The sequence below is a fragment of the Rhodoferax sp. LS1P39 genome (assembly GCF_056521425.1).
The window spans coordinates 228,644-284,735 of sequence record NZ_JBWMAV010000004.1 but is presented as its reverse complement, the minus strand read 5'-3'; the positions used below and the strand labels follow the sequence as shown (position 1 = coordinate 284,735).

Below are 56,092 nucleotides of genomic sequence, written 5' to 3'. Positions count from 1 at the left end.
GGCTGGAAGAGCATCACCAAACGCAAACCCGCGCTGGCCGATGCCGACGACTGGAAAGATGTGATGCCCAAGATCCAGTTGCTGGAGCGTTAATTGAACGAGACCGGGGCCGTCGTCATCGGCGCGGGCCCGGTTGGCCTGTTTCAAGTGTTCCAGCTCGGTCTGCTGGAAGTTCCCGTGCAGGTGATCGACGCGCTGCCCCATGCGGGCGGCCAGTGCATGGAGCTGTACCCCGACAAACCCATTTACGACATCCCCGGCACGCCCTCCACCTCCGGGCGGGCGCTGGCAGATGCCTTGCTCCAGCAAATCCAACCCTTCCAAACGCCTTTTCACCTCGGCCAGCAGGTCAACCAGATAGAGAAGCAGGCCGATGGCCGATTTCTGGTGGCCACCGACCAAGGCACGCAGTTTCTAGCGCCGGTGGTCATCATTGCCGCCGGTGTGGGCGCGTTCCAGCCCCGGCGCTTGAAGCTGGACGGCATCGAAGCCTTTGAAGGTGGGCAACTGCGTTACCACGCGGCACCTGCCGATGTGGCCGGGCTGGATGTGGTGGTGAATGGTGGCGACGAGGCCGCCTTGCATTGCGCCCTGCAATTGGCCGACCTGGATGCCAGGAGTGTCACCCTGCTGCACCGCCGGGACGTACTGCAAGCGCCCATGGCCGATATCGCCGAAATGCAAATGCTGGTAGCGGCCGGGCGTATGCGCTTCATGGTGGGGCAGATCACAGGCTTTGGCGCGGTGCAAGGCCGCCTGGCCCATCTGGAAGTCAGCGATGTAGATGCAACGCTGCACCGGCTGCCGGTCGATGCCCTGAGTGTCTTCCTGGGCCTGTCGCCCAAGCTGGGGCCGGTGGCAGACTGGGGTTTGGCGATGGAGCGCAAGCAGTTGCAGGTGGATACAGCCCGGTTTGAAACCAGCGTGCCCGGCATTTTTGCCGTAGGCGACATCAACACCTACCCGGGCAAGCAAAAACTCATTGTGTGCGGCTTCCACGAAGCCACGCTGGCGGCGTACGCGGCGGCACCGCTGGTGTTTCCGGGCAAGAAAATACCGTTCCAGTACACCACCACCTCCCCCCGGCTACACCAGCTGCTGGGGGTGGGGACACCGGCCTGAGTTACTTGCTTTCGGCCTTGGTGTCGGTGAAGCGGCCGTAGCTCTGCAGACGGTCGTAGCGGCGGTCCAGCAGTTCCTTGGTCTTCAGGTCGCTGACCTGGCGGTAGGCATCGTTCAGGGCGCGCTTCAGGAAGGCGGCCATCTGCTTGTGGTCGCGGTGTGCGCCGCCCACGGGCTCGTTCACGATCTTGTCGATCACGCCCAGGGCCTTGAGGCGGTGGGCGGTGATGCCCAGGGCTTCGGCGGCTTCGGAAGACTTGTCGGAGGTTTTCCACAGAATCGAGGCACAGCCTTCGGGGCTGATCACCGAGTAGATCGAGTACTGCAGCATCACCACCTGGTCGGCCACCGAAATGGCCAGCGCGCCGCCGGAGCCGCCTTCGCCGATGATAGTGGTGATGATGGGCACTTCCAGTTGCGCCATCTCGAAGATGTTGCGGCCAATGGCCTCGGACTGGCCGCGCTCTTCCGCGTCGATACCGGGGTAGGCACCGGGCGTATCCACAAAGGTGAACACCGGCAGGCCGAATTTCTCGGCGGTTTTCATCAGGCGCAAGGCCTTGCGGTAGCCCTCGGGCTTGGTCATGCCGAAGTTGCGCAGGCCGCGTTCCTTGGTGTCGCGGCCCTTTTGGTGGCCCAGCACCATGCAGGCCGTGCCGTTGAAGCGGGCCAAGCCGCCAACAATGCTCAGGTCGTCGGCAAAATGCCGGTCGCCGTGCAGTTCGACGAAATCGGTGAAGATTTCATTTACATAGTCCAGCGTGTAGGGGCGCTCGGCATGGCGGGCAATCTTGGTGATCTGCCAGGGCGTGAGCACGCTGTAGATGTCTTTGGTGAGCTGCTGGCTTTTCTTGCTGAGCTGGTCGATTTCTTCGGAGATATCGACGGCCGATTCGGTCTGCACATAGCGCAGCTCTTCGATTTTGGTTTCCAGGTCCGAGATGGGTTGCTCGAAGTCGAGAAATGTTCTTTTAGCCAAAGCTTTACTCCTTATTGTTTCGCATCCGGCGCGGGCACCGGTGCCAAAGACCGCCAAATATACCAAGTTGCCACGCTGCAAAACGGGGCCCAGGCGGCGGCCACTTCGCGGGCCTCGCTGCGGCTCACCGGGTCGCCGGAAAAGTAGTTCTGGCTGATGCCGTTGATCAGGCCCACGTCGTCCAGCGGCAGCACGTTGGGCCGCATCATGTGGAAGATCAAAAACATCTCGGCCGTCCAGCGGCCAATGCCGCGGATCGCCACCAGCTCGGCAATGATGGCCTCGTCGTCCATCTCTTCCCAGGCCTGCACATGCAGTTTGCCCGCATCGAAATGCAGGGCCAAGTCCACCAGGTATTCGACCTTGCGGGCACTCAGGCCCGCGGCGCGCATGTCGTCCACCTTGAGCTTGAGCACGTTTTGCGGTGCCATCTGCTCGGGCAACTTCACGAACTTGCCCCACACGGTTTGCGCCGCTTTTACCGAAATTTGCTGGCCCACCACGCTGCGCGCCAGGGTAGTGAAGGCATCGCCCCGGGTTTCCAGGCACACGTCGCCAAACTGCGGGATCAGGCGCTTCATCACCCGGTCTTTTTTGATGAGGTGCTTGCGCGCTTCGGTCCAGTAGGCGGGGGTGAATACTGCCGGGTTGGCAGCCGATTCACTTACTATCTTTTTAAGAGCTATCACTGCACGCCCCGCCAGCACAGGAGCCCTAAAACATCTACATTCTCCATCATGCCGCTTCCCAGGTGGTACCGCTGGCCGCGTCTTTCAACACGATGCCTTGGGCCAGCAGCAGCTGGCGGATGCGGTCGGCCTCGGCGAAGTTTTTGGCCGCTTTTGCCTCGGCGCGCTGGGCGATCAGGGCCAGGATGGCGCCGTCGTCGAGCCCGGCACCGGCTTGCAGAAATGCTTTAGGGTCACCTTGCAGCAGCCCCAGCGTGCCGCCCAGGGCCTGCAACAGTCCGGCGAGTTCGGCCGACTGCGTGCGGTTGACTTCAGAAGCTAAGTCAAACAGCACGGCCAGCGCTTCGGGCGTGCCAAAGTCTTCGTCCATGGCGGCTTTGAAACGGGCAGCGAAGGGCTGGGTCCAGTCAATGGCTACCGGTGCAGCAACCACCGAATCCAAAGCGGTGTACAGGCGTTTCAAGGCAGTGCGGGCATCAATCAGATGCGCATCGCTGTAGTTCAGCGGGCTGCGGTAGTGGGTGCGCACCAAGAAGAAGCGCAGGGTTTCCGCGTCAAATTTCTGCAGCACGTCGCGGATGGTGAAGAAGTTGCCCAGGCTCTTGGACATTTTTTCGTTGTCCACCCGCACAAAGCCGTTGTGCACCCAGAAGTTGGCCAGCCGCTTGCCGGACGCGCCTTCGCTCTGGGCGATTTCGTTCTCGTGGTGCGGAAACTGCAAATCGGCACCACCACCGTGGATGTCAAAGCTCTCGCCCAGGGTCTGGCAGGACATGGCCGAACACTCGATGTGCCAGCCGGGGCGGCCGGGGCCGAAATCGCTGGGCCAGATGGCATCGGCGGGCTCGGTGGGCTTGGCGGCCTTCCACAGCACAAAGTCCAGCGGGTCGTCCTTGCCGTCCAGCACCGCCACGCGCTCACCGGCGTGCAGCTCGTCCAGCGACTTGCCGGATAGCTGGCCGTAGCCGGGGAATTTGCGCACCGCAAAGTTCACATCGCCCTGGGGTGTGCGGTAGGCCAGGCCTTTGTGCTCCAGCGTGCCGATCAGGTTCAGCATCTGCGCCACGTACTCGGTGGCACGGGGCTCGACCGTGGGCGGCTGGATGCCCAGCAGGCCGATATCCTGGTGCATGGCCAGGGTCATCTCGTCGGTCAGGGCGCGGATGGTGATGCCGCGCTGCACGGCGCGGGCGATGATCTTGTCGTCGATGTCGGTGATGTTGCGCACATAGGTGACGCGCAGGCCGCTGACCTTGAGCCAGCGCTGCACCACGTCAAACGCCATCATCATGCGGGCGTGGCCGATGTGGCACAGGTCGTAGATGGTCATGCCGCACACATACATGCGCACATGGCCGGGCTCGATGGGTGAAAACTCTTCGGTGGCACGCGACAGCGTGTTGTAAATGCGCAAACTCATGGAATCTAATAATGCCGCAGAACGCAAAAGGGCTCAACGGGGGGTGTCAGTGGGTGGGGAGCGGTAGCCGGATGCGAAACCGGGGTGCGATAAGCGGCATCAGACCCCTCGGCTACAATCCTGGGCAGTATATCGCCCTGCGTTTGGGCATGGGATCCACCCTGTTTGCACATTGTTGTCGAGGCTTTATGTCACATTCCCTGTCGCGTTTGTCGGTTGTTTTGCGCTTGCTGGCCGCGTCAGTTCTTGTCGCCTCGGCGACAGTCCGCGCAGACGACTATGGCGATGTCAGCCAGTTGCTGAAGACCGGCAAGCTCGCAGAAGCCCAGGCCAAAGCCGACCTGTACCTGACGCTCAAGCCCAAAGATCCGCAGATGCGCTTTCTGAAGTCTGCCGTGCAGTCTGCGGCAGGCCAATCGGGCGATGCCATTGCCACGCTCACCGCGCTGACGCAGGAATTCCCCGAGCTGCCCGAACCCTACAACAACCTGGCCGTGCTCTACGCCAGCCAGAACCAGTTCGACAAGGCCCGCACCGCGCTGGAAATGGCCGTGCGCATCAACCCCGCCTACGCCACCGCCTATGAGAACCTGGGCGATGTGTATGCCAAGTTGGCCAGCCAGTCGTACAGCAAATCGCTACAGCTCAACGCCACCAACCCCCAGGCCTCGCAAAAAGTGGCTTTGTTGAAGACGGTGCTGGCACCCGCCACCCCTGCTGCACCGGCCAAGACCAAGTAAAGCCCCGCCGGTCGTTCACAGGGCAGCATCACGGCTGCCCTTTTTGCCTTTCAATACCCTCTTCCATGACCATTTCCACCACCAAACGCGCCCTGCTGCTCGCCTGCGCCCTGTGGGCATCGCACAGCGCTTTTGCCGCCGATGCGCCGCAGCTCAAGTTCACCACCTCGCTGGGCGACTTCGTGGTCGAGCTGTATCCCGCCAAAGCGCCCAAGACGGTCGAGAACTTTGTGCAGTACGCCAAAGACAAGCACTACGAGGGCACCATATTCCACCGCGTGATCGACGGCTTCATGGTGCAAGGCGGCGGCTTCAGCGCCGACATGAAAGAAAAAGCCACCCGCCCGCCCGTGCCTTTGGAAGCCAACAACGGCCTGAAAAACGACCGTGGCACCATCGCCATGGCGCGCACCAGCAACCCGAATTCGGCCACCGCGCAGTTCTTCATCAACGTGATGGACAACCCCAACCTGAACGCGCCCTCCCCGGATGGCTACGGCTACACCGTGTTCGGCAAGCTCGTCAGCGGCATGGACGTGGTGGACAAAATCCGCGTCGTGCCCACCGGGCGGGGCGATGTCCCCACCACCACGATCACCATCAAATCCGTCACCCTCGTTAAATAAAAAAGGAAACCAGCCATGAGCAACCCCAAAGTCGAACTCCACATTGCCAACCGCGGCGTGATCACCCTGGAACTGGACGCTGAAAAGGCCCCCAAGTCGGTCGCCAACTTCCTGGCCTATGTGGCCAAGGGCCACTATGACAACACCGTGTTCCACCGCGTGATCCCCGGCTTCATGGTCCAGGGCGGCGGTTTCGAGCCCGGCATGAAGCAAAAGGGCACCGACAAGCCCATCGACAACGAAGCCAACAACGGCCTGAAAAACGACAACTACACCGTCGCCATGGCCCGCACCAACGACCCGCACTCGGCCACGGCCCAGTTCTTCATCAACGTGGCCAACAACGGCTTCCTGAACCACACCGCCATCTCGTCCTCCGGCTGGGGCTATGCCGTGTTCGGCAAAGTCGTGTCGGGCACCGAAGTGGTCGATGGCATCAAGGCCGTCAAGACCGGTAATAAGGGCGGCCACGGCGACGTGCCACTGGAAGACGTGATCATCGAAAAAGCCGTCGCTGTCTAAGCCGGACTTTTCCCTTGACCCCGACCGTGCCCCCGGTGGCGGAGCTGATCGCTCCCTCCCACTGGCGCACGGTCGCTTGCATTTCGGACCTGCATTTGCAGGCCGGCGAGCGCGCCACCTTCGATGCGTGGCAGCGCAGCATGGCGAACAGCACGGCAGATGCCATCTTTATCCTGGGCGACCTGTTTGAAGTCTGGGTGGGCGACGATGCGCTGGATGCCGACCCTGGCGGCTTCGATGCCGCCTGCGTGCAGGTGCTGCGTGACACGGCCCGCCAGCGCCCGGTGTTCTTCATGCACGGCAACCGCGACTTCCTGGTGGGCCGCGCTTGCCTGGATGCCTGCGGTGTCGCCCTGCTCGGCGACCCCACCGTGCTGCAATTTGGCGGGCAACGCTGGCTGCTGAGCCACGGCGACGCGCTGTGCCTGGACGATGTCGATTACCTGCAATTCCGCGCCGTGGTGCGCAGCCCGCAGTGGCAGCAAGAGTTTCTGGCCAAGCCTCTGGCCGAGCGCCAGCAGATCGCCCGTGGCATCCGCAGCCAGAGCGAGAGCCGCAAACGCAGCGGCGTGGTCTATGCCGATGTGGATGCAGAAGCTGCCGTGGCCTGGCTGCACGCCGCCCGGGCCCGCACCCTGGTCCACGGCCACACGCACCGCCCGGCCCGGCACGACCTAGGCCACGGCCTGCAGCGCTGGGTGATGACCGACTGGGATGCCAGCGCACAGCCCGCGCGCGGCGAGTGGCTCATCCTGTCGGCTAGCGGTGTGCAGCGCATACCTTTAGCATAAGGCAATTTATATATAAAAAAGGCCTCTAGCGCTTATTCCTTGAGCGTGACAAGCTACATATTCAATAGCAACCATGCAACCCACTCTTGTCGTATTGGCCGCTGGCTTGGGTAGCCGGTTCGGCAGTTTGAAACAGATGCAGCCCCTGGGGCCGCATGGCGAGGTGGTGCTGGACTACGCCGTGTGGGATGCCCTGCAGGCAGGATTCGGCCGGGTGGTGTTTGTACTGCGGGAAGACTTTGTCGCGCAGTTCAAGGACCGCATCAGCCACGCCTTTGCCCGGCACATTGCCGTGGACTACGCCTTCCAGGATATGGCCCGCCTGCCGCCGGGCCGCAGCAAACCCTGGGGCACGGCCCATGCGCTGCTAGCCGCGCGCAGTGTGCTGGACGGCCCGTTTGCCGTCATCAATGCCGACGACTTTTATGGGCGCAACGCCTTTGTACAGATGGCGCAATTTTTGGGTGGCCTGGCTGCAGACGGCCCGCCGCACTGCGCCATGGTGGGTTATGCAGTTGCGCAGACCCTGTCGCCGCACGGCGGGGTCAACCGGGGTATTTGCCTGGCGCAGGGCGATAGGCTGGAAGCGGTGGAAGAGCATACCCATATCTCTCTCGACACCCATGGCGTGCTGCAGGGGCGCAATCTGGAAGGCAACGTGGTGACGCTGGCACCCCAGGCTTTGGCATCCATGAACTTCTGGGGCTTCACGCCCGCCGTGCTGCCACTGCTGGAGGCCCGGTTTGCCGACTTCCTGCGCCAGCATGGGAGCCACCCCACCGCCGAGTGCTACATCCCGACCGTGGTCAACCAGCTGGTACAGCAGAACCTGGCCGATTGCCGCATCTTGCCCGGCGATGGCGACTGGTTTGGCATGACCTACCCGCAAGACCTGCCCCGGTGCGTGGAACGGGTGCATACGCTGGTGGCCCAAGGCGTGTATCCGGCGCAGCTTTGGTGAATATACCGGGTTTCTCCTTGGATGATTTTGCATGCAATGCCAGTCGAAGCGGGCATTTTGCTGGGTAAGATGGGTTGCTGGGGGGCTGCCAGGGTTGGCGCACCCCGACCATTACCTTTGGAGAACCCTGCATGCACACCCGCCGCCGACTTTTCACCCTCGTCTCGACCGTTGCCGCGGCATCGGCGCTGAGCACCGCAGCCTGGGCGCAGCAAGCCAAGGTCACCATCTACACCGCCGCCCCACAGGACCTGATCGACCACGTGGTCCCGGCGTTTGAGAAGGCCAGCAAGATCAAGGTAGACGTGATCAAAGGCGGCTCGGGCGATCTGATCAACCGCCTGAAGGCCGAAAAAGGCCGCCAGACGGCCGACGTGATCTGGGCCGTAGGCACCGATGTGATCGAAGCCAACCCCGGCATGTTCACCAAGTTCGCACCCGAGAACGCCAAGTTCTTCTCGCCGGTGTTCAAGATCAACGACGCGGGCGTGCCGTTCTCGGCGGTAGCCACCTCGATTGGGGTCAACACCAAGCTGCTGACCCCGGCGCAGTACCCCAAGAGCTGGGAAGACCTGGCCAAGCCCGAATTCAAGGGCAAGATTTCGGCCCCGCGCCCCGACAAGTCCAGCTCAGCCTACATCCAGTTGGCCACCATCCTGCAAATCTATGGCGAAGACAAGGGCTGGGCGCTGTACACCAAGATCCTGGACAACCTGGTCCTGTCCAACAGCTCGGGCGCGGTGCCCAAGTTTGTCAACGACGGTGAAGCCGCCATCGGCATCAGCAACGAAGACACGCTGCTCAAGTTCAAGGCCGGTGGCGGCCCGGTGGAAATCGTCTACCCCACCGAGGGCACAGCTGCGGCGGGCGACATGATGGCTTTGGTGGCCACGGCTCCCAACGCCGACAACGGCAAGCTTTTCATGAACTACATGCTCTCCACCGAGGCGCAGGCGCTGGTGGATGCGTCCGGGCGGCGCTCGGTGCGCGGTGATGTGCCGAGCAAAAACGCCCTCATGCCCATCGCCAAGTTCAAGGTCATCAAGTACGACGACGACTGGGCCGGTGCCAACCGCGCGCGGATTCTGACCAAGTGGAACGATCTGCTGTTGAACAAGAAATAAGGTCGCCGCGCATGTCCCAGGTTCGTTTAGTCCATATCAAGAAATCGTACGGCAGCCATGTGGCGCTGCAAGACATCCACCTGAACATCGCGATGGGTGCGTTTTTTACCCTGCTGGGCCCCAGCGGCTGCGGCAAAACCACGCTCTTACGGGCGATTGCCGGGTTCCACCAGCAAGACTCGGGCGAGATCTGGGTGGGCGACGAATCCATCGGCCAGCTGCCCGCCAACAAGCGCCAGGTGGGCATGGTGTTCCAGGATTACGCGGTGTTTCCGCACCTCAGCGTGTTCGACAACGTGGCGTTTGGCCTGGTGCAGCAAAAGTGCCCGGCCGCCGACATCCAGCAGCGCGTCGCGCATATTTTGAACACCGTGCAGCTCGGCGCCCATGCCCAGCGCATGCCCCACCAGCTCAGCGGCGGGCAACAGCAGCGGGTGGGCCTGGCGCGGGCGCTGGTGATACGGCCCAAGCTGCTGCTGATGGACGAACCGCTGTCCAACCTGGATGCCAAGCTGCGCGTGGACCTGCGCCGCGACATCCGCCTGCTGCAGCAGGAGTTTGGCCTGACCACGGTGTACGTGACCCACGACCAGGAAGAAGCTTTGTCTATCTCCGACCAGGTGTGCGTGATGTATGACGGTGTGGTGCAGCAATTGGGCACGCCATGGCAGGTCTACAACCATTCGGCCAACCGGTTTGTGGCCACCTTTGTGGGATCCAACAATTTCTTTACCGCCACGCTGGACGGCGACCGGCTGCGTATTGCCGACCAGCACATCGCCGCCCCCCAGGGCGTGCGCGGCCTGCCGCGCTGTGTGGCGGCCATCCGCCCTGAAAAAATCCGTGTCAACCAGGCCTTGACCGGGCCCGGGCTGGCGCTGGCGGGCGTGCTGCGCCAGGCCATGTTTACCGGGCGGGAGCTGCAGTTGTCGGTGGATGTGGCGGGCCTGGGGATGGTGGAAGCCTTGACTGCGCCCAACGAAGCCATGGTGGCGCTGAAACCCGGCGACACCGTGCAACTGGGCGTGCACAGCAGCGACTTCTTGTTTTATGCCGAGGGCGATACCGGAGTGCTGCTGCCATGAACCCAAGCAAAGTGCGGCTGGACTTCTGGACCATCGTGCTGGGCCTGGCCATCGTGCTGATCGGCTGGATGCTGGTGTGGCCCATCGGCCAGGTGCTGGTGCTGGGTTTCATCAACCCCGAAACCCAGACCTTCACCACCGCCAACTACAGCAAGGTGCTGACCCACCCCTACTACCTCACCGCCCTGAAAAACACGGTGCTGGTGGGCGTGGGCGGCATGCTGGGGGCCTGCCTGCTGGGCGTGCCGCTGGCGTACTTTACGGCCCGCTACACCATCTGGGGGCGCAGCCTGATCACCACGCTGGCAGTGCTGGCGTTGGTGTCGCCACCGTTTATCGGCGCCTATTCGTGGGTGGTGCTGATGGGCAACAACGGCAGCCTGACGCAGTTGCTCAAAGGCATAGGCCTGCCGGTGCCGAGCATTTACGGCATGCCCGGCATTATTTTGGTGTTCAGCCTGAAGTTCTTCCCGTTTGTGTACCTGATGACGGCCAGCGCGCTGCGCAACATCAACCGTTCGTTCGAGGAAGCTGCCGAAAACATGGGTTGCACGCCGCTGCAGCGCTTCTTCAAGGTGACCTTGCCGCTGGTGTTTCCGGCCATCAGTTCGGGGGCCATTTTGTGCTTTGTGCTGTCGATTGCCGACTTCGGCACGCCCTCCATCATCGGGCGCGACCTGCAAACCCTGTCCACCATCGCCTACAACCAGTACACCTCGGAGATGGGCGGCCCGCCCACCATGGCGGTGAGTATTTCGATGCTGATGATCGTGATCTCGATGCTGGCCGTGGCCTTGCAGCGCTACCTGATCGGCAAGCGCCGCTACGCCGGGGCCTTGACCAACCTCACCGTGCCCCAAGCCTGTACCGGCGGCTTCGGTATCGCGGTGCACGCGCTGTGCTACGTGATTGTGGGGCTGGCCACCCTGCCTATCGTGGTGGTTGTGTTCACCTCGTTTCTGCAGACCAACGGGCCGGTGTTTACCGGTGGCTTTGGCCTGAACAGCTATACCCGCGTGATCCACGAAGTGCCCGACGTGATCTTGAACACCTTCAAGTTCTCGCTCATCGCCTCAGCCCTGATCACCGTGGCCGGTGGTTTGGTGTCGTACCTGATCGTGCGGCGGGAAACCATGCTCTCGGGCCTGCTGGACGCGGTGCTGATGGTGCCCTACGCGGTGCCGGGGGTGGTGATGGCCATCGGATTTTTGCTCACCTTCAACCACGGCGCGCTGGACCTGGTGGGTACCGGGACCATCATTGTGCTGATTCTGTTCATCCGCCGCCTGCCCTACGGGGTGCGCGCCACCAGCTCGGTGCTGCGCCAGATCAAGCCGTCCATCGAAGAGGCCGCCATCAGCCTGGGGGCCTCGCCCGCCAAGGCCTTCTGGAAGGTGACCGTGCCGCTGATGATGCCGGGTGTGCTGGCCGGGGCCATGATGAGTTTCATCACCGCCATCAACGAGTTGTCGAGCACCTTGCTGCTGTACACCGCGCCCACGGCCACCATGCCGGTGCGCATCTACAGCGCGGTGCTGGACGGTGAATTCGGCATTGCCGCCGCGCTGTCCACCATTTTGCTGGTCAGCTCGGGGCTGTGCGTGTTTATCGTGCTGCGGTTCTCTGAGTCCAAAGAAGGCGCTTTTGTGTAATGCCCAGGACTTACGCAAGTTCCCCCTGTAAGCCCGAAGGGCGATACAGGGGCGCTGCGTAAGTCCTAACTCTTAAAGTCCGTGGTCCCAATCGGGCTGCGGACCCCATTGCGCGGCCAAAAAGTCCAGCAGCGTGCGCAAGGTGGCAGGCTGGTGGCGGCGCGATACGTACACACCGTAGATGCCCAGCGCGGCCGGTTGCCAGTCTGGCAGCACGGCCACCAGCGCGCCGCTGCGCAGCATGGGGGCCACCATGAAGGTCGGCAGCATCGACACCCCGCCACCGGCCAGCACCGCCTGCAGCAGGGTCGAGGCCTCGTTGGCACTGAGGTTGCCGCTGACCTGCACGGCGGTTTCCACGCCGTCGCGGCCCAGGTTCCACTGGCTTTTGGTAAAGCGCGAGTAGGTCATGCAGTTGTGCCCCACCAGGTCGTCCAGCGTGTGCGGCGTGCCTGCGCGGGCCAGGTAATCGGGGGCCGCACACACTACCGCTCGGCACACCGACAGCTTGCGGGCAATCAGAGCGGGGTCGATCTCATTGGTGATGCGAATGGCCAGGTCGATCCGGTCTTCCACCATGTTCAGGGTTTGCTCGCCCAGCTGCACATCCACCCGGGTGCGCGGGTAGCGTGCCAGGTAGGCCACCAGGGCCGGTGCCAGATGGGTCTGGCCCAAGGCCACGCTGGCTGTCACGCGGATGGGGCCGTGCGGTTCGGTGTCGCGCTGACCGACCACCTGCTCTACGTCGTTTACCAGCTCTAACAATTGGCGGCTGCGGGCCACGCAGGCCTCACCCGCCTCGGTGAGTGAAAGGCGGCGGGTCGAGCGCTGCAGCAGCCGCGTGCCCAGCCAGCGCTCCAGTTCGGCAATGTGGCGCGTCACCATCGCCCGGGACATGCCCAGCGTCTCCGCAGCCGCGGTAAAACTGCCACGCGTGACTACCTCGCTAAATACGCGCATGGCGGAAATTCGATCCATACCTTGTCCTCTTGCTCATTTTTTATGCAACCAATCGGCTGTTCTGGGCACGATTGAAGCATGAAACAAGATAAAAATATGAGATAAATTGTATGCAATAACTCGCGCGGATACATTCATGTACCAGCGGGTAGTCATTTCAAGTTGTGACTACCGGTGTGCATGTGCGTTCTCATCAATAGGCGAAATGTAACTACAGGCTCATGCGTTCCGTTGCAGAGGCTCACGCCGCGTATTCTGGACGGCCACAGATCCCGACAGAGCCCAGGGCAGCCGATAACCGACCCGCCCCCTACCCTGCTACTCGCTGACCTTGCCGCGCAGCGCCTTGGTGCTGGCGCGCTGGCTTTTGCCTTCCAGGCGGCGCTGCCTGGAGCCGTAGGTGGGCTTGGTGGCGCGGCGCACCAGCGGGGCCTGGGCGACGCTATTGACCAGCGCCTCCAGCCGCTGGAGTGCGTCGGCGCGGTTCTGCTCCTGGCTGCGGTGCTGCTGGGCCTTGAGCACCACCACGCCAAGCTGGGTGATGCGGCTGTCGCGCAGGGCCAGTAGCCGCTCTTTCACGTCAGGCGGCAGGCTGGACGCGCCGATGTCATAGCGCAGGTGCACCGCGCTGGACACCTTGTTGACGTTCTGCCCACCCGCACCCTGCGCCCGGATGGCGGTCATCTCGACCTCCTCCGGGTCGATGCGCAGCGGGCGAAAGTGGATCACTGGAGTTGCACTGCGCCAGACACCGTGACCTGCACCGTGCTTTTGCCGGCCTCTACCGGCACCGCCATGTCGCTGGATGCCATCTTGGCCTCCATGGCCATCATGCGTGGGCGCGGCATGCCGCCGGAATCGGACGCGTTGACCGACACTTCGCGCAGGCTGTAGCTGGCAAAGCCAAAGCCCTTGGCGATCTCGCCCGCCTTGGCCTTGAACTGCTCGATCGCCATGGTCTGCGCCTGGCCTTCGACCTGGGTGCGCTGGCTGCGGCTCAGGCCGAAGCCGACATGGCCCATGGTCAGCGTGCTGATCTTGCCCGCCGTGGCCGCGATGCGGGCAAAGTCACGGCCCTCCAGCACCAGCTCGGTATTGCCCTGCCAGCCCACAATCTTGCTGTCCTTGCCGTAGCGCGGGAACAGGCTGAAGTTGCCGGTACGCACATCCAGTTGGCCGGGCTGCGCGGCCTTTTTGGCCTCGGTCAGCGCTGCGTCGAGTGCGACTTTGAGCTGGGTTTGCACCACCCCGGCATCGGTGCCGTCGCGGCTGGTGCTGAGCACCATGGTCAGCAGATCCTGCTGTACTTCGACGACGCTGCTGGCCGACAGTTGCACCACGTTGCGCGGCACCTGGGTGCCGTTTTCTTGAGAAAAAACACTGCCGGCGCTTATGAATAAAGCGCAAGCAGCTACTGATTTAATAGCAAACTTCGAAACCAGGGACATACGTAACTTTCATAAAGTAAAGGGTCAACAGACGTAACGGGCGCGGCAGGGATTGCGCAGACCCGCTCCTCTGACAAAAACAGTATTTACCGCAAAAAAACCTATCGCAAAGCACACTGGACCGTATGCAATATTTGTAACATACTGTCAACACGAGGTCTTATCGTCGGTTTTTGGCAGTTACGCACTGCAAAATCCCCCTGTTACATATTACCGGTACACAGACTATGAACCAGACTGCCAACCGCCCCGACAAGATTTTGGTGGTCGATGACGACTCCCGCATTCGCGATCTGCTGCGCCGTTATCTGATGCAAGAAGGCTTTGAAGTGATGCTGGCCGAAGACGGCAAGGCCCTCAGCCGCATCATGCTGCGCGACACCGCCGATCTGATCGTGCTGGACCTGATGATGCCCGGCGAAGACGGCCTCTCCATCTGCCGCCGCCTGCGCGCCGCCAACGACCGCACGCCCATCATCATGCTCACCGCCAAGGGCGAGGACATCGACCGCATCGTCGGCCTGGAAGTAGGTGCCGACGACTACCTGGGCAAGCCCTTCAACCCGCGCGAGCTGCTGGCCCGCATCCACGCCGTGCTGCGCCGCCGCCCGGTCAAAGAGGCCCCCGGCGCGCCGTCCATCGACAACGAAATCATCACCTTCGGGCCGTTTTCGTTCGACCTGGGTTCGCGCACCCTGAACCGCAATGGCGAAGAGCTGCCGTTGACCACCGGCGAATTTGCCATGCTCAAGGCGCTGGTGCGGCATCCGCGCCAGCCGCTGTCGCGCGAAAAGCTGGCGCTGCTGGCCCGGGGCCGCGAGTTCGAGCCCTTTGACCGCAGCCTGGACGTGCAGGTCTCGCGCCTGCGCAAGCTGGTCGAGGTGGATGCCGCTGCACCGCGCTTCATCCAGACCGTGTGGGGCGTGGGCTATGTGTTCGTACCGGACGGTGCAGGTTGATCTCGTTTGAGTAAATCCCCCTCCCGCCGCCAGTCGGATTTTCGGCTGCAAGACGCGCCCGAACTCTCCGATGGGACCAGTCCCGCGCCGCTGGAGATGCTGCCCGGCAAATCGCACCTGTCCCGCCAGATGGTGGTGGTCAGCCTGTTCTGGCGCACCTTTTTTCTGCTGGCGGCTCTGCTCATGGGCAGCATGCTGGCCTGGCTGGCCACCCTGCGGGCGCTGGACTTCACGCCCCGCGCAGTCCAGACGGCCCAGCAGATCGCCTCCCAGGTCAATCTCAGCCGTGCCGCCCTGACGCATGTGGATGCCATTGCCCGCGTCTCGCTGATCAAGACCATGGCCGACACCGAGGGCGTACGCATCGTGCCGCGCGAGCCGAAAGACCAGTTCTTGCCTTTCGACAGTGATGCCCTGAGCCAGCGGGTCGCGCTGGAGCTGCAAAGCATCCTCGGCCCGGCCACCGTGGTGGCGCGCAGCGTCAACGGCATCAACGGCCTGTGGGTGGGTTTTGACATCAACGGCGATGCCAACTGGCTGCAGCTCGACCGCGAGCGCTTCAACCCCGGCAGCAACAAGACCTGGCTGATCTGGCTGCTGACCATCGGCGGCCTGTCGCTCACCGGCGCGGCGCTGATCGCCCGACTCATCAACCGCCCGCTCAAGCAATTGTCGTTTGCCACCAGCCGGGTGCGCGAGGGCGACTTTGATGCCAGCCACCTGGACGAGCGCGGCGTGACCGGCGAGGTGCGCGAGGTCAACATCGGCTTCAACCGCATGGCCCAAAAGCTGGCCAAGATCGAACAGGACCGGGTCGTCATGCTGGCCGGTATCTCGCACGACCTGCGTACCCCGCTGGCCCGGCTGCGGCTGGAAACCGAGATGAGCGTGGCCGACGACGATGCCCGCGACCACATGGTGGCCGACATCGAACAGCTCGACGCCATCATCGACAAGTTTCTCGACTACGCCCGCCCCGGCCACGCCAAGCTCAACCCCGTCTCGCTCAACGAGGTGCTGGAGTCCAGCCTGTACGCCGTGCTGGAGTACGAAGACATGCAAATCCAGCGCAACGTAGACGAGTCGCTGATGGTGCTGGCCGACGAGGTGGAGCTGGGCCGGGTGATCGCCAACCTGCTGGAAAACGCCCGCCGTTACGGCAAGTCGATGGACACCGGCATCGCCAATGTGGACATCGTCGCCAAGGCGCACGACGACTGGGTGCTGCTGAAGGTGCGCGACCACGGCCAGGGGGTCAACCCCGAGCAGCTCAGCAGCCTGTCCAAACCCTTCTTCCGCGGCGATACGGCCCGCACCGAGGCCACCGGCGCGGGCCTGGGCCTGTCGATTGTGGACAAGGCCATCCAGCGCATGGGCGGCGAGTTCGAGCTGACCAACACCACCTCGGGCGGGCTGGCGGCGCACATCAAGCTGCAGCGCGCCCCCAAAACCTGATTTATACGAAATAGGCCGCCAGCGCTTATCCAGCCAGCGCGAGCAGCTATCTTAATTAGAGTGATTTGGCACCGGAGGTTCCTGGCCTGGAACCACATAGCCGCCGGTAGTGTGGGGATCGGTCACGCTCAGCCATTGCACCTGGTTGCGCCCCCCGTGCTTGGCGGCGTACAGGGCTTTGTCCGCGGTGTCCAGCAGCCGCGTGTCGCTGCAGGCTGAGCCGCCAGGGCAGGTGGCGGCCCCCAGGCTGATGCTGATGTGCTGGCCCACCTGGGAACGGGCGTGCTCCATTTGCAGGGCCAACACGGCCTGGCGGACTTTTTCGGCGATCCGGATGGCACCCGACTGGTCGGAGGACGGCAGGATGATGATGAACTCTTCGCCGCCGTAACGCGCAAACACATCCGACAGCCGGTTCAGCTGCGACTGCACCGCGCCCACCAGGGACTGCAAGACCCGGTCGCCCGCCGGATGGCCATAGGTGTCGTTGTATTTCTTGAAGTAATCCACATCCAGCATGACCAGCGACAACGGCTTCTTCTGGCGCTGGGCGCGGCTGAGCTCGATGGTCAGCTTCTGGTCGAAATACTTGCGGTTGTAGATGCCGGTCAGGCCGTCGATCACAGCCTCGCGCGAGAGCTTTTCCGAGTGCGACTGCAGCAGCCGCTCGCGCTTCACGAAGCTGCTGGTGTCGGTGATCTGCACCATCACCAGAAAGCCGTCGGCGCGGGCGTTGTCGTAGCGCACCGGCACCAGGGTCAGCGATTGCGGCATGCGCTGCTGCGGGCCTTTGGCGGTGTCTTCCGGGCGCAGGTACAGCGGCAGCGGCGTGCGGTGCAGCACATTCGACAACACCACCGGCAGCTTGTAGGTGAGCACATTTTTTAGGGCGCTGATGAAGGACAGAGACAGCCCGTTGGCAAACACCGACTCCAGCGTGCGGCCCAGCGCCGCCGGGGCTTCGATACCACTGTGGCGCACCACCCAGGCATTCCACACCAGCACCTCGCCACGCGGATTGAGCACGATCAGACCGTTGCCCAGGGCATCCACCATCTGGGACCAGGGCAGCAGCGAGGCGATGGGGCTGGCAGGCATACAGGCCGGAGGCAGGTTCAAATGCGCGCCAGGAAAGCGTCCAGGGCAGCGACCAGCCCTTCGAGAGAATTGGAACTGAGCAAAAACACCAGATAGCCCTGGGTATCGCGTTTTTCGATGGTCAGGTCGATATGCAGCACCAGCACCAGTGGTTGGCTCTCGTCGGACATCAGTTTGCCGATCACCGTGTCGGCACCGTCCACCGAATACTCGGGCAAGGTGCTGCTCAGGCCCACGCCCAGCATGTCGGCGATGGCCGACAGGCAAGCGTTCAAAATCACATTGCCCAGCTCGCACATGGCTTCGTGCTCGAAGTCCACCAGGTCCTCCACGCTGACCTGCGAACCCAGCATTTCCTGCACGATTTCCAGCGCCTTTTCTTCGCGGAACAACAGCGTGGCATCCAGGCTGAACGGCCCGCCAAACTTTTGCCGCACCGCGCCCAATCGCCCGCCGTCGAGCGAGAGCATTTCGGCATTCACATCGGTGCGGTCAAAAAACTGGATGCGTGGCACCGACAGCAGCACCTCGTCACCCACGATCTCGCTCAGACTTGCGGCCGCCTGGCCTGCACCAACGTTAAATACCTCGGTCAAGGCATCCAGCTGCAGGTCAGACAGGGTTTTCACAGCGGACTTTCAAAGTAGGCCAGTGCTTCGGTCACGCTTTTTTCGCTCACCGGCTTGGCAACAAACTTCACGCCCAGCTCGGCAGCCCGGGTTTTCTGGCTCTCCTGGATGTTGGCCGAAAACAGCGCCAGGCGCAGCCCGGGATGGTCACGCTTGAGGTGTTCGGCCGCATCGGTGCCCAGCATGCCGGGCATGTTGATGTCCATGGTGCAGTAGGTGAAGGTCTGGGCGTTGGCCAGCGTCAGCGCTTCGTCGCCACTGGCGGCCTCCACCAGGGTCCAGCCGGGCCGCTTGGCCTGTACCAGGGTGCGGATCATCATGCGCGAAACCCGGCTATCGTCTACGATCAAAAGCACGGTTGCAGGGGAGGTAGTGGTCATTTGGGGCGGGCCTCTGTTGGGCGTGTGAAAGATTGTCGCTGAAGTCGCTTGTCTGTGTCAGGATGTTACCTATCGATTCCCTATGGCACGGTCCTGGCGTGTAAAAATTAATTTCATTTCGCCCCACCAACCACCTCCACGCCATGCTCGACCTTCTTGTTACCCACGCCACCTTGCCCGATGGCCGCACCGGCATGTCGATTGCCGTCCAGAATGGCCGCATCACCGAAGTCAGCCCCGGCCTTGCCGCCCCGGCCCACCACACCGTCGATGCCCAGGGCCTGCTGGTGAGCCCTCCGTTCGTCGACGCGCACTTTCACATGGATGCCACGCTCAGCTACGGCCTGCCGCGCGTCAACCAGAGCGGCACCCTGCTCGAAGGCATCGCGCTGTGGGGAGAACTCAAACCCGACCTCACCCAGGAAGCCCTGGTGCAGCGCGCCCTGGCGTACTGCGACTGGGCGGTGGGCAAGGGCCTGCTGGCCATCCGCAGCCACGTCGATATTTGCGACCCGCGCCTGCTGGCGGTAGAGGCGCTGCTGGAAGTCAAGCACCAGGTCGCCCCCTACCTGGATTTGCAACTGGTGGCCTTTCCGCAAGACGGAGCGCTGCGCGACCCGCAGGGCATGGACAAGCTGCAGCGCGCACTCGACATGGGCGTGGACGTGGTGGGCGGCATCCCCCACTTCGAGCGCACCATGGCGGATGGGGCCTTGAGCGTCAAACTGCTGTGCGAGCTGGCTGCCGAGCGGGGCCTGCTGGTGGACATGCACTGCGACGAGTCCGACGACCCGATGTCGCGCCACATCGAAACCCTCACCTATGAAACCCAGCGCCTGGGCCTGCAGGGCCGCGTCACCGGCTCGCACCTCACCTCCATGCACAGCATGGACAACTACTTTGTGAGCAAACTGCTGCCGCTGATGGCCGAAGCGCAGGTCAACGTGGTGAGCAACCCGCTGATCAACATCACCCTGCAAGGCCGGGGCGACACCTACCCCAAGCGGCGCGGCATGACCCGCGTGCCCGAAATGCTGGCCCACGGCCTGACCGTCGCCTTTGGCCAGGACTGCGTGATGGACCCCTGGTACAGCCTGGGGAGTGGCGACATGCTGGAAGTGGCCAGCATGGGCCTGCACGTGGCCCAGATGACCAGCCAGGCCGCCATGCGCCAATGCTTCGAGGCCGTGACCACCAGCCCCGCAAAGATCCTGCAGCTCGACGGCTACGGCCTGGCGCCCGGCTGCTGGGCCGACTTTGTGCTGCTGCAAGCGCAAGACCCGGTAGAAGCCATCCGCCTGCGCGCCACCCGGCTGCAGGTCTACAAGCGCGGCAAGCTGCTGGCGCAGACCCCGGCGGCCACCGCCCGCCTGCAACTACCCGGACGACCTGCCCAGACCGACTGGCTGCTGCGCAAGGCGGGCTGAGGTTGCTATTGTTTAAGTAGCTTGTCACGCTGATGCAATAAGCGCTAGCGGCACTTTTTACTTAAATATCTGCCGCCTGCGTGGGCTTGGTTAGAATCCATGCCGTCAGGAGAGAGTTCTTATCTGGAGAACCGCCGAAGGCGCAGGACCCCGCTACGTGGGTCTGAACGCTCAGGCAAAAGGACTGACAAACGTTTTTCATCGAACGTCACCCCCCTGGAGAGAAATCCGCCACTGAGCGGATTCACCGAAGGCGCAACCCGCAGTCGGCTTGGCACCACCGCCCAAGCCCACCCGGCGAATCGCTCAGGTAAAGCGGACAGCGGGGACCACACATGGCCACAATGGCCATGATTTTTTGTGTGTCCCCACCTTTCATTTTGAAAGAACGCCATGTCCGACCTGCAGCTCACCCCTTTGAACGCCTTGCACCTGGAATTGGGTGCGCGCATGGTCCCGTTTGCGGGCTACAGCATGCCGGTGCAATACCCTGCAGGTTTGATGGCCGAGCACCACCACACCCGCACGGCGGCTGGCCTGTTCGACGTGTCGCACATGGGCCAGTTGCGCCTGGTCGGCCCCGACGCGGCAGCCGCGTTTGAAACCCTGATTCCTGTCGATGTGATCGACCTGCCCGTGGGCAAGCAACGCTATGGCCTGCTGCTGAACGACGACGGCGGCATCCTCGACGATTTGATGTTCTTCAAGCGTGCCGACGACATCTTCGTCATCGTCAACGGTGCCTGCAAAGTCGCCGATATTGCCCACATCCAGGCAAAAATCGGCCAGCGCTGCCAGGTGATCCCCCAGCCCGAGCTGGCGCTGCTGGCGCTGCAAGGCCCGCAAGCCGTCACAGCCCTGGCGCGCCTGGCTCCTGGCGTGGAAAAACTGGTGTTCATGACCGGCGGCCATTTCGATGTGGCGGGCATTCCCTGCTTTTTGACGCGCAGCGGCTATACCGGCGAAGACGGGTTTGAAATCTCCGTCCACAGCAGCCAGGCCGAGGCCTTGGCCCGCGCGCTGCTGGCCCAGCCCGAAGTCAAGCCCATCGGCCTGGGTGCCCGCAATTCGCTGCGCCTGGAAGCCGGGCTGTGCTTGTACGGCAACGACCTGGATACCACCACCAACCCGGTGGAAGCGGGCCTGAACTGGGCCATCCAGAAAGTGCGGCGTACCGGTGGTGCGCGGGCGGGCGAATTCCCTGGTGCTACCAAAATACTAGCTGCCCTCGCCGATGGAATAAGCACGGAAGGCAGAAAACGTGTTGGACTCGTGGCCCTGGAGCGCATCCCCGTTCGCGAGCACACCGCCTTGCAGGACACGGCGGGCAACCCGATTGGCGAGGTCACCAGCGGCCTGCTGGGCCCCACGGTAGACAAGCCGATTGCCATGGCCTACGTGGCCCCGGAATTCAGTGCCATTGGCACCCGCATCAACGCCGTCGTGCGAGGCAAAATCGTACCGATGGAAGTGACTTCCATGCCCTTCACCCCCAACCGCTATTTCCGCGGCTAAATCCATTTTTTACAGGAGCAACCCCATGAGCATCCACTACACCGAAGACCACGAATGGCTGAACATCGAGGGCGACATCGCCACCGTCGGCATCACCACCCATGCGCAAGACGCGCTGGGTGATGTGGTGTTTGTCGACTTGCCCGCTGTTGGCACCAGCTTTGCCCAGAAAGACGTGGCCGGCGTGGTCGAGTCGGTGAAAGCCGCCGCCGACGTGTACATGCCCGTCTCCGGCGAAATCACCGAGGTCAACGAAGCCCTGCGCGCCGACCCGGCCCTGGCCAACACCGATCCGCTGGGTGCGGGCTGGTTCTTCAAGGTCAAGCTGTCGGCCCCCGCCGAAGTCGCGGCCTTGCTGGACGAGACCGCCTACAACGCCTTTAGCCAAAACGCCTGATACCTCTGGACACTGCCCCATGACGACCTCCCTGCACGAACTCGAAAACTCCGCCGAATTCATCGCCCGCCACATCGGCATCGATGCTGCCGATGAAACCCTGATGTTGGGCGTGATTGGCTCCAGTTCGCGCCGGGACCTGATTGACGGCATCGTGCCGCGCAGCATTGCGCGCAGCACGCCCATGGACCTGCCCGCGCCCGTGACCGAGGCGGCGGCGCTGGCCGAGCTCAAGACCATCGCGGCCAAGAACAAGGTCTTCAAAAGCTTCATCGGCCAGGGCTATTACGGCACCCACACGCCCGGCGTGATCCTGCGCAACATCCTGGAAAACCCCGCCTGGTACACCGCCTACACGCCCTACCAGGCCGAAATCTCGCAAGGCCGCATGGAGGCGCTGATCAACTTCCAGACCATGGTCTGCGACCTGACCGGCATGCCCATTGCCAACGCCTCCATGCTGGACGAAGCCACCGCCGCCGCCGAGGCCATGACCCTGGCCAAGCGCAGCGTGAAAAGCAAAAGTAACGTCTTCATCGTGGCGGGCGACTGCCATCCGCAGACGATTGAAGTGATCCAGACCCGCGCCAAGCCGCTGGGCATCGAGATCAAGGTCAGCTCCGCGCTGGCCACCCTGCCCCAGCTCATGGCCAGCGGTGACTTCTTTGGCGTGCTGGCCCAGTATCCGGCCACCAACGGCATGCTGCACGACCTGCGCCCGCTGGTGGGCGTGGCCCATGCCAGCGGTGCCGCCGTGTGCGTGGCCGCCGACCTGCTGGCACTGACCCTGCTGGTGCCTCCCGGCGAGTGGGATGCCGACATCGTCATCGGCAACACCCAGCGCTTTGGCGTGGCCATGGGCAATGGCGGCCCGCACGCCGCCTACATGGCCTGTCGCGATGCCTTCAAGCGCTCGCTGCCCGGCCGCCTGGTGGGCGTGAGCGTGGACGCGCACGGCAACCCGGCCTACCGCCTGGCCTTGCAAACCCGCGAGCAGCACATCCGCCGCGAAAAAGCCACCTCCAACATCTGCACCGCGCAGGTGCTGCCCGCCGTGCTAGCCAGCATGTATGCCGTCTACCACGGCCCGCAAGGCCTGACCCGCATCGCCCAGCGCGTGGCCCGCTTCACCGCCATCCTGGCGCGCGGCCTGCAGCAGATGGGCTACGAGATCGTCAACGCGCACGCCTTTGACTCGCTCACCGTCAAAACCGACGACGCTAGCGATTTGATAGCTACTCGTGCTCACCAATCAAGCGCTAACCTGCGTTTTCGCTTAAAGAACCACCTGGGCATCTCGCTGGACGAGACCACCACTCGCGGCGACATCGAAATGCTGTGGTCCTTCTTCGTCAAGCCTGGCGAACCTATGCCGCGCCTGGGCGAGCTCGAAGACTCAGTGGACTCGCTCATCCCCGCCGAGCTGCGCCGCAGCAGCGCCTTTCTGACACACCCGGTGTTCAACACCCACCACTCTGAGACCGGCATGCTGCGCTACATCCGCGCCTTGAGCGACAAGGATCTGGCACTCGACCGCAGCATGATCCCGCTGGGCAGCTGCACCATGAAGCTCAACGCCACCAGCGAAATGGCCCCGGTCACCTGGCCCGAATTTGCCAACATCCACCCCTTCGCCCCGGCCGACCAGCGCCTGGGCTACACCGAGCTGGACGCACAACTGCGCGACTGGCTGTGCCAGGCCACCGGGTACGCCGGCATCAGCCTGCAGCCCAACGCGGGCAGCCAGGGCGAATATGCAGGCTTGCTGGCCATCAAGGCCTACTTCGACGACCACGGCCAAAGCCAACGCAACATCTGCCTGATTCCCAGCAGCGCCCACGGCACCAACCCGGCCAGCGCCCAGATGGCCGGGCTGACGGTGGTGGTCACCGCCTGCGATGCACAAGGCAACGTCGACATGGCCGACCTGCAGGCCAAGTGCGAGAAGTACAGCAACACCCTGGCCGCGGTGATGATCACCTACCCCAGCACCCACGGCGTGTTCGAAACCCAGGTGAAGGAACTCTGCGCCCTGGTGCACAGCCATGGTGGCCGCGTCTACGTGGACGGTGCCAACATGAACGCCCTGGTCGGCGTGGCCGCACCCGGCGAATTCGGCGGCGACGTCAGCCACCTGAACCTGCACAAGACCTTCTGCATCCCGCACGGCGGCGGCGGCCCGGGCGTGGGCCCGGTCTGCGTGGTAGCCGATTTGATCCCCTACCTGCCCGGCCACGCCACGGCGGGCGACACCCAGCACGGCATCGGTGCCATCAGCGCAGCTCCCTTGGGCAATGCCTCCGTGCTGCCCATCAGCTGGATGTACTGCCGCATGATGGGTGCCGAAGGCCTGCAGCACGCCACCGAAGCCGCCATCCTGGCCGCCAACTACGTCAGCACCAAGCTGGCACCGCACTACCCCACGCTGTACGCCAGCGCCAACGGCCACGTGGCGCATGAGTGCATCCTGGACCTGCGCCCCATCAAGGACAGCTGCGGCGTGACCGCCGAAGATGTCGCCAAGCGCCTGGCCGACTACGGCTTCCACGCGCCCACGCTGAGCTTCCCCGTGCCCGGCACGCTGATGGTGGAGCCGACAGAGAGCGAAACCCTGGCCGAGCTGGACCGCTTCATCTTCGCCATGGTCGCCATCCGCGACGAGATCCGCCAGATCGAAGCAGGCACCTGGCCGCAAGACAACAACCCGCTCAAACACGCCCCCCACACCGCCGCCAGCCTGATGGGTGCCGAGTGGGACCGTCCGTATGCCCGCGAAGTCGGCGCGTTCCCGCTGGCCAGCCTGAAGCAGTCCAAATACTGGCCACCGGTGGGCCGGGTGGACAACGTCTTTGGCGACCGCAATCTGTTCTGCAGCTGCGTGCCGGTGGCGGATTACGCGTGATGGACGTGCAAGTCCGCCGCGTCGACTACCGCAACCCCGTGGACGTAGCCGCCCTGGTCCATCTGCTGGACCTGTATGCCCAGGACCCCATGGGCGGTGCCACACCGCTCACCGACGATACCCGCGAACGCCTGTGCGCCGACCTGGCGCTGCGCCCGCACGCGGCCAGCTTCATCGCCTGGCGGGGTGACGAGCCCATCGGCTTGGCCAACTGCTTCGAGGGCTATTCGACCTTCAAGGCCCAGCCGCTGCTGAACATCCACGACATGGCGGTGCACCCCGCGCACCGGGGCCAGGGCGTGGGCCAGGCGCTGCTGGCGGCGGTGCAGCAGTACGCGCAAGAACGGGGCTGCTGCAAGCTGACGCTGGAGGTGCTGACCGGCAATGCCCAGGCCCAGGCCAGCTATGCGCGCTTTGGCTTTGTGGGCTACCAACTGGTGCCGGGCGCGGGGCATGCGGTGTTTCTGCAGAAAAATCTTTAGTGCGGCACAGTTCCTGCTGTGGAAGCTGCCATGGCTGAATCTTCTGTGCACCTCCACACCCCGTTTGAAGACGCGCAAGCGATTTTTGCGGGCACGCTGTTTGTGTCGCTGGCGCTGATCTTGTTTGGCCAGGTGGGCATGCTGACCGGCGGCACGGCAGGGGTGGCGTTTTTGCTGCACTACGCCACCGGCATCACGCTGGGCAAGCTGTTTTTTCTGATCAACCTGCCGTTTTACTGGTTTGCCTGGACGCGCATGGGCCGCGAGTTCACCCTCAAGACTTTTGTCGCCATCAGCCTGCTGGCGGCGATGATGGAATGGTCGCCCAAGCTGTTTGCCATCGAGCGCCTGCACCCGGCCTACGCCGCCGTGCTGGGCGGGCTGCTGCTGGGCTCGGGTTGCCTGTTTCTGGCCCGCCACCGCGCCAGCCTGGGCGGGGCCACCATCGTCACCCTGTATTTGCAAAAAGCCCGTGGCTGGCGTGCGGGCAAGGTGCAGATGGCGATTGACTGCACGATCGTGCTGCTGGCGCTGACGGTGATCGAACCCGCGCGGGTGGGCTATTCGGTGCTGGGCGCGGTGGTGATGAACCTGTTTATCTGGATCAACCACAAGCCGGGCCGGTACGCGGTTTTGTAGGCAGTGCTGTAGTGTCCAATACAAGCATGCACGACACCATAGACCAACGCCTGACCGCGCTAGAAATCAAAGCCAGCTTTACCGAAGACCTGCTGGAGCAACTCGACCTGGTGGTCATCCGCCAGCAGCAGCAAATCGACCTGCTGGTGCGCGAAGTGGCCCGCCTGCAGCAGCGCAGTACCGACAGCCTGGACACCCCGCGCGGCCCCACCGACGATTTGCCGCCGCACTACTGATCCGGGGCTGAAAACTGCCTGCTTTGCTGATAAGCTCAAGACCGTAAAAACCTCTTAATCGACTGGAGAAAAACATGGCCAAAGGCGAGCAAAAAACCAACAAGGAAGCGAAGAAGCCCAAGAAGGACACTTCGCCTCCCAAGCCCATTTCCACCGATGCGGTGCGTCCCACCATCACCACCGTGGTGCCGGTGCGTGGCAAGCTAAAGAAATAAGCGTTTTCACACTTTTTCCCGCCCCTAAAAAAGCCGCATTCGATGCGGCTTTTTTGTGCCCGCCCGGGTTCAGCTCCAGACGGCCACCGGTGCGTCCTGCAGCCACTGCCCGGCCTCGTCGGGCGTAAGAGGCTTGGCAAACAAATCCCCTTGCAGCTCATGGCAACCCGCCAGCCGGGCGATGTTGGCCTGGGCGGCGGTTTCTATGCCTTCGGCCACGACATCCAGCCGCAGGGCCACGGCCAGTTGGCAAATCGCCTGCACCACGGCGGCGGCATCGGTGGCGGGCAGAGGTTCGATCAGGCCTCGGTCGATCTTCACTGACTGCAGCGGCAGGCTGCGCAGCATGTTCAGCGACGAAAACCCCGTGCCAAAGTCGTCCAGCCCCACGGCCACGCCCAGGGCCCGCAGTTGCCGGATCTGCTCGCGCGCCTGGTCCAGGTTGGCCACGGCAGCGCTTTCGGTGATCTCCAGGGTAATAGCGTGTGCGGGCAGGCTGTACTGCAGCAGCAGTTGTTCCACCAGTTCGGGAAAGCCACCGTCCAGCATCTGCAGCGGCGACACATTCACGGCCACCGGCACCACCTTGGTAAACCGCGTCCGCCACAGGGCCACCTGCTCGCAGGCCTGGCTGAGCAACAGCAGACCCAGGTCGGCAATCAGGCCGGTGCGTTCGGCCACACCTATGAATTCCACCGGGCTGACCCAGCCCACGCCGGGGCGGTGCCAGCGCGCCAGAGCCTCAAAGCTGGCCAGTTGCCCGGTTCGCGCATCGACCTTGGGCTGGAAGCGCAGGGTGAATTCGCAGTGTTCGATGCCCGCGCGCAGCGCTTGCTCCTGCTCGAACACGTCGCTGGAGCCGCGCTCGAACCGGGCCTCGGCCAGCGCCACCGAGGTGCCAGGCGTGCGTTTGGCGGCATGCATGGCGGCGTTGGCCGCGCGCAGCAAGGCCTCGGCGTCCTGGGCATGCTGCGGGTACAGCGCGATGCCCATGGACACGTCGATAAAGAAGTTGCGTTGGGGCAACACCAGCGGGCGCAACAGCAACTGCTGCACCTGGCGCGCCATGGACGCGGCACTGTCGCTGTCCCGGTAAGGCCGGGCCAGAAAGGCAAATTCATCGGCCCCCAGCCGCATCAGCTCACACCTTTCGCCCAGCTCCCGCACCAGCGCCAACGCCAGCGCCTTGAGCACCTCGTCACCCAGCGAATGGCCGTGGGCTTCGTTGAACAGCTTGAAGCGGTCTATCCCCAGCAGCACCAGCCCAAAGCCCTGCTGCTCCGGCGTGTCCACACAGCACTGGCGCAGACGCTGCAGCAGGGCGCTGCGGTTGGGCAGCCCCGTCAGCTCGTCGTGCGTGGCCTGGTACAGCAGGGCCTGCGTGGCATCGTGCCGGTCGGTCTGGTCGGTGACCAGAATCTGGATGGCCTGTGCATCGCCCCACAGCGTACGCCAGCCCGAAAACCGCAACCACACCGACGAGCCGTCCTTGCGGTGGCGCAGTCCTTCCCATTGCACCTCGTCCACGCTGCCGCTTTCAATCTGCTGGTAACGCACCCGCAGCTGGTCAATTTCTTCGCGCTGCACCCCTTGCAACAGGTCGGGCACCGTCACTTCTTCCATGCGGCCAAAACCGTACAGACCCAACAACGCCGGGTTCGCGTACCGCACCCGCTTATCCACCAGCACCAGAATGCCCTGGTGCGAGCGTTCCACCAGCTGCTGGAAGCGCTCGCGCAGGTTGTAGGACTCGAGCATAGTGCGGTCCAGAGTGGCATACACCAGCGTCAGGCCCAACAGCAGCCGCAGCACCGCCCCCGCATTGGACTGGAACACCAGGCCCGCCTGGCCCCACACGGCAAAACACAACTGGTTCAGGCCCAGCAATACCATCAAGGGCCCCACCATGCGATCCGCAGGCAGGCCGCTACGCAGGCCACGCGTGACCACCGCGCCCGCCAGGGTCATCAAAAATGGACTGGCCCACACCACCACGGAGGGGTCATTGAACAGCACCACCCACAGCCCAGCCACCGCCAGCAAGCCCAGAAACACCACCCACTCCAGCCGGGAGAACACCCAACCCGACAAACGGCTGCTGCCGCGCAGCATCAGGGCAACGCTGACGATCTGTCCAAACACGGCCAAAAACATGCCGGGTAAGGTCCATGGCCCCCCCACCCACTGGCTCATCAGGTAGCCCATGGGCACCACCGACTGGACCAATTGCGCAGCCCCCAAGTCGCGGGTGAAAAGATGCATGCGGTGCCCGTGCCAGACCCACAGCAAGGCCGAGCCCATGGTCAGGCCGACCACAGTATTGGCCCAGAGCGAATAGAGGAGTACAGGGCTGAATGCGGGTGCCATCAATAAAAATACATCGTTTTTCGTGTATGCAAGTGGAATTCTCCATGGTAACCCGTTCACAAAATATAGCTATCGGCCCGCAGACTATTACAGATACGAGACAGATGCCGCGCTAGCCCGTAAACTGTTACGTCTATTCACTAAAAAATTATTTGGCTTACGCAGTCGCAGGATCAGAGTGTCCCCATCGACCATCCGATTGCACAACCGTTCTGCCCCTGTTGTACCGCTGCAGCCAAAGTCTCCATGCGCCAGTCCTCCCCTCCCGCCCTGGTGCCCAGCGCCTTGATCAGCCTGGCCCATGACAGCCTGCAGCCGGTCGTGCCGGTGCACCAGCTGATCCTGGACCTGCGCAACCGCCAGGCGGAGCTGGAAAGCCAGAACAAGGTGCTGCGCTACAGCCAGGCCGCATCCGAGGCCGCGTCCGAGCGGTTTGAAACCCTTTTCTCCAGCGTGCCGCTGGCCCTGATGGTGGTGGACGACCACGACATGGTGGTGCAAAGCAATGCCATGGCGCAGCGCCTGTTCCAGCCCACCGAGCGCGACCGGCCACTGCACTTTCTGATGCCCTTCGTCAGCCCCGGCTGTACCGAGCAGGTGCGCCAGGCCTTTCGCGAGGCGCGGGTGGACGGCCACTGCGAAGCCACCGAGGTGGTGTTCAGCATCGGGCAGGACGGTGCCATGTCGGGCGACCTGCACATCGCCCGGCTGGAGAGCGCGTCGGATGCCATCGCCCAGTACATCTGCGCCGTGGTCGACCAGGGGCCCCTGCTGGCCGAGCGCCGCGCACTGCAGCTCAGCGCGTCGGCCCTGCGCCAGCGCAACGAGCAGCTGCGCTCCAGCGAAAGCCGCCTGGAGGCCATCATCAACTCGGCGCTGGATGCCATCATCTGCGTGGACAAAGACCAGCACATCACCGTCTTCAACCCGACGGCGGCGGTGCTGTTCCAGTGCCCGTCCTCGCAGGCCCTGGGCAGCCTGCTGACGCGCTTTTTCCCCGATGCCGGGCACGCGCTGGCGCTGAACCAGATCTCCACCCAGGCGTTTTTGGGCGAAATGACGGCGCTTACGGCCAGCGGCAAACGCCTGTCGGTCGAAGTCAGTGTGTCGTTCGAGCGCCACCCCGGCGGCGAAACCACCACCGTCTTTGCCCGCGACCTGACCAGCCGCAAGCGTGCCGAAGTGCAGCGCAGCGTCTTGGAGGCGCAACTGCGCGAGTCGCAAAAAATGCAGGCTGTGGGCACCATGGCCGGTGGCATTGCGCACGACTTCAACAACATCCTCAGCGCCATCCTGGGCAATGTGGAGCTGGCCAAGGAAGACGCAGGTCCCAACTCGCCCGCCCAGGTCAGCCTGCACGAAATCGACAAGGCCGGTCGCCGCGCCCGCGACCTGGTGCGCCAGATCTTGACCTTCAGCCGCAACGAAGCCCCGCGCCGCACCCCGGTGGCGCTGGCCGAGCTGGTGTTTGAAACCGAGCGCCTGCTGCGCGTCACCCTGCCCCCGGCGGTAGAGCTGCACCTGCACATCAACCCCAGCACCCCGCTGGTGATGGCCGACGCGGTGCAGGTCCAGCAGGCCGTGCTCAACCTGTGTACCAACGCCATCCAGGCCCACGGCGACCAGCGCGGCGTGGTCAGCATCGAGCTGACCGGCGTGGAGCCCGACCCGCGCCTGTGCGACCGCCTGAGCCTGGCACCGGGCGGCTACGCCATGCTCACCGTGCTCGACAGCGGCAAGGGCATGGACGACGACACCCTGCTGCGCATCTTTGAGCCGTTTTTCACCACCAAGGAAGTCGGCCAGGGCACCGGCCTGGGCCTGGCCGTGGTGCACGGCGTGATGCGCAGCCACAACGGAGCGGTCGATGTGCAAAGCGCCCCGGCCCTGGGCAGCCGCTTCACCCTGTACTTCCCGGCCATGGAGCCGGTGACCGACTCCGACTTCGCCGCCCTGCTCGCCTTGCACCCGTCCGAAGCCGATCCCGCCCCCGCCGCCAGCGTACAGGTGCTGGGCAAGCACGTGATGTATGTGGACGACGACCACGCTCTGGTGTTTCTGGTCGAGCGGGTGCTGCGCCGACGCGGCTTTAGGGTCAGCGGCTTCTCCGACCCCAACAAGGCCGCCGCCGAGCTGCGCGCCAATGCCGGGGCCTACGACCTGCTGGTCACCGACTTCAACATGCCCGGCTACTGCGGCGTGGACCTGGTGCGCGAAGCCCAGCGCATCCGCCCCGACCTGCCCGTCGCCCTGGCCTCGGGCTACATCACCGCCGAGATCGAGCAAAGCGCCATCGCCGAAGGTGCCAAGGCCCTGATCCACAAACCCAATGACGTGGAGGAACTCTGTGCTACCGTGCAGCGCCTGATTCTGGACAACACCGCCGCATGAGCACTGACCTACCTGACACACCACCCACCAAACAAGCCCGCAACCCCCTGCACGGCCTCACCCTGGAGGCCATCCTCACCGCCCTGGTCGAGGGCTATGGCTGGGAAAGCTTGGGCCAGCAAATCAACATCCGCTGCTTCACCAGCGACCCCAGCATCGCCTCCAGCCTGAAGTTTTTGCGCAAAACCCCCTGGGCGCGCGAAAAAGTGGAGGGCCTGTACCTCTTCATGCAGCGCGAACAACGCCGTGGAAACCTCTGAGCTGGATACCGCTTTAGGCCTGAACACGGTTTACGCCGACGACCACCTCCTAGTCTTCCACAAGCCCAGCGGCCTGCTCTCGGTGCCCGGCCGGGGCCCCGACAAGCAAGACTGCCTGAGTGCCCGCGCCCAGCAGGCCTACCCCGACGCATTGGTGGTGCACCGTCTGGACATGGCCACCTCGGGCCTGGTGGTGATGGCGCGCGGCATCGCCATGCAACGCCTTCTCAACGCCGCCTTTGCCAACCGTGCAGTAGAGAAACGCTACATCGCCGTGGTGGCGGGCCGCCCCGCCCAAGCGCAAGGCCAGATCGACCTGCCCATCCTGGTGGACTGGCCCAACCGCCCCTTGCGCAAGATCGACTGGGAGCACGGCAAACCCAGTTGCACCCGTTGGCAGGTACTGGAGAGTTTGGAAGGCTGCACCCGGCTGGAGCTGGAGCCGGTCACCGGCCGCTCGCACCAGCTGCGCGTACACCTGGCCGCCATAGGCCACCCCATCCTGGGCGATGCGCTGTATGCCCCGGCCCCTGTGCAGGCCATGGCCAGCCGCTTGCTGCTGCATGCCAGCAGCCTGGCCCTGCAGCACCCGGCCACAGGGGCCGCGCTGCGTTGGGACTGCGCGCCTGAGTTCTGAGGTTTGCTATATTTATAAGAGCTTATTGCGCTTATTCCATAAGCACGGGAGCCACTTTTAACCATATAAATTATCCGCAGAAATTTCGCGGTGTTGCCCACCCAATCCGCGCCGCGGTGAACTCGCATAGACTGGGCCCCAGCCGCCCCTCCGCTACCAGTTACCCACTACGCCATGCACACCACCCGAAGCTTCGCCACCCTGTCCTCCATCCTGGAGACCGGTGGCGCTGCAGCAGCCATCCAGTACCTGAACGCGGGCGTGGCGCACCGCTTCACGGCGGTTTACCGGCTGGACGGCGGCATCTTGCGCAACGTGCTGCTGTGTGACAAGTTGGGCGAAATCTGCCCTGAGTATTTGGCCGAAGTACCTTTGGCCACCAGCTTTTGCCAGTTTGTCTTGCGCGACGGTGTTTTCCAGACCACCAACTCTGCCACCGACCAGCGGCTGGACGGCCACCCCTACCAGGGGGTCATGGTCTGCTACCACGGCGTGCCCCTGCAAAGCCGCAGCGGCGAACTCTGGGGCACCTTGTGCCATTTCGACATACAGGAACTCACGCTGCCCGACCCGGAATTTGCGCTGCTGCAGCAAGCCGGGCTGCGCCTGCCCGCATATTTGCGGCAAGAGGCCTGATGTCTCTCAGGGTTCCTGGCCAGCCTGCAGCGCCTTGACCTCTTGCTCCAGCGCCTCGGTAGCGTCTTCCAGTACCTTGGCGGATTCGTTCAGGCGCTTCTCCAGCGCATCGGTGCGGGCCACGGCCTCGTCCACATCGGCGTGGTGCGCATCGCCCGGGATTTGCGTGTCCAGCACGGCATGCACCACGCCCAGCTCTTCCGCCACGTCCTTGATCTCTTCGGCGACTTGCTTGTGCTTCTCCAGCGCCTCGGCAATGGCATCGGCAGAGGACGGCTCTGCGGCTGGGGGAACAACGGGCGGGGTAATAGGCATGGCGAATGGCTTGAAAAACAGAAAAATAAATGCCTGCGCGCGGTAGCTGCCGGGTGGCATGCGACTGGGAATGTGTCCACGCCGCGCATGGGCACCGAGTATAAGTGCCTGCCCTCCCAGCGCTGACGGACAATGGCGGTTTTACCCACGCCACCGCACCATGTTCACAGGCATCATCCAAGCCACCGCCACCGTCCACGCGCTCCAGGACCAGAACGGCATGCGCAGCTTCACCCTCGCGTTCCCCCCCGGCTTTTGCCAGGACCTGGCCATCGGTGCCAGCGTCTCGGTAGACGGCGTGTGCCTTACCGTCACCGAACTCGTTTCCCCCACCGCCGCCGCGTTCGACGTGATGCTGCAAAGCCTAAACATCACCACCCTGGGCCGCTACGCCCACGGCAGCGCGGTGAATGTGGAGCGCGCCGCCAAGGAAGGGGCCGAAATCGGCGGCCACCCGCTGTCGGGCCACGTGGATTTCTGCACCACCCTCAGCGACGTGCTGCTGACCGACACCAACTGCAAGCTGCGCTTCGCCATTCCCGAAGCATTCCGCAAATACATCTTCGCCAAGGGCTACATCGCCATCAACGGCGCCAGCCTCACGGTGTCGGAAGTCAACCGCCAGGAGGGCTGGTTCGAAGTCTGGCTGATCCCCGAAACCCGCCGCGCCACCACCTTTGGCAGCATCCAGGCGGGCGACACGGTCAACATCGAAATCGAGCGCAGCACCCAAGTGGTGGTGGACACCGTGCGCGAAACCGTGGCCGAGAGCCTGGGCAAACTGCAGCCGCTGCTGGAGGCGCTGCTGAAAGAAAAAGGCCTGTCGCTGGACGACTTTGTGGGCGTACCGCAGTTGCCCAAGTAAGCGGCCCACCCTACGCCACACTCTTCTTTTGATAGCTGCTAGCGCCCATAGAATAAGCGCTAGAGCCACTTTTGATTTATAAATTCACCCCATGCTGCACACCGCCCTCCCCACGCTTCTGATGATGTTGGCACTGGGGGCCGCTTTGGGCTTTGTGGGCGGCTTGTTTGGCATTGGTGGCGGCATCATCATGATCCCGCTGCTGGCCGTGGGCTTTGGCCTGGACCAGGCCGTAGCGCAGGGTACGGCCCTGGTGATGATGGTGCCCAACCTGCTGATCGCCTGGGTGCGCTACAGCCAAAGGCACCCCATCGCCTTGAAAACCGCGCTGCAAATCGGTGCCCTGGCCTGCCTCACCACCTGGGCCGTGGCCCATGTCGCCACCCGCCTGGCACCCGAGATCATGCGCACCGTGTTCAGTGTCTTTCTGCTGGCCCTGGCCATCAGCATGCTGGCCAAAAAACCCGCCAGCCCCACCGCCGTCGCCCCCCCACCGCGCAGCCTGCGCTGGATGCCGCTGGTGGGCGTGGTGGGTGGCGGTGCCATGGGCCTGCTGGGCGTGGGCGGCGGCATGGTCGCCACCCCCATCCTCACTGGTTGGTTTCGCCAATCGCAAACCGTGGCCCAAAGCCTGTCGCTGGCCCTGGTCGCCCCCAGCTCCATCATCGCCCTGATCACCTACAGCGCCGCCGACCGCGTGGACTGGGGCATGGGCCTGCCCCTGGCCATCGGCGGCCTGTTCACCGTCTCCGCCGGGGTGGCCGTGGCCCACAAACTCTCTGAAAAGCGCATGCGGGCGGCGTTTGCGTGGATGGTGCTGTGTACCGCGGTGTGGATGCTGGTGAAGCCGTTTGTGTTGGGGTGAAGCCGCCCGGCCCCTCTTCACAGGTGGCTACAAAACTCCGGCACCGCCTGCCAATCGCCGCTGCGGCCATCCACGTACTGGATGGGCAAGGCCGCCAGCTCTGCGTCGGACACGCCTGCGAGGCAGCCCAGATTCACCCCGTACATCTTGCCAATCGGCGTGTCGGTGCCAATGCCAAACGCGCGCACGCCGCAATGTTTGCAAAAGTAATGTTGGTTCTTGCGGGTGTTGAACAGGTACTGGGTGAGGTCCGCCTCTCCGGCCAGCAGGCGAAAGCCCTCTTCCCGGGCCACCGCCGCCCAGAAGCGGGTGCGGCTGCAGATGGAGCAGTTGCAGCGGTAGGTGTTTTGCGTCAGGTCCAGATCGGCCTCGAACCGGACAGCACCGCAATGGCAGCTGCCTTGGTAGGTTTTTAGCATGGGGGCTCCGTGGGGTGGGGTGCTGGCCCGCCGGTGGGTCAACGAAGGTGGATTAGGGCCAGCCTGTAGATCTTGCGTAAGGCACTGGAGGAGATGTCGATTTCGATCCATTTTCAATCTCCGCATTACTACGGAATCCATAGCTACTCATACCAACGAAATCTGCACGATTGCCGGTTTTCCTTCATACCCATCTTGCCCTTTTTCAAACATCCAACTCTACGAAAGTCAAGATGTCGGGTATCAGCATTTGTGGCGCTTGAACGTTGTTATCCGAGCCATTTACATAGGATATGGAATGCTATGCGACGCGCGGACCGTCTGGCCTGCGATGAAGAGGCAGCTCAAAAAAATGACCATAGACCACAACCGGTTCTATTGCCCAATGGTGAAATGGGATGATTTTCCAACGAAATTGGCTCTTGTGCTCAAAGCCATCAACTGAGTGGCAATTGATGGTGGCGGTCAAAGTTATATCTTCGCCAGGCATGCTGGAACCGAGCTGCAATCCACGGGCAAATAGCGTATGAAGGATGTGCTCAGGGAACGCTATTGTTCGCAGCTGACCCGGCGAAGAGCTAGGGATATCAGTTTTCCACCTGCGATAAAGTGGCACACCCAGACTAACACTGGGCTTTGAGTACTCCAAAGTTTCTATAGAACCCTGCTGTCCAGGTGGCACGCCCGATCTAATAGTTAGTCCTAGCTTCTGGTAGCTATCCGGCAGTATTAGCTCTCCGTTTGGATCGTCTAGTTGCCAAACGATGGCTAGCTCTAAGGCAGGGCTCTGTCCAAAATTCTGGAGTGAAAAAGTCGGCGATTTCAGAGTTTCGTCTTTCAAATCCGCTCTAGCAAGGAAAACGGCCTCACCATTTAGGCTCTCAGGATGTGGCCAGAAGAACCGCAGATCCAAAAAATCTTTCTCGAGAATAAGTTTTGGTGCAAGCTCTGTACGTCTAGAAAAACTAGCTTCTTCGATCGCATCCCTTGCGGCCTTGACACTCTGCTTTGAAATCCAGGTACTGACTGCTGCAAATAGTGTGGCTAGAGCAGTACTGCCTGCTGTAAGGACTTCTAGCCAATTGTGGGAGTTTTCGACGGGCAATTGAGAGTCCTTTAAAACTTAACTTGATCATTTTATTCCAAAATACTGATTTTATGTACAGTTAAATGTTCGCCAAAATACTATCCACTATTGCTTTGAATCGGTAGATTTTTCACTACATATTCCATAGCTATCCACGCTTACTCAATAAGCATAAGCCTCCATTTCATGACAAAAAATTTACCCCACCTCACCATCCTCACTGGCGCCTCGCGCGGCATGGGCCTGGCTATGGCCGAGCAACTGCTGCAGTCGGGCCACCATCTGGTGTGCATCTCGCGGCAAACGAACGCGCAGCTGGTCGCCCCGGCGGGCAGCGTGCTGGAGCAGTGGCAGGCCGACCTAGCCGACAGCCTGCCGGTGGCGCAGCGGCTGGGTGTCTGGCTGCAGCAGCAGGATACGGCGCGGTGGGCCAGTGTGACGCTGATCAACAACGCGGGCACCTTGGCGCAGCTCACGCCGCTGCGGGATGCCGAGGGGGCTGATCTGGCGCAGGCGCTGCGGGTGGGGTTGGAGGCTCCTATGCAGTTGACGGCGGCGTTTTTGGGGGCCACGCGGGGCTGGCCGGGGCAACGCAAGGTGCTGAATATTTCGTCGGGGCTGGGGCGGCGGGCGATGGCGGCATCGGCTGCTTACTGCGCGGCCAAGGCGGGGATGGACCACTTCACGCGCTGCGTGGCGCTGGACGAGGCGGGGCAGGTGAATGGGGCGAAGGTGTGTTCGCTGGCACCAGGGGTGATCGATACCGACATGCAGGCGCAGTTGCGCGGGGCGGACGCGGGGGCGTTTGCGGACCAGGGGGCGTTTGCCGACTTGCACCGCAAGGGGCAGCTCACGTCGCCGGGGGATGCGGCGGCGCGGGTGTTGGCTTATTTGGGGCGGGGGGATTTTGGGGGGGAGGCGGTTGCGGATGTGCGTGGGTGACGGTGGGACGTTAAACCGCCAATAAGGGTCGGAGCACACGCGCGACCTGCGGCTTGTGACGGCAACCACCCGGTGGAGCGCGCGGATGATCCGACCCCAATTGGCTACCGCCCGCTACGGTTTTAGGAGCTTCTCACGCCCATTCCATAAGCGCCAGCAGCCTAAATCACATATACCCATCACACAGACACCCCTTCGTGAAACAGCGCGGAACTGGCTCCGCCAGGCCGCTGCTGTTGCCCCCTGCAAGGGGGTTGGCGAAAGACGCGAAGCGCTGCAGCCTGGGGGTGTTCAATAAATCTCAGGCACCACGATCTCTTGCGGTACGGCGTTGCGGATGTAGTCTTCGTGGCGCTCGCGCTCGGGAAGAACGATGGCGGGGTGCTCTACCTCGTCGTAGGGCATTTGCTGCAGCAGGTGGTGGATGCAGTTCAGGCGGGCCTTCTTTTTGTCTACGGCCTGCACTACCCACCAGGGGGCTTCGGGGATGTGGGTGCGCTCCAGCATCACCTCTTTGGCCTTGGTGTATTCCTCCCAGCGGCGGCGGGATTCCAGGTCCATGGGGCTGAGTTTCCACTGCTTCAGCGGGTCGTGGATGCGGCCCAGAAAGCGCAGGTGCTGCTCCTGGTCGGAGATGGAAAACCAGTATTTCACCAGCTGGATGCCGCTGCGCACCAGCATGCGCTCGAACTCGGGCACGGTGCGGAAGAACTCCTCGTACTGGTCGTCGGTGCAAAAACCCATGACCCGCTCGACCCCGGCACGGTTGTACCAGCTGCGGTCAAACAGCACGATTTCGCCCGCTGCGGGCAAGTGCGACACGTAACGCTGGAAGTACCACTGCGTGCGTTCGCGGTCGTTGGGTGCGGGCAGCGCGGCCACGCGGCAGACGCGCGGGTTCAGGCGCTGGGTGATGCGCTTGATGACACCGCCCTTGCCTGCGGCATCGCGCCCTTCAAACAAGATCACCACCTTGTGGCCGGTAGCCACCACCCAGTCTTGCAGCTTGACCAGCTCGGCCTGCAGGCGAAACAGCTCGCGGAAATACTGGCGGCGGGCTTCCTTGTGGGCCTCGGTGGCGGGCTCGGCATCGTCGTGGCCAGACAGCATGCGGTCGTCCATCTCCAGCTCCAGCTCTTCATCGTAGCTGTCGATCAGGTCGCGGTGCATGCGCTGCACCATGTCGTCGTTGGCGTTCAAGGGCTTCTCCAAATGCAAATAGCGTTACGTTAGCCGGTGCATATGTCACTGACGTGACAAAACAGCGTCAACTTGTTTGGCCTGAATTTGGTCGAAGATAAGACTTGTGTGGCAGAAGTGCGCGGTCTACCATCCGCCACCGACCGCGTTCGATCGACAGTCGGACAAAATAACGATAATGGAGACACGCCTTGGCACCTGGGGCTACTTTGTCCAGCGACGAAACAACGCTGCTGCAAGCCATTTTTTGGTCGGCGGGGGCATCGCGCCTGGCCCTGGCCGAGCGGCTGGACTTCTCCAAAAGCAAAACCAACAGCCTGGTCGCCGCCCTGCTCGACCTGGGCCTGCTGGAGGAGACAGGGCTGAAAGCCTCCAGCGGTGGCCGCCGCCCCGAGACGGTGCAAATTAATTCCCAGCTGGGCGTGCTGGTGGCCGCCGACCTGGGTGCCACCAGCCTGGACATCGCCATCCTGCGCCCCGATTTAAGCGTGCTGGCCCGCCACTCCGAAGCCGCCGACGTGCGCGCAGGCCCCGGCCTGGTGATGGCCCGGGTGCGGGTGCTGGTGCACCAGTTGCTGGCCGAGTGCGCCGCCACACCGCAGCAGGTGATAGGCATCGGCATGGGCGTGCCCGGCCCGGTGGACTTTGCCAGCGGCCAACTCGTCAACCCGCCGCTGATGCCGCAGTGGGACAGCTTCTCGATCCGCGACGCGCTGCGCGAAGATTTTGCCGCGCCGGTGTTTGTGGACAACGACGTGAACACCATGGCTCTGGGCGAGCTGTGGCGGCTGCAGCGCAGCCTGCAGAACTTTCTGGTCATCAAGGTAGGCACCGGCATTGGCTGCGGCATCGTCTGCCACGGCGAGGTGTACCGGGGTGCCAATGGCTCGGCAGGCGACGTGGGCCACATCTGCGTGGACACCGCCGGGCCGCGCTGCCACTGCGGCAACCTGGGCTGCGTGGAGGCCATGGCCGCAGGCCCGGCCATCACCCGCATGGCGCTGGAGGCCGCAGCCAGCGGCGAAAGCCCCTGGCTGGCCGCCTGCCTGGCCAACACCGGTGCCATCACCCCGGAGGACGTGGGCAACGCCAGCCGCCATGGCGACGCGGCGGCCAACCACATCATCCAGCGCACCGGCAATCTCATTGGGCAGATGCTGGCCTCGGTGGTGAATTTCTTTAACCCCTCGCACGTGTTCATTGGCGGCGGCATCACCCGCATCGGGCCGCTGTTTCTGGCCTCGGTGCGGCAAAGCGTGTACCAGCGCTCGCTGGCCTTGTCCACCCGGCATCTGGAGATCCAGCTCACCCCGCTGGCCGAGCAGGCCGGGCTGGTAGGCGCGGGCGTGCTGGCCATGCAAGAGACGCTAAAAAACAAAGGAAGCCCGCGATGAGCGTGAACGTGGAATTCGACAACGTGGTCAAAGAATTTGGCCCGGTGCGCGTGCTGCACGGCGTGGGCTTTGCGCTGCAGGCGGGCCGCACCGTGGGCCTGCTGGGCGAAAACGGCGCGGGCAAATCCACGCTGATGAAGATTCTGGCCGGGTTCGAGGTGGCCACTGGCGGCACGCTGCGCATCAACGGCCAGCCCCAGAACTTCACCACCTCGCGCCAGGCGGAGGCGCAAGGCATTGTGCTGATCCACCAGGAGTTCAGCCTGGCCGAAGACCTGACGATTGCGCAAAACCTGTTCCTGGGCCACGAGAAAAAGAAGGGTTGGCTGCTGGACGACCTAGCCATGCAAACCGAAGCCGCCAAAGCCATCGCCCAGGTGGGCCTGCAGGCCGACGTAAACACCCGCGTCAAACACCTGATCGTGGCCGAAAAACAGCTGGTGGAAATTGCCCGCGCCCTGCTCCGCAAGGCCCGCCTGCTGATCATGGACGAACCCACCGCCACCCTCACCCCGGGCGAAACCAAGCGCCTGTTTGCGCTGATGGCGCAGCTCAAGGCCGACGGAGTCACCCTGGTCTACATCTCGCACAAGCTCGACGAGGTGGAGCAGGTGACCGACGAGGTGGTGGTGATGCGCGATGGCCGCTTTGTGGCCCGCGAGGAAACCAAAAACCTGACCCGCCAGCAAATGGCCAGCCTGATGGTGGGCCGCGAGCTGACCGACCTGTATCCGCCCAAAGCGCCCCACGCACCCGCCGCCGCACCCATGCTCAAGGTGACCGGGTTGACGGTGCCCGGCTGGGCCACAGACGTGAGCTTCGAGGTGCGCCCCGGCGAGATTCTGGGCTTTGCCGGGCTGGTGGGCGCAGGCCGCACCGAGCTGTTTGAAGGCCTGCTGGGCCTGCGCCAGCGCACGGCGGGCCGCATCGAATTGCAAGGCCAGGCGGTCGACATCAAAAGCCCGCGCGCCGCCGCCCAGCAGGGCCTGACGTATCTGAGCGAAGACCGCAAAGGCAAAGGCCTGCACGTGCACTTTGGCCTGCGCGAAAACCTCACCCTGATGGCGCTGGAGCGCTACACCCACCCGTTTCTGGACCCGCAGGCCGAAATGGCCGCTTTGAAGACGGCGGTAGAGGACTACGGCATCCGCACCGGTGACCTGCAAAGCACAGCATCCAGCCTGTCGGGCGGCAACCAGCAAAAGCTCGCCCTGGCCAAGGTGCTGCACCCGCAACCCAAAGTGGTGGTGCTGGACGAACCCACGCGCGGTGTGGACGTGGGGGCCAAGCGCGACATCTACTTTCTGGTGCAGCGCCTGGCCCGCGAGGGGCTGGCCGTGGTGGTCATCTCCAGCGAGCTGATGGAGCTGATAGGGCTGTGCCACCGCGTGGCGGTGATGCGCGGCGGCCAGCTGCAAACCGTACTTGAAGAACACCAATTGACCGAACAGGAACTCATCCGCCATGCCACAGGAAGCCACTAAATCCCCCCGCACCGCCACCCACTGGATGGGCCGCCTGCACGGCATGGGCCCGGTCATTGGCCTCGTCCTGCTGCTCATCGCGGGCACGCTGCTCAACAGCAATTTCGCCACGCTGGACAACGCCATGAACGTGCTCACCCGCACCGCCTTCATCGGCATCATCGCGGTGGGCATGTGTTTTGTGATCGTCTCCGGTGGCATCGATTTGTCGGTGGGGTCGATGGCGGCGCTGATCGCGGGCAGCGTCATCATGTGCATGAACACCCTGGGGCCGATGCTGGCCTCGCCGGTGATGGTGGTGGTCTTAGGCATGGGCCTGGCCCTGGTGCTGGGGGCGCTGTTTGGCCTGGCGCACGGCCTGCTGATCACCAAGGGACGCATCGAGCCCTTCATCGTGACCCTGGGCACGCTGGGCATTTTCCGCGCCTACCTCACCTACTTTGCCAACGGCGGCGCGATCACGCTGGACAACGATTTGTCGGACGTGTACAGCCCCGTCTACTACGCCAGCCTGCTGGGCGTGCCGATTCCGGTGTGGGTGTTTTTGGTGGTCGCCCTGCTGGGCGGCGTGATCCTGAACCGCACCGCCTTTGGCCGCTACGTGCAGGCGATTGGCTCCAACGAGCAGGTGGCCCGCTACGCCGCCGTGGACGTGGACCGCATCAAGATCCTCACCTACGTGCTGCTGGGCGTGTGCGTGGGCATTGCCACCCTGCTGTACGTGCCGCGCCTGGGCTCGGCCTCGCCCACCACCGGCCTGCTGTGGGAGCTGGAAGCCATTGCCGCGGTGATCGTGGGCGGCACGGCACTCAAGGGCGGCGCGGGCAGCATCACCGGCACGGTGGTGGGTGCCATTTTGCTGTCGGTCATCAGCAACATCCTGAACCTGACCAGCATCATCAGCGTGTACCTGAACGCTGCCGTGCAAGGCTTTGTGATCATCAGCGTGGCATTCATGCAGCGCTCCAAACGTTAGTTTTCCAACCCGGTAGCACCCGCTACTTTTTATCCACCTGTAGGAGACAACTGAAATGAAAAAGATCACCCGTAGATTGGCCCTCACCGCCGTGGCCCTGGCCGCGCTGGCCACCGCGCCCAGCTTTGCGCAGGAAAAAGTCGTGCTCGGCGTGGCCATCCCCGCCGCCACCCACGGCTTCACCGGCGGCATCGTGTTCTGGGCCAACCAGGCCAAGAAAGACCTGGAAAAGGCCCACCCCGGCCTGCAGGTCATCGTCAAGACGGCCTCCGGCGCGCCCGAGCAGGCCAACCAGTTGCAAGACTTGCAGACAGTGAACAAGATCAATGCCCTGGTCATCTTCCCGTTTGAATCGGCCTCGCTGACCAAACCCGTGGCGCAGGTAAAAAGCAAGGGCGTGTACGTCACCGTGGTCGACCGCGGCCTGACGGACACCAGCGCGCAAGATGCCTACATCTCGGGCGACAACACCGCCTTCGGCAAGATTCCTGGCGACTACCTGGTGAAGGCCATGGGCGGCAAGGGCAACATCGTCGCCATGCGCGGCATTGCCACCACGCTGGACAACGAGCGCATGGACGCCTTCAACGCCGCCATCAAGGGCAGCCCCGACATCAAGCTGCTCGATGCCAAATACGCCAACTGGAACCGCGACGATGCCTTCAAGGTCATGCAAGACTACCTGACGCGCTTCAAACAGATCGACGCGGTGTGGGCCGCCGACGACGACATGGCCGTGGGCGTGCTCAAGGCCATCGACCAGGCAAAACGCACCGACATCAAAATCGTCTTCGGTGGCGCGGGTGCCAAGGGCATGATCAAGACCCTGATGGACGGCAAAGACCCGCGCATCCAGGCCAACGTGTCGTACTCGCCCAAGTTCATCTACGACGCGATCAAGCTGACGGCCGAGGCGCGTTTGAAGGGCGAGAAGCTGCCCGCCACCTACATCATCCCGTCGGTGCTGATCACCAAAGAAAACGCCAGCCAGTTCTACTTCCCCGATTCGCCGTTCTGAACCTGCCTTACCCCCTCCCCCGCCGGGGGAGGGTTGGGGTGGGGGCATGGGTCGCCATAAGCCCGGCCCCCATCCCGGCCTTCCCCCGGCGGGGGAAGGAGCGGTACAAAATCCGATAAAAATAATGCTCTACCGCCCATTCCGCCAGCGCAAGCAGCTACAAAAACCATAGTAACCATGAATTCCAACCGCAAACTCCGCTACGCCATGGTCGGCGGCGGGCGCGATGCCTTTATTGGCGCAGTGCACCGCAAAGCCGCCGCACTCGACGGCCAGATCGAACTGGTCGCAGGCGCACTCTCCGCCAACCCGGACAAGGCCCGCGCCTCGGGCCGCGACCTGTTTCTGGCCGATGACCGCAACCACGGCAGCTGGCAAGATTTACTGGCCGACGAACTAAAGCGCCCCGCAGTTGATCGCATCGACTTCGTCAGCATCGTCACCCCCAACCACCTGCATTTCCCGGTGGCCCAGGCCTTTGTGGAAGCGGGCTTCCACGTGGTGTGCGACAAGCCCCTGGTGCACACCAGCGCGCAGGCGCAGGCCCTGGTGGAAGCCGTGAAGCGCCAGGGCACGGTGTTTGGCGTAACGCACAACTACACCGGCTATCCGCTGGTGCGGCAGATGCGCGAGATGGTGCGCAGCGGCGCGATCGGCACGGTGCGCAAAGTCATCGTGGAATACCACCAGGGCTGGCTGGCCACCGCTGTGGAAGACACCGGCAACAAACAAGCCGCCTGGCGCATGGACCCGGCCTTGAGCGGCCTGGCCGGGGCCATGGGCGACATTGGCTCGCATGCAGAGAATCTGATGACCACGGTGACCGGGCTGGAGGTGGAAAGCATCTGCGCTGACCTGGCCGCCACCGGCGCGGGCCGCACGTTGGACGACGATGCCCAGATGCTGCTGCGCCTGCAAGGTGGGGTGCGGGCCGCGCTGCTGGCATCGCAAATCTGCATCGGCAATGAAAACGACCTGCGCCTGCGCGTGTTTGGCAGCAGCGGCACGCTGGACTGGAGCCAGGAGAACCCGAACCGGCTGGTTCACACGCCTTTGAACGAAGCCCCGCGCACCTTGACGCGCGGCGGCCCGGGCCTGTGCGAGGCGGCCACCAAGGCATCGCGCCTGCCCTCCGGCCACCCCGAGGGCTTCATCGAAGCCTTTGCCAACATCTACCTGGGCGTAGCCGCCGACATCCGCGCCCGGCTGGCCGGTGGCGTGGCCAACCCCATGGATGCCGACTACCCGCGCGTGGAAGACGGCGCGCGCGGCGTGCGCTTCATCGAGAAGGTGCTGGAATCCGCCCACAGCGCCCAGAAGTGGACGGCGATGGGCTGACTGCCTCCCTCCCCCGCAGGGGGAGGGTCGGGGTGGACGCTGGTATTTGCTACGCCTTTAATAGCTGCTCACGCCCATCCAATGGGTGCTAGAGCCCCATTTCACCCCTAAAACTGTCTCAACCTGTAACCAGCATCTGGTAGATGTCGTCCTTGATCTTCAAGCGCTTCTTCTTCATGACCTCCATCTCCACATCACCAATCACGCCACCGTCTTGCTCGATCTTGGTGATGGCGTGGTTGACGGCATCGTAGTCGTTGAACAGGTGCAAAAAGCGCGAGCTGCTCAGCTTCAGGGCGCGCATCTTGCCGACGAGCTGCGGGAATTCATGGGCCAGGTCGTGGTTGAGTAGTTCCATGGTGTCTCCTTGTGGTGAATCTTCTAGCTGCTCTGGAAACTGGATGACCGGAACGTCAGCACCAGGGTATCCCGGTGCCCGCCCTCGGCCGTGGGCTGGATGGGGGTGGACTCGTGCACCACGCGGGCATCGTCCAGCAGCAGCATCGTCCAGGGCGCGGTCATGGTGAAGCGCTGGCCATGGGGCCCATCGGCTTCAAACACCCGGGTTTCGCCGCCCTTGATGCCTTCTCGGCCCACCAGCAGCACGGCCACAAAATCCACGCCGTCGCGGTGTGCGCCCTCGGGCGTGGGGCGGCCAATGCCATCGGTGGTGTCGATGCGGAACTGGTGCGCTTCCACGTACCAGGGCGCTGGGCCGCTGCCTTTGAGCGTGGAACAAATGTGCCCCAACGCCAGCAGCAACTGCGTCCACGCAGGCTGGGCCACGGTGGCGGGCAGCATGGGGGCAAACCAGCGCTCCATGCCGCCGTGCAAGGCGTTGTACTCCACCGGCTGCCAGTGCGGCCGGTGCGGCACCTGTTCCAGGGTGTCGCCTTGCAGCACAAAGCAGGCATGGCGGCGGCGGCGGTAGCGGCCACCGTCTTTCAGGTATTCGTCGGGCTGCAGGTCGTCCCAGCTGGGGACCAGGGCGTTCAAATCGGCCAACGTGCAACCGGCCAGTGCGGCCACGCCTTCGGGGCTGAGGGCGACGTAGGCCTGTTGGCGCAGCACGTCCACGGCCTCATCGGGCGGCGTGGTGGGGGGAGAAAGCAACACAGCGCTCATGCTTCGATCTTCACGCCTTTCCAGAAAGCCACGCGGTCGGTGACTTCTTCGGCACCCATCTTGGGCGTGGCGTAGTACCAGGCCGCGTCGGTGTTCATCTCGCCATTGACGATCAGCGAGTAGTAGCTGGCCTGGCCTTTCCAGGCGCAGGTGGTTTTGTGGTTGCTGAAGCCTACAAAATCGTGGTTTAGCGAGCTCAGCGGGAAATAGTGGTTGCCTTCCACCACCGCGATATCGTCGCTCTCGGCGATCACAGCGCCGTTCCAAATGGCTTTCATGGGGACTCCTTGGGGCATGCACTTAAATATGCACTTAAGGATATACCAGTCGCAAGCCTGTCACGGTTGCGCACTGTCAAGGAAACTGGTGTGGTTAACATCCTTTTTTTCTGTACAGAATTTCAAATCATGACCACCAACCACCAGATCCGCCTCGCCAGCCGTCCCGTAGGCCTGCCCACCCGCGCCAACTGGAGCTCCACCACCGAGCCGGTGCAGCAGCCCGCAGCGGGCGGCGTGCTGGTCAAGGTGCTCAGCCTGTCGCTGGACCCGGCCATGCGCGGCTGGATGAACAAGGGCAAAAGCTACATCCCGCCCGTAGGCATTGGCGAGGTGATGCGCGCAGGCGGCGTGGGCGTGGTGGTGGCATCCCACAACCCGCTGTTTGCCGTGGGCGACCACGTATCGGGTTCGCTGGGCGTGCAGGAATACACGCTGATTCCCCAAGAGCAACTGCGCCGCAACGGCCTGTCCAAGATCGACCTGGGTCTGGGCAGCCTGACGCAGTGGCTCAACGTGCTGGGCATGCCCGGCATGACGGCCTATTTCGGCCTGCTCGACATCGGCCAGCCCAAGTCGGGCGAAACCGTGGTGGTGTCGGGTGCCGCCGGTGCCGTGGGCCAGACCGTGGGCCAGTTGGCCAAGCTCAAGGGCTGCCACGTGGTGGGCATTGCAGGCGGCCCGGAGAAGTGCGCCTGGGTGGTGGAGACCCTGGGTTTTGATGCCTGCATCGACTACAAGGCCGGGCCGGACGCGGTACGCAACGGCCTCAAAGAACACTGCATCGCCGGGGTGGACGTGTACTTCGACAACGTAGGCGGCGAGATTCTGGACCAGGTGCTGGCCCAGCTGGCCCGCGAAGCCCGCATCGTGATCTGCGGTGCCATCAGCCAGTACAACAACACCACGCCGGTGCAGGGCCCGAAAAACTACCTCAGCCTGCTGGTCAACCGCGCCCGCATGCAGGGCATGGTGGTGTTCGACTACGCCGACCGCTACCCTTTGGCCGTGGCCGAGCTGGCCGGTTATTTGAAGGATGGCCGCATGGTCAGCCTGGAGGACGTGGTGGTCGGGCTGGATACTTTCCCCGAAACGCTGCTGAAGCTGTTTGCGGGGGGGAATTTTGGCAAGCTGGTGCTGCAGGTGGCAGCATCCTAACGCTCCTGAAAAAATAGCTGCTTACGCTTTATCCATGGGCGCAAGCGGTTAATTTCTTATAAATGCACCAGCGGGGCCGCTCCAGCGGCGCTGGAGTCGTAACACAATGGGGTTATGGATAACCACTACCTGACCTCCCTTTTCGCCCCCGACTCCATCGTGGTGTTTGCCGGGGCGGTCCCCACCGCAGAGGCACCGGGCACGCCCCACGCCCAGGCGCTGGTGGCGGCGCTCAAGGCGCAGCAGTTCAGCGGCAGCCTGGCCTTTCTGGACATCCACACCACCGGCACCCTGGCCGACCTGGCGCAGACCCGGGCCGACCTGGCCATCATCGCCCTGCCGCCCGAGGACGTGGCCGCTGCGCTGGAGGTGGCTGGGCGCATCAAATGCCGCTCGGCGCTGGTGGTGTCCAGCGGCATCAACGCCACGCTGGCGGCCGACCTGCACCGGGTGGCCAAGCGCCACGGCATGCATTTGCTGGGGCCCAACTGCATGGGTTTCCAAAGCCCGCGCCGGGGGCTGAACGCCAGCGTGGCAGGCGCGCTGGCAGCGCCGGGGCATCTGGCGCTGGTGTCGCAATCGGGCGCGCTGACCGCGTCGATCCTGGACTGGGCCAAACAGAACGCAGTGGGCTTTTCCACCGTGGTGTCGCTGGGGCCGAACACCGCCGTGGACCTGGCCCAGGTGCTGGACTACCTGGCGAACGACGCGCACACCCACAGCATCGTGGTCTACATGGAAGGCATCTCCGACGCGCGCCGCTTCATGAGCGCCCTGCGCGCCGCGGCCAACGCCAAGCCGGTGGTGGTGCTGAAAGCCGGGCACAAGGCCGGTGGCAACAAGGCGGCGCAAACCCATTCGGGCACCATTGTGGGCAGCGACGATGTGTTTGACTCGGCCTTGCGCCGCGCGGGGGCGGTGCGGGTGCGTTCCTTTGTGCAACTGTTTTCAGCGGCCAAGTGCCTGGCCTCGCGCTACCGGGCGGTGGGCAAGCGGCTGGCCGTGGTCACCAACGGCGGCGGCCCCGGCGTGCTGGCCGCCGACTGGATCAGCGAGATCGACCTGCAACTGGGCACGCTCAGCCCGGCCACCGTCACCACCCTGCGGCCCCAGCTAGCGCCGCTGGCCACGCTGACGGATTTGGTAGACCTGTCCGAAGATGCCACGCCCGCCCACTACCTGGCCGCGGTGCAGGCCGCCAGCACCGACCCGCAGGTGGACGGCGTGCTGGTGATCCACTCGCCCAAGGGCGGTTGCGATGCCGCCGCCATTGCCGCCGCGCTGGCCGACTTCATGCCGCACAGCACCAAGCCGCTGCTGAGCTGCTGGATGGGCGATGCATCGGTGATGGGCGCGCGCACCCTGCTCAACGCGGCGGCCATTCCCACCTTCCGCACGCCCGAGGCGGCAGTGGGCGCATTTGGCAACATCGCCTCGTTCTACCAAAACCAGCGCCTGCTGCAGCAAACCCCACCGCCCCTGTCGGCCCTGGCCCAGCCCGACATCGAAGGTGCGCGCCTGCTGATCGAAAGCGTGCTGGCCGAGCGCCGCCAGGTGCTGACCGAGATGGAATCCAAAGCCCTGCTGGCGGCCTTCCATATCCCGGTGACGCATACCGTGCTGGCCCGCAGCGCCAATGAAGCCATGATGATCGCCACCCAGCTGGGCTACCCGGTGGCGCTGAAGATCGACTCGCCCGACATCAGCCACAAGTCCGACGTGGACGGCGTGGCGCTGAACATCGCCAACGCCGTGGGCGTGCGCGACCGCTACAACGACATGGTGGCCCTGGTGGCCCGGCAGATGCCGCAGGCCCGGATCAACGGTGTCACCGTGCAAAACATGGCCCGCCACAAGCGCGGGCGCGAAATCTACATCGGCCTGGTCACCGACGACCCCTTTGGCCCGGTGATCGCCTTTGGCGCGGGCGGCACCATGATCGAGCTGCTGAACGACCGCGCCATGGAGCTGCCGCCGCTGAACCAGTTTCTGGCCCGCAGCCTGATCGATCGCTCCCGCGTGGCCGAAACCCTGGGCGAATGGCGTGGGGCCAGCCCGGTGGACATGCACGCGCTGGAGCAGGTGCTGATGCGGGTGTCGGAAATGGTCTGCGCCCTGCCCCAGCTGCGCGAGATGGACATCAACCCGGTGATCGTCGATGCCTCGGGCGCGGTAGCGGTGGACGCGCGTATCGTCATCGACCACGCCCCGGTCGGCCACAGCGGGCGCGGCCAAAGTTACCAGCACCTGGCCATCCTGCCCTACCCCGCCCACTACGAGCATGTATGGCCGCTGCGCGGTGGCGGCCAGTACGCCGTGCGCGCCATCCGCCCGGACGATGCCCAAATGCTGCAAGACCTGGTGCGCGGCCTGTCCGCCGAGAGCCGCTACTTCCGCTATGTGTCGATGCTGTCCGAGCTGCCGCCCAGCATGCTGTCGCGCTTCACCCTGATGGACTACGACCGCGAAATGGCCCTGGTGGCAGTGTTCAAGGAGCGCGTGGTCACCGACGACGGCAGCATCACGGAGACCGAGCGCATCCTGGGCGTGTCGCGCTTCATCACCAACCCCGACAGCACCAGCTGCGAGTTCTCGCTGGTGGTGGCCGATGCCTACAGCGGCCGTGGCCTGGGCAGCCGCCTGATGCTCAGCATCATGGAAGTCGCCCGCGAAAAAGGCCTGAGCGAAATCGAAGGCCTGGTGCTGGCCAACAACCCCGGCATGCTCAAGCTGATGCGCAGCCTGGGCTTTACCGTGAAACCATTTGCCGAAGACCCGGATTTCCGGCTGGTGGCGCATGCGCTGTGAGCACCGATTGCTACACAAAATATAGCTTGTCACGCTAATGGAATAAGCGCGGGGGGCCGATTTTCTATAAATCCGAGGTGGAACCAATTTCCCGGCCAGCACCGCCTGGCCAGCGGCTGCATCTGGTAACCATGGTCCCCCCGGAAGACCAGATAATCTTTGCAATCTGTTCAAAATACCTACCACCATGTCTGCCGTCCCCAGCCTGCTCACCCCCCTCAGCGAAACCCAGCCGTGCGGCGTGGATCTGTCGTTTTCTGCCGACTTCGATGCGATTGCCGAAGGCCGACGTTACGACGATCCCACACTGGACCAGGGCGAATGGGTCACATCGCTGAAGGAGGCAGATTGGGCGGGCGTGGAAAAGCATTGCAGCCGCTTGCTCAGCACCAAAAGCAAGGACCTGCGGATTGCGGTGTGGTGGGCCGAGGCCAGCGCCAAGACGCGCAAATTCCGGGGGCTGGGAGAAGGTTTTCAGTTGATCAGCGGGCTATGCGACCACTTTTGGGACGACGTGCACCCCCTGGCAGACGATGGCGACCAGGACGTACGGGTCGGCAACCTGACCTGGGTACTCGCGCGGTCGGTGCAATTGGTGCGCGAAATGCCGTTGACCGAAGGCCGGGGGACCGCCTTTTCCAGCGCCGACTTTGACGCAGCGCGCACGCGGGCGGCCCAGGCCGAAAAGATTGCCGCTGCGGGCGGCAAACCCGAAGAAGGGGTGAAGCTGGCCACGCTGGAAGCCGCGCGCCGCAAAAGCTCACGCAAGTTTTATGAGGAGCTGCTGGCCGATTCGCAGTACTGCCTGGATGCGCTGCGGCAGATGGAGCAATCGGTCGATGCCCGGCTGGGTGCCGACGGGCCCGGTTTTTCAGCCGCCAAAGACATGTTGGAGCAGGTAATGCGCACCATCACGCGCTTTGCGGCAGACACCGGCATCAAGTCTCCCAGCGCCACTCCGCTGGAAGCCACCGCGCCGGAGGCCGACATCGGTGAAGCACCGGCCACCACCACCACGCGCCACGGCCCCATCCAGAACCGCGCCCAGGCTATCGCGCAGCTGCGCGCCGTGGCCGAGTTTTTCCGGGAAACCGAGCCCCACAGCCCGGTGGCCTACCTGGCGGAGAAAGCCGCCCACTGGGGTGACCTGCCCCTGCATGCCTGGCTTAAATCTGTGGTCAAGGATGCTGCGTCCATGGCGCACATCGAGGAGCTGCTGGGCGTGCAGGCTCCAACACCCGACGAGCACTGAGCCCTGCAGGCGCAGCCATAGTGCCCGTTACTGGGCAATCCGGAACTCAATGCGCCGGTTGCGCGCCCGTCCGTCCATCGAGTCGTTGCTTGCCACCGGGCGGTCGGGCCCCTGACCCGAGGTCTTCAGCAGCGCCGTGTTGATGCCCTTGCTGCCCAGATAGGCCTTGACCGCATCGGCCCGGGCCTGGCTCAAGGCCAGGTTGCTGGCACGCAGGCCCTTGTCGTCGGTATGGCCGATGATCTCCACCTTGCGGTCTTTGAGTTTTTGCAGGGCGACAGCCATTTCGTCCAGGATGCCTTTGCCCGCCGGGGTCAGGTTCACCTGGCCGCTTTCGAACTCGACAATGCGGTTGCCCAAGGTGCTGTCCAGCATGCCTTGCTCGGATGCAGAGACCCGCAGGCCATTGGCCACGGTGTAGGTGGGGTTCAGGCTGGTGGCGATCTCGCTGGCGATTTGCTGGCGTTGCGCCTCGTTGGAGACCTCGCCCTGCAGGCCCACCGCGGTGCCGTCGATCTTGAGCTGGCCGCGGCTGATCAGCTTGAGGTTGGGGCCGATGAGCTTGCCGACATGGCTGCTCCAGTTGGGAGGCATGACCACCGCGCCAATCGCAATCTGGTCCACCACTTTATCGGCACCGTACAACTCCCGCAGTCTGGCCAGCACGCTGGCCTTGGTGGCCTCGTCGGGCACGGTGCCGGTTACCAGAACCTGGCCGGGGGTCGGCGTGGCCACGGGGGGGGCCACCGTCTGCGCCGCCGCAGACAGTGAGACAAGTAACAGGGAAATCCACAAACAACGCATGGCGTCAGGCTCCAATAAACGCTTCACAGAACGAGTCGTGCGCTGATTTCAGGGACAGGTCGGGCAAGGCCAGGTAGCTGGACAACTTGCTCGCGCCGTAGTCGCCCGCCAGCTGTTCTTCAATCCAGTCGGCGGCATCGAGGGTGATGTGCTGCTCGTCGCCCACCGCCGGGTCGATGATGGCGTGCAAGGTACGCGCCGAGGCCCCCCCAAAACCCAGCACCATGCTCGGCTTGCCGTGCACCGAGGTGAGGAACAAGGCCAGTTCGAAGTCGGCCCGCTGCAAAAATGGGGCAATCAAATGCATCCAGAAGGTGGCCACCAGGGGCCGGTACATGGCATCGGTTGGCAAGGGCAGCACCAGGCTTTTTTCCAGGCGGCTGGAGCTGCTGGCCATCACCGGCTGCAGCAAAATTCCCAGGGCCAGGATCAACTGGCGGGCGTTGCCGGTAAAGCCGGATTGCGCCAGCAGTGCGTTCAGCCCGGCGATGGTTTGCATGTCCATGAAATCGGCAAAAGCCGCGTCATAACCGGTGGTGTTGAGCTCCAGATCCACCGTGGTGGCGGCCAGGCTTTGCAGTGCCAGAGCGGGGTCTGGCGCGCCCAGTACCTGGGCTGTATGCAGCTCCAGGCGGGTCCACAGGCGCGACAACACCATGGGGCTGCGCTTCACGAAGTGGACCGGCTGCTCCACGTCCATGGTGGCCATCGACAAGAACGGAAAACGCCGCTGGGCCATATCGGTGCTGGCGCACAGATGGCCCGCGATGGCGCGCTTGCTGCGGGGCCCCATGAACACAAAATGCAAGGGCCGCATGCTGTCGTAGATCAGCTTCCAGCGCGGATCGGCCGACAGCATCTCCATGGTTTGCGCCAGCCATTGGTCCAGCAGGCTGATCAGGGTGCTGTTGTCAGTGGCCTTGATGAAATCGCCACGCGACGGCACTTTGCCGAAGTAGCCCAGCTTGATCGGTGTGGTCATGCTGCTCATTGCACCCCTCCTGCGTTGCGTGGCGATGCCGGGACAGTACCGGAGGCCGCGGCCTGCGGCGCCGCTACCGTGGGAGACGGCACGGGCGGCCCTCCGGCAATGGTTTCAGGCAGGGTCGCTCCACGCAGGGTGGGCGTGGTGCCCTTGTCCGAGGTGGAACCCGACACTTGTGCGCTGCTGATAATTTTGAGGTCTACCGACACGGTCGTGCCAGCATTGGTCCAGCTGAGTTCAAACACACCGCCGTCCTTGCGCTTGCGGGTGGCCGAATTGATCAAGCGCTCCAAACCAAATCGCCCGGTTTCGTTGGCGACTTCGACCGTGCGGCCATCGAAGGTGACGGCTGTGACCTTGGCACCGGGCACGCCTTGCGCGTTAGGCCAGATGAAATTGGTCCACTGGGTTTGGGTATTGCGGTAGCGCAGCACCTGGCCGTCGATTTCGACTGTGTACTCGGTGGTGCCCGGCGCTGGCAAGGGCTGGATCTGGAAGACGGTTTGCGCTTCGGCAGGCGCAGCGCCCGCGCCCCCCGCAGCCCCGCCGCCGCCTTGCGGAGCCACCCAGGTCGAGAAGTTGGTAACCACGGCGGGCGACAGATTGACCCCCATATTGGCCCAGGTCTTGGGCGACAGCGCATCGCCGCGGCGCACCACCAGGGGGCCCATGGACGTGGTGACGAACTTGGCAATCGCACCGTCCGAACCAAAGATGGCGGCAATCTCGGCGCTGTTGGCCTCGATCTTGGACTGGGTCGCAAACGGGTACTTACCTGCCAGGGACTTCTGGAAGGGCTCGTACACCTGGGCCAGCCAGACTTTGTTCATCTCGGCCTCGGTGGGCGGGATGATCACCATGAAAGCCTGGATCAAGGGGCGCACCAGCAGCGGACGGATGGCCTGCTTCTGGGAGTCGGACATGCCGGTAAGCATCTGCTCGTCCACATACTTCAAGCCGTCGGACAGCTCGGAACTGCCGCCTTCCAGGGTTTGCTGCATCAGCTGTTTGGCCCCGGGGCCGGTGTCGCCCTGGTTCTTGATCTGGTTGAAGCGGGTACGCAGCTTGGACAGGGCTTCCATATATCCGCGCATCAGCGAGGCATCTTTGTCCTTGGCCACCACCAACTTGGCCACGCCCGCAAACTCCTTGCCTACCGGCCCCATCGGAATTTCGGCGGTGGCCAGGTTGACATTGACGTTGACCGGCACCGGTGCCTGGCCCAGGATGGTTTGCTTGAACCAGCCAATCACGCCCGTCTGGGCATTTTTAAGGCCAGCGTTGACCAGCGAAGGATTGTCCCAGGACGTTTCCTGGTACACCGTGTTGACGATCTTCTGGATGGGCGATGTCAGCGGGTCGCCCAGGCGGTTCATGGCCGTCACTGCCGACTCAAACCCACCCAGGTCCGCAATCGCCACGCCCTGCACAAACTTCTGCCACTCCTTGGCGTATTCGGCCTTGTACTGGTTGACCAGGGCCTTCTGGATTTGCTCGGGGCTGCCTTCGAGCGTCAGGTCGTCTTTGGAGGCTGTCTTCAATACCCAGTCGGCGCTCTGCAATTCTTTGTTGGCAGCATCCTTGAACGCCTCTTCGACAAATTTCTCCCAGGCTTCGCGGGTGAAAGTACCAGGAATGGCGTAGCTGCCCACCACCAGTTCCTTGTCCTGGTCGCCGACGATGCGGGCCACCGTCATGGTTGGGAAGCGGGTGGATGCACGCGCCTTGACATCCGCATACACCCGGTCGCGGGCGGGCATGCCGCGCACCACGCGGCGCAGGTTTTCACGGGTTTGGTCCACCAGCGAGAGTTTGCTGTCCATCAGCGGCCAGGAGGGGTCGCTGATCTGCTCCAGCGAGAAGCTGATCAGGCGCTCGGCGCTGCGGATCATCTGCTCCCGCGGCATGCTGCCACGGTTGCTCTCCAGCCAGCTGCGCCAGAAGCGGGTGATCTGGTCGTTCAAATGGCTGGACTCGGCCCGCGATTTATCGCCCAGCATCAGGTAGGTTTTGAGCGCGTTGTAGGCATCTTCGACACTGGCTGGAGACACATCCTGGTAGGGCGTATTGCCTGCCGCGGGTTTGCCGACCTCTGCTGCGGTCGCAGAAACACCGGCAAACTGTGGCGGCCGCGACATCGGCTGCAGCTTGTCGGCACCGTTGTTCACCTCGGCCAGATAGGATTCGATATTGGCCACCACCGGGTTCAGCATGACTTCGCGGATGCCTGCGTAATATTCCTCGCGCAGCTTGCGCTCCAGCAGGTCACCCTGGTACAGACCCAGGCCCAAAGACAGCGGCGGGTTCGCATGGAGTTTGCTGAGCTGTTCGATCCGGTCCTGAAGGATTTCCAGCGCCTCAAAGCGGGATTGCAGATCAAAGCGCTTGTCCTGCAGCTTGACCGCCTTGTCCAGATCGGCCTGCACATTGGCCGTGAGCTGCTTGTTGCCCACGTATGACCAGCTCCACCCACCCAAGGCCAGACCGACCAGGGCTGTCGCGACAAAAAACGTCACGTAGCGCAGCTTTGTCTTGGCCGGGCTGGCGTATTGGGCCACCAACTGCTTGTCGGCAAAAATCACCTGCTTGAAAAGGTTTAACAAGAAAAAGCCGCGCTGGGAGGCGGCCTCAACCTGCTGCTGCGGCTGCAACTGCAGTCCAAACCGCTCGGCAATCCGTTGCGCCGAGCTGCCGATCGCGCGGCCCTCCTGCAATGCGCTGGTGAAGTAGAAGCCACGAAACACCGGCTTGAACTGGTAAGGATTCTCTTCAAACAGCGTGGCGATGAACGAGCGCAACGCGCCCTTGATCGCGGCAAACTCCAGCGGAAAGGCCAGTACGCCCGCAGGCAACTGGCCGCTGCGGTGCATGGACATGCTGGCCAGGCCCACATGCTTCAGACCGTCATGCAGTTCATTGAAACGGGTGTCGAAGAAGTCCAGAATCTGCTGACCACTGCTGTGGCGGGCATAGGGCATGGTGGCACCCCATACGCGGTCACTTTCAGCGCTCTCGCTACCGGCAAAAAACTCGTT

Annotated in this window: 55 protein-coding genes and 2 riboswitches (2 of these 57 cut by a window edge); of the genes, 35 read left to right on the top strand and 20 right to left on the bottom strand. The window is 63.5% G+C overall.

The window, feature by feature from the left end; all coding sequences use genetic code 11:
- Positions 1-93, top strand: partial view of a ferredoxin FdxA gene (fdxA, locus tag AC097O_RS09940; RefSeq protein ID WP_315183348.1) — the 3' portion only. It extends 237 nt beyond the left edge of the window; only the last 93 of its 330 coding nucleotides appear in the window; its start codon lies off the left edge, out of view; the stop codon is at positions 91-93.
- On the top strand, positions 94-1,122 hold the full coding sequence (locus AC097O_RS09935) for an NAD(P)/FAD-dependent oxidoreductase (protein WP_479592627.1): 1,029 nt from the start codon (positions 94-96) through the stop codon (positions 1,120-1,122).
- A gap of 1 nt (position 1,123) precedes the next feature.
- On the opposite strand, the gene AC097O_RS09930 is transcribed toward AC097O_RS09935, so the two are convergent.
- The 3 genes from AC097O_RS09930 to cysS form a co-directional block, all read right to left on the bottom strand.
- Positions 1,124-2,101: an acetyl-CoA carboxylase carboxyltransferase subunit alpha gene (locus AC097O_RS09930; protein ID WP_479592626.1), complete on the bottom strand. Its 978-nt coding sequence runs from the start codon at positions 2,099-2,101 to the stop codon at positions 1,124-1,126.
- 11 nt (positions 2,102-2,112) lie between these two features.
- Positions 2,113-2,772: a DNA-3-methyladenine glycosylase family protein gene (locus AC097O_RS09925; RefSeq protein ID WP_479592650.1), complete on the bottom strand. Its 660-nt coding sequence runs from the start codon at positions 2,770-2,772 to the stop codon at positions 2,113-2,115.
- A 64-nt stretch (positions 2,773-2,836) separates the two neighbouring features.
- Positions 2,837-4,210, bottom strand: coding sequence for a cysteine--tRNA ligase (gene cysS, locus AC097O_RS09920; RefSeq protein ID WP_479592625.1), 1,374 nt, complete (start codon positions 4,208-4,210; stop codon positions 2,837-2,839).
- 188 nt (positions 4,211-4,398) lie between these two features.
- Here cysS and AC097O_RS09915 point away from each other — a divergent pair, with 188 nt between their 5' ends.
- The 8 genes from AC097O_RS09915 (at position 4,399) to AC097O_RS09880 (ending at position 11,711) form a co-directional block, all read left to right on the top strand.
- Complete coding sequence (locus AC097O_RS09915; protein ID WP_479592624.1) at positions 4,399-4,950, top strand: tetratricopeptide repeat protein; 552 nt, start codon at positions 4,399-4,401, stop codon at positions 4,948-4,950.
- Positions 4,951-5,015: 65 nt separating this feature from the next.
- Entirely contained in the window at positions 5,016-5,576 is a 561-nt protein-coding gene (locus AC097O_RS09910; RefSeq protein WP_479592623.1) for a peptidylprolyl isomerase, read from the top strand.
- 15 nt (positions 5,577-5,591) lie between these two features.
- Positions 5,592-6,098 carry a peptidylprolyl isomerase gene (locus AC097O_RS09905; protein WP_479592622.1) on the top strand — a complete coding sequence of 169 codons (507 nt, stop codon included), beginning with the start codon at positions 5,592-5,594 and terminating at the stop codon, positions 6,096-6,098.
- Between the two features lie 14 nt (positions 6,099-6,112).
- On the top strand, positions 6,113-6,889 hold the full coding sequence (locus AC097O_RS09900) for a UDP-2,3-diacylglucosamine diphosphatase (protein ID WP_479592621.1): 777 nt from the start codon (positions 6,113-6,115) through the stop codon (positions 6,887-6,889).
- 73 nt (positions 6,890-6,962) lie between these two features.
- A complete protein-coding gene (locus AC097O_RS09895; protein ID WP_479592620.1) occupies positions 6,963-7,850 on the top strand; it encodes a nucleotidyltransferase family protein in 888 nt (295 codons plus the stop codon).
- Between the two features lie 131 nt (positions 7,851-7,981).
- Positions 7,982-8,974 (top strand): extracellular solute-binding protein, encoded by a 993-nt coding sequence (locus AC097O_RS09890; RefSeq protein ID WP_479592619.1) that lies wholly within the window; start codon positions 7,982-7,984, stop codon positions 8,972-8,974.
- An 11-nt stretch (positions 8,975-8,985) separates the two neighbouring features.
- A complete protein-coding gene (locus tag AC097O_RS09885; protein WP_479592618.1) occupies positions 8,986-10,059 on the top strand; it encodes an ABC transporter ATP-binding protein in 1,074 nt (357 codons plus the stop codon).
- The gene (locus AC097O_RS09880) at positions 10,056-11,711 is read left to right on the top strand and encodes an ABC transporter permease (protein WP_479592617.1); all 1,656 of its coding nucleotides are present in this window, start codon (positions 10,056-10,058) and stop codon (positions 11,709-11,711) included. The genes AC097O_RS09885 and AC097O_RS09880 overlap by 4 nt, the downstream gene beginning before the upstream one ends.
- 72 nt (positions 11,712-11,783) lie before the next feature.
- Here the strand turns inward: AC097O_RS09880 and AC097O_RS09875 are convergent, their stop codons facing one another.
- The 3 genes from AC097O_RS09875 to AC097O_RS09865 form a co-directional block, all read right to left on the bottom strand.
- On the bottom strand, positions 11,784-12,689 hold the full coding sequence (locus tag AC097O_RS09875; RefSeq protein ID WP_479592616.1) for a LysR family transcriptional regulator: 906 nt from the start codon (positions 12,687-12,689) through the stop codon (positions 11,784-11,786).
- A gap of 300 nt (positions 12,690-12,989) precedes the next feature.
- Entirely contained in the window at positions 12,990-13,397 is a 408-nt protein-coding gene (gene arfB / locus AC097O_RS09870) for an alternative ribosome rescue aminoacyl-tRNA hydrolase ArfB (RefSeq protein WP_315183876.1), read from the bottom strand.
- Positions 13,397-14,119 (bottom strand): SIMPL domain-containing protein, encoded by a 723-nt coding sequence (locus AC097O_RS09865; protein WP_479592615.1) that lies wholly within the window; start codon positions 14,117-14,119, stop codon positions 13,397-13,399. The genes arfB and AC097O_RS09865 overlap by 1 nt, the downstream gene beginning before the upstream one ends.
- Before the next feature lie 227 nt (positions 14,120-14,346).
- Between AC097O_RS09865 and ompR the strand changes: the two genes are divergently transcribed.
- Together ompR and AC097O_RS09855 are read left to right on the top strand one after the other, a co-directional pair.
- Positions 14,347-15,078: an osmolarity response regulator transcription factor OmpR gene (gene ompR, locus AC097O_RS09860; RefSeq protein ID WP_295954921.1), complete on the top strand. Its 732-nt coding sequence runs from the start codon at positions 14,347-14,349 to the stop codon at positions 15,076-15,078.
- A gap of 96 nt (positions 15,079-15,174) precedes the next feature.
- Positions 15,175-16,533: a sensor histidine kinase gene (locus AC097O_RS09855; RefSeq protein WP_479592649.1), complete on the top strand. Its 1,359-nt coding sequence runs from the start codon at positions 15,175-15,177 to the stop codon at positions 16,531-16,533.
- Between the two features lie 51 nt (positions 16,534-16,584).
- Here AC097O_RS09855 and AC097O_RS09850 read toward each other — a convergent pair whose 3' ends face one another.
- The 3 genes from AC097O_RS09850 to AC097O_RS09840 are packed head-to-tail and all read right to left on the bottom strand — an operon-like array spanning position 16,585 to position 18,640.
- Complete coding sequence (locus AC097O_RS09850; RefSeq protein ID WP_479592614.1) at positions 16,585-17,631, bottom strand: GGDEF domain-containing protein; 1,047 nt, start codon at positions 17,629-17,631, stop codon at positions 16,585-16,587.
- Between the two features lie 17 nt (positions 17,632-17,648).
- A complete protein-coding gene (locus AC097O_RS09845) occupies positions 17,649-18,260 on the bottom strand; it encodes a chemotaxis protein CheC (RefSeq protein WP_479592613.1) in 612 nt (203 codons plus the stop codon).
- A complete protein-coding gene (locus tag AC097O_RS09840) occupies positions 18,257-18,640 on the bottom strand; it encodes a response regulator (RefSeq protein WP_315183380.1) in 384 nt (127 codons plus the stop codon). The genes AC097O_RS09845 and AC097O_RS09840 overlap by 4 nt, the downstream gene beginning before the upstream one ends.
- A gap of 143 nt (positions 18,641-18,783) precedes the next feature.
- Between AC097O_RS09840 and AC097O_RS09835 the strand changes: the two genes are divergently transcribed.
- The 8 genes from AC097O_RS09835 to AC097O_RS09800 all read left to right on the top strand — a co-directional run bounded on the left by AC097O_RS09835 (position 18,784) and on the right by AC097O_RS09800 (position 26,453).
- Positions 18,784-20,067, top strand: a complete 1,284-nt coding sequence (locus AC097O_RS09835; protein WP_479592612.1) for an amidohydrolase family protein — start codon at positions 18,784-18,786, stop codon at positions 20,065-20,067.
- 96 nt (positions 20,068-20,163) lie between these two features.
- A riboswitch (glycine riboswitch) is annotated at positions 20,164-20,264 on the top strand.
- 9 nt (positions 20,265-20,273) lie between these two features.
- A riboswitch (glycine riboswitch) is annotated at positions 20,274-20,400 on the top strand.
- A gap of 60 nt (positions 20,401-20,460) precedes the next feature.
- The gene (gene gcvT, locus AC097O_RS09830; RefSeq protein ID WP_479592611.1) at positions 20,461-21,582 is read left to right on the top strand and encodes a glycine cleavage system aminomethyltransferase GcvT; all 1,122 of its coding nucleotides are present in this window, start codon (positions 20,461-20,463) and stop codon (positions 21,580-21,582) included.
- A 25-nt stretch (positions 21,583-21,607) separates the two neighbouring features.
- Positions 21,608-21,979 (top strand): glycine cleavage system protein GcvH, encoded by a 372-nt coding sequence (gcvH, locus tag AC097O_RS09825; protein ID WP_315240050.1) that lies wholly within the window; start codon positions 21,608-21,610, stop codon positions 21,977-21,979.
- Positions 21,980-21,998: 19 nt separating this feature from the next.
- Positions 21,999-24,881 carry an aminomethyl-transferring glycine dehydrogenase gene (gene gcvP, locus AC097O_RS09820; protein ID WP_479592610.1) on the top strand — a complete coding sequence of 961 codons (2,883 nt, stop codon included), beginning with the start codon at positions 21,999-22,001 and terminating at the stop codon, positions 24,879-24,881.
- Positions 24,881-25,363 (top strand): GNAT family N-acetyltransferase, encoded by a 483-nt coding sequence (locus AC097O_RS09815; protein WP_479592609.1) that lies wholly within the window; start codon positions 24,881-24,883, stop codon positions 25,361-25,363. The genes gcvP and AC097O_RS09815 overlap by 1 nt, the downstream gene beginning before the upstream one ends.
- A gap of 30 nt (positions 25,364-25,393) precedes the next feature.
- Positions 25,394-26,002 carry a DUF6198 family protein gene (locus AC097O_RS09810; RefSeq protein WP_479592608.1) on the top strand — a complete coding sequence of 203 codons (609 nt, stop codon included), beginning with the start codon at positions 25,394-25,396 and terminating at the stop codon, positions 26,000-26,002.
- A gap of 26 nt (positions 26,003-26,028) precedes the next feature.
- Positions 26,029-26,238 (top strand): SlyX family protein, encoded by a 210-nt coding sequence (locus AC097O_RS09805; RefSeq protein WP_479592607.1) that lies wholly within the window; start codon positions 26,029-26,031, stop codon positions 26,236-26,238.
- A gap of 74 nt (positions 26,239-26,312) precedes the next feature.
- Positions 26,313-26,453, top strand: coding sequence for a hypothetical protein (locus AC097O_RS09800; protein WP_315183402.1), 141 nt, complete (start codon positions 26,313-26,315; stop codon positions 26,451-26,453).
- Between the two features lie 69 nt (positions 26,454-26,522).
- Here the strand turns inward: AC097O_RS09800 and AC097O_RS09795 are convergent, their stop codons facing one another.
- Entirely contained in the window at positions 26,523-28,820 is a 2,298-nt protein-coding gene (locus tag AC097O_RS09795; protein WP_479592606.1) for a putative bifunctional diguanylate cyclase/phosphodiesterase, read from the bottom strand.
- A 246-nt stretch (positions 28,821-29,066) separates the two neighbouring features.
- On the opposite strand from AC097O_RS09795, the gene AC097O_RS09790 reads away from it, so the two are divergent.
- The 4 genes from AC097O_RS09790 to AC097O_RS09775 all read left to right on the top strand — a co-directional run bounded on the left by AC097O_RS09790 (position 29,067) and on the right by AC097O_RS09775 (position 32,744).
- Positions 29,067-31,211, top strand: a complete 2,145-nt coding sequence (locus AC097O_RS09790; RefSeq protein WP_479592605.1) for a PAS domain-containing hybrid sensor histidine kinase/response regulator — start codon at positions 29,067-29,069, stop codon at positions 31,209-31,211.
- A complete protein-coding gene (locus AC097O_RS09785) occupies positions 31,208-31,471 on the top strand; it encodes a VF530 family protein (RefSeq protein WP_479592604.1) in 264 nt (87 codons plus the stop codon). Before AC097O_RS09790 ends, AC097O_RS09785 begins: the two co-directional genes overlap by 4 nt.
- Positions 31,458-32,108 (top strand): pseudouridine synthase, encoded by a 651-nt coding sequence (locus AC097O_RS09780; protein WP_479592603.1) that lies wholly within the window; start codon positions 31,458-31,460, stop codon positions 32,106-32,108. Before AC097O_RS09785 ends, AC097O_RS09780 begins: the two co-directional genes overlap by 14 nt.
- Before the next feature lie 174 nt (positions 32,109-32,282).
- Positions 32,283-32,744 (top strand): guanylate cyclase, encoded by a 462-nt coding sequence (locus AC097O_RS09775; protein ID WP_479592602.1) that lies wholly within the window; start codon positions 32,283-32,285, stop codon positions 32,742-32,744.
- A gap of 6 nt (positions 32,745-32,750) precedes the next feature.
- Here the strand turns inward: AC097O_RS09775 and AC097O_RS09770 are convergent, their stop codons facing one another.
- Positions 32,751-33,059, bottom strand: a complete 309-nt coding sequence (locus AC097O_RS09770) for a hypothetical protein (RefSeq protein WP_315183413.1) — start codon at positions 33,057-33,059, stop codon at positions 32,751-32,753.
- Positions 33,060-33,219: 160 nt separating this feature from the next.
- Here AC097O_RS09770 and AC097O_RS09765 point away from each other — a divergent pair, with 160 nt between their 5' ends.
- The gene (locus AC097O_RS09765; protein ID WP_479592601.1) at positions 33,220-33,924 is read left to right on the top strand and encodes a riboflavin synthase subunit alpha; all 705 of its coding nucleotides are present in this window, start codon (positions 33,220-33,222) and stop codon (positions 33,922-33,924) included.
- A 91-nt stretch (positions 33,925-34,015) separates the two neighbouring features.
- Entirely contained in the window at positions 34,016-34,789 is a 774-nt protein-coding gene (locus AC097O_RS09760) for a sulfite exporter TauE/SafE family protein (RefSeq protein ID WP_479592600.1), read from the top strand.
- A gap of 17 nt (positions 34,790-34,806) precedes the next feature.
- Here the strand turns inward: AC097O_RS09760 and AC097O_RS09755 are convergent, their stop codons facing one another.
- On the bottom strand, positions 34,807-35,208 hold the full coding sequence (locus tag AC097O_RS09755; protein ID WP_479592599.1) for a GFA family protein: 402 nt from the start codon (positions 35,206-35,208) through the stop codon (positions 34,807-34,809).
- Between the two features lie 301 nt (positions 35,209-35,509).
- Complete coding sequence (locus AC097O_RS09750; protein ID WP_479592598.1) at positions 35,510-36,313, bottom strand: hypothetical protein; 804 nt, start codon at positions 36,311-36,313, stop codon at positions 35,510-35,512.
- Positions 36,314-36,481: 168 nt separating this feature from the next.
- Between AC097O_RS09750 and AC097O_RS09745 the strand changes: the two genes are divergently transcribed.
- A complete protein-coding gene (locus AC097O_RS09745) occupies positions 36,482-37,237 on the top strand; it encodes an SDR family NAD(P)-dependent oxidoreductase (protein ID WP_479592597.1) in 756 nt (251 codons plus the stop codon).
- 291 nt (positions 37,238-37,528) lie between these two features.
- Here the strand turns inward: AC097O_RS09745 and ppk2 are convergent, their stop codons facing one another.
- Positions 37,529-38,419, bottom strand: a complete 891-nt coding sequence (gene ppk2 / locus AC097O_RS09740; RefSeq protein WP_479592648.1) for a polyphosphate kinase 2 — start codon at positions 38,417-38,419, stop codon at positions 37,529-37,531.
- Positions 38,420-38,628: 209 nt separating this feature from the next.
- Between ppk2 and AC097O_RS09735 the strand changes: the two genes are divergently transcribed.
- The 5 genes from AC097O_RS09735 (at position 38,629) to AC097O_RS09715 (ending at position 44,647) form a co-directional block, all read left to right on the top strand.
- Positions 38,629-39,831 carry an ROK family protein gene (locus AC097O_RS09735; protein WP_479592596.1) on the top strand — a complete coding sequence of 401 codons (1,203 nt, stop codon included), beginning with the start codon at positions 38,629-38,631 and terminating at the stop codon, positions 39,829-39,831.
- Positions 39,828-41,315, top strand: coding sequence for a sugar ABC transporter ATP-binding protein (locus AC097O_RS09730; RefSeq protein WP_479592595.1), 1,488 nt, complete (start codon positions 39,828-39,830; stop codon positions 41,313-41,315). The genes AC097O_RS09735 and AC097O_RS09730 overlap by 4 nt, the downstream gene beginning before the upstream one ends.
- Positions 41,296-42,291: an ABC transporter permease gene (locus tag AC097O_RS09725; protein WP_479592594.1), complete on the top strand. Its 996-nt coding sequence runs from the start codon at positions 41,296-41,298 to the stop codon at positions 42,289-42,291. The genes AC097O_RS09730 and AC097O_RS09725 overlap by 20 nt, the downstream gene beginning before the upstream one ends.
- Positions 42,292-42,346: 55 nt before the next feature.
- The gene (locus AC097O_RS09720; protein WP_479592593.1) at positions 42,347-43,309 is read left to right on the top strand and encodes a substrate-binding domain-containing protein; all 963 of its coding nucleotides are present in this window, start codon (positions 42,347-42,349) and stop codon (positions 43,307-43,309) included.
- Positions 43,310-43,486: 177 nt separating this feature from the next.
- Positions 43,487-44,647 (top strand): Gfo/Idh/MocA family protein, encoded by a 1,161-nt coding sequence (locus AC097O_RS09715; RefSeq protein ID WP_479592592.1) that lies wholly within the window; start codon positions 43,487-43,489, stop codon positions 44,645-44,647.
- A gap of 118 nt (positions 44,648-44,765) precedes the next feature.
- On the opposite strand, the gene AC097O_RS09710 is transcribed toward AC097O_RS09715, so the two are convergent.
- Genes AC097O_RS09710 through AC097O_RS09700 form a run of 3 tightly spaced genes read right to left on the bottom strand, consistent with a single transcriptional unit; the run spans position 44,766 to position 46,050 of the window.
- Positions 44,766-45,005: an HP1242/YdcH family protein gene (locus tag AC097O_RS09710; RefSeq protein ID WP_479592591.1), complete on the bottom strand. Its 240-nt coding sequence runs from the start codon at positions 45,003-45,005 to the stop codon at positions 44,766-44,768.
- A gap of 23 nt (positions 45,006-45,028) precedes the next feature.
- Positions 45,029-45,772, bottom strand: coding sequence for a 2OG-Fe dioxygenase family protein (locus tag AC097O_RS09705; protein WP_479592590.1), 744 nt, complete (start codon positions 45,770-45,772; stop codon positions 45,029-45,031).
- Entirely contained in the window at positions 45,769-46,050 is a 282-nt protein-coding gene (locus AC097O_RS09700) for a DUF427 domain-containing protein (RefSeq protein WP_315183442.1), read from the bottom strand. The genes AC097O_RS09705 and AC097O_RS09700 overlap by 4 nt, the downstream gene beginning before the upstream one ends.
- Before the next feature lie 129 nt (positions 46,051-46,179).
- Between AC097O_RS09700 and AC097O_RS09695 the strand changes: the two genes are divergently transcribed.
- From AC097O_RS09695 to tssA, 3 genes are all read left to right on the top strand, one after another.
- Positions 46,180-47,208 carry an NADP-dependent oxidoreductase gene (locus AC097O_RS09695; RefSeq protein ID WP_479592589.1) on the top strand — a complete coding sequence of 343 codons (1,029 nt, stop codon included), beginning with the start codon at positions 46,180-46,182 and terminating at the stop codon, positions 47,206-47,208.
- 114 nt (positions 47,209-47,322) lie between these two features.
- On the top strand, positions 47,323-50,016 hold the full coding sequence (locus AC097O_RS09690; protein WP_479592588.1) for a bifunctional acetate--CoA ligase family protein/GNAT family N-acetyltransferase: 2,694 nt from the start codon (positions 47,323-47,325) through the stop codon (positions 50,014-50,016).
- Between the two features lie 187 nt (positions 50,017-50,203).
- Positions 50,204-51,268, top strand: a complete 1,065-nt coding sequence (tssA, locus tag AC097O_RS09685; RefSeq protein ID WP_479592587.1) for a type VI secretion system protein TssA — start codon at positions 50,204-50,206, stop codon at positions 51,266-51,268.
- A 27-nt stretch (positions 51,269-51,295) separates the two neighbouring features.
- On the opposite strand, the gene AC097O_RS09680 is transcribed toward tssA, so the two are convergent.
- The 3 genes in view from AC097O_RS09680 to tssM are tightly spaced (at most 4 nt apart) and all read right to left on the bottom strand, a layout consistent with a single transcriptional unit that may run on beyond the window.
- Complete coding sequence (locus AC097O_RS09680; RefSeq protein ID WP_479592586.1) at positions 51,296-52,072, bottom strand: OmpA family protein; 777 nt, start codon at positions 52,070-52,072, stop codon at positions 51,296-51,298.
- A gap of 4 nt (positions 52,073-52,076) precedes the next feature.
- Positions 52,077-53,063 (bottom strand): type VI secretion system-associated protein TagF, encoded by a 987-nt coding sequence (gene tagF, locus AC097O_RS09675; RefSeq protein WP_479592585.1) that lies wholly within the window; start codon positions 53,061-53,063, stop codon positions 52,077-52,079.
- Positions 53,060-56,092 carry the 3' portion of a type VI secretion system membrane subunit TssM gene (tssM, locus tag AC097O_RS09670; protein WP_479592584.1) on the bottom strand. It continues 798 nt past the right edge of the window, so the window shows 3,033 of its 3,831 coding nt (coding positions 799-3,831); its start codon lies off the right edge, out of view; its stop codon occupies positions 53,060-53,062. The genes tagF and tssM overlap by 4 nt, the downstream gene beginning before the upstream one ends.

What these genes read in the sequence shown, in the direction of transcription:
- cysS (WP_479592625.1), bottom strand. Translation starts at nt 4,210, where the DNA reads ATGAGTTTGCGCATTTACAACACGCTGTCGCGTGCCACCGAAGAGTTT.
- AC097O_RS09915 (WP_479592624.1), top strand. Translation starts at nt 4,399, where the DNA reads ATGTCACATTCCCTGTCGCGTTTGTCGGTTGTTTTGCGCTTGCTGGCC.
- AC097O_RS09910 (WP_479592623.1), top strand. Translation starts at nt 5,016, where the DNA reads ATGACCATTTCCACCACCAAACGCGCCCTGCTGCTCGCCTGCGCCCTG.
- AC097O_RS09905 (WP_479592622.1), top strand. Translation starts at nt 5,592, where the DNA reads ATGAGCAACCCCAAAGTCGAACTCCACATTGCCAACCGCGGCGTGATC.
- AC097O_RS09895 (WP_479592620.1), top strand. Translation starts at nt 6,963, where the DNA reads ATGCAACCCACTCTTGTCGTATTGGCCGCTGGCTTGGGTAGCCGGTTC.
- AC097O_RS09890 (WP_479592619.1), top strand. Translation starts at nt 7,982, where the DNA reads ATGCACACCCGCCGCCGACTTTTCACCCTCGTCTCGACCGTTGCCGCG.
- AC097O_RS09885 (WP_479592618.1), top strand. Translation starts at nt 8,986, where the DNA reads ATGTCCCAGGTTCGTTTAGTCCATATCAAGAAATCGTACGGCAGCCAT.
- AC097O_RS09880 (WP_479592617.1), top strand. Translation starts at nt 10,056, where the DNA reads ATGAACCCAAGCAAAGTGCGGCTGGACTTCTGGACCATCGTGCTGGGC.
- AC097O_RS09875 (WP_479592616.1), bottom strand. Translation starts at nt 12,689, where the DNA reads ATGGATCGAATTTCCGCCATGCGCGTATTTAGCGAGGTAGTCACGCGT.
- AC097O_RS09865 (WP_479592615.1), bottom strand. Translation starts at nt 14,119, where the DNA reads ATGTCCCTGGTTTCGAAGTTTGCTATTAAATCAGTAGCTGCTTGCGCT.
- ompR (WP_295954921.1), top strand. Translation starts at nt 14,347, where the DNA reads ATGAACCAGACTGCCAACCGCCCCGACAAGATTTTGGTGGTCGATGAC.
- AC097O_RS09855 (WP_479592649.1), top strand. Translation starts at nt 15,175, where the DNA reads ATGCTGCCCGGCAAATCGCACCTGTCCCGCCAGATGGTGGTGGTCAGC.
- AC097O_RS09850 (WP_479592614.1), bottom strand. Translation starts at nt 17,631, where the DNA reads ATGCCTGCCAGCCCCATCGCCTCGCTGCTGCCCTGGTCCCAGATGGTG.
- AC097O_RS09840 (WP_315183380.1), bottom strand. Translation starts at nt 18,640, where the DNA reads ATGACCACTACCTCCCCTGCAACCGTGCTTTTGATCGTAGACGATAGC.
- AC097O_RS09835 (WP_479592612.1), top strand. Translation starts at nt 18,784, where the DNA reads ATGCTCGACCTTCTTGTTACCCACGCCACCTTGCCCGATGGCCGCACC.
- gcvT (WP_479592611.1), top strand. Translation starts at nt 20,461, where the DNA reads ATGTCCGACCTGCAGCTCACCCCTTTGAACGCCTTGCACCTGGAATTG.
- gcvH (WP_315240050.1), top strand. Translation starts at nt 21,608, where the DNA reads ATGAGCATCCACTACACCGAAGACCACGAATGGCTGAACATCGAGGGC.
- gcvP (WP_479592610.1), top strand. Translation starts at nt 21,999, where the DNA reads ATGACGACCTCCCTGCACGAACTCGAAAACTCCGCCGAATTCATCGCC.
- AC097O_RS09815 (WP_479592609.1), top strand. Translation starts at nt 24,881, where the DNA reads ATGGACGTGCAAGTCCGCCGCGTCGACTACCGCAACCCCGTGGACGTA.
- AC097O_RS09810 (WP_479592608.1), top strand. Translation starts at nt 25,394, where the DNA reads ATGGCTGAATCTTCTGTGCACCTCCACACCCCGTTTGAAGACGCGCAA.
- AC097O_RS09805 (WP_479592607.1), top strand. Translation starts at nt 26,029, where the DNA reads ATGCACGACACCATAGACCAACGCCTGACCGCGCTAGAAATCAAAGCC.
- AC097O_RS09800 (WP_315183402.1), top strand. Translation starts at nt 26,313, where the DNA reads ATGGCCAAAGGCGAGCAAAAAACCAACAAGGAAGCGAAGAAGCCCAAG.
- AC097O_RS09795 (WP_479592606.1), bottom strand. Translation starts at nt 28,820, where the DNA reads ATGGCACCCGCATTCAGCCCTGTACTCCTCTATTCGCTCTGGGCCAAT.
- AC097O_RS09790 (WP_479592605.1), top strand. Translation starts at nt 29,067, where the DNA reads ATGCGCCAGTCCTCCCCTCCCGCCCTGGTGCCCAGCGCCTTGATCAGC.
- AC097O_RS09785 (WP_479592604.1), top strand. Translation starts at nt 31,208, where the DNA reads ATGAGCACTGACCTACCTGACACACCACCCACCAAACAAGCCCGCAAC.
- AC097O_RS09775 (WP_479592602.1), top strand. Translation starts at nt 32,283, where the DNA reads ATGCACACCACCCGAAGCTTCGCCACCCTGTCCTCCATCCTGGAGACC.
- AC097O_RS09770 (WP_315183413.1), bottom strand. Translation starts at nt 33,059, where the DNA reads ATGCCTATTACCCCGCCCGTTGTTCCCCCAGCCGCAGAGCCGTCCTCT.
- AC097O_RS09765 (WP_479592601.1), top strand. Translation starts at nt 33,220, where the DNA reads ATGTTCACAGGCATCATCCAAGCCACCGCCACCGTCCACGCGCTCCAG.
- AC097O_RS09760 (WP_479592600.1), top strand. Translation starts at nt 34,016, where the DNA reads ATGCTGCACACCGCCCTCCCCACGCTTCTGATGATGTTGGCACTGGGG.
- AC097O_RS09755 (WP_479592599.1), bottom strand. Translation starts at nt 35,208, where the DNA reads ATGCTAAAAACCTACCAAGGCAGCTGCCATTGCGGTGCTGTCCGGTTC.
- AC097O_RS09745 (WP_479592597.1), top strand. Translation starts at nt 36,482, where the DNA reads ATGACAAAAAATTTACCCCACCTCACCATCCTCACTGGCGCCTCGCGC.
- ppk2 (WP_479592648.1), bottom strand. Translation starts at nt 38,419, where the DNA reads ATGGTGCAGCGCATGCACCGCGACCTGATCGACAGCTACGATGAAGAG.
- AC097O_RS09730 (WP_479592595.1), top strand. Translation starts at nt 39,828, where the DNA reads ATGAGCGTGAACGTGGAATTCGACAACGTGGTCAAAGAATTTGGCCCG.
- AC097O_RS09725 (WP_479592594.1), top strand. Translation starts at nt 41,296, where the DNA reads ATGCCACAGGAAGCCACTAAATCCCCCCGCACCGCCACCCACTGGATG.
- AC097O_RS09720 (WP_479592593.1), top strand. Translation starts at nt 42,347, where the DNA reads ATGAAAAAGATCACCCGTAGATTGGCCCTCACCGCCGTGGCCCTGGCC.
- AC097O_RS09715 (WP_479592592.1), top strand. Translation starts at nt 43,487, where the DNA reads ATGAATTCCAACCGCAAACTCCGCTACGCCATGGTCGGCGGCGGGCGC.
- AC097O_RS09710 (WP_479592591.1), bottom strand. Translation starts at nt 45,005, where the DNA reads ATGGAACTACTCAACCACGACCTGGCCCATGAATTCCCGCAGCTCGTC.
- AC097O_RS09705 (WP_479592590.1), bottom strand. Translation starts at nt 45,772, where the DNA reads ATGAGCGCTGTGTTGCTTTCTCCCCCCACCACGCCGCCCGATGAGGCC.
- AC097O_RS09700 (WP_315183442.1), bottom strand. Translation starts at nt 46,050, where the DNA reads ATGAAAGCCATTTGGAACGGCGCTGTGATCGCCGAGAGCGACGATATC.
- AC097O_RS09695 (WP_479592589.1), top strand. Translation starts at nt 46,180, where the DNA reads ATGACCACCAACCACCAGATCCGCCTCGCCAGCCGTCCCGTAGGCCTG.
- AC097O_RS09690 (WP_479592588.1), top strand. Translation starts at nt 47,323, where the DNA reads ATGGATAACCACTACCTGACCTCCCTTTTCGCCCCCGACTCCATCGTG.
- tssA (WP_479592587.1), top strand. Translation starts at nt 50,204, where the DNA reads ATGTCTGCCGTCCCCAGCCTGCTCACCCCCCTCAGCGAAACCCAGCCG.
- AC097O_RS09680 (WP_479592586.1), bottom strand. Translation starts at nt 52,072, where the DNA reads ATGCGTTGTTTGTGGATTTCCCTGTTACTTGTCTCACTGTCTGCGGCG.
- tagF (WP_479592585.1), bottom strand. Translation starts at nt 53,063, where the DNA reads ATGAGCAGCATGACCACACCGATCAAGCTGGGCTACTTCGGCAAAGTG.